This window comes from Bradyrhizobium sp. IC4059 (assembly GCF_020193615.1).
In the GTDB taxonomy this organism is placed as follows: Bacteria; Pseudomonadota; Alphaproteobacteria; order Rhizobiales; family Xanthobacteraceae; genus Bradyrhizobium; species Bradyrhizobium yuanmingense.
In genome coordinates, this window is sequence record NZ_JADYVH010000021.1 from 1 (window position 1) to 57,510 (window position 57,510).

A 57,510-nucleotide genomic window follows, 5' to 3' on the forward strand; every position below is an offset into this window, starting at 1 on the left:
GTGCGGGAGGGGCGGGCGGCGGGTTGTTGGCGACGACGGCCGGCGCAGCGGGAGGCGCGGGCGGCGGCGTTGCCGGACGCGATCCGCCGGCGCCCGGAATGAACGAGAAATCTTCGGCCAATGACGAGGAAATCCACGGCACCTGCTCGCCGCGCGAGGCGCGGGTGACGCCCATCTTGGTGCGGTTCAGCGTCTCCTCGGCCATCAGGTCGGGAACGCGGATTTCCTTCAGCAGCTCCTGGACGAACAGGCTGCGGTCGCCGCCGGCGTCCGAGACCACCGAGGCCAGCGCCGCCGAGTACATCACCAGCGTGCCGTTCGGGGCGATCACCGGGGTCAGGCCCGCTGAGAAGCTGCGGAACCGGCGCTCGAACGGGTTGCGCCTGGACGCATCGACCAGCGCGATCTTGACGCCGGCGCCGCGCGTGTTGAGCTCGCCGAGGACCGTCTCGAGGCTGAAACCATCGCGGCGCACGTCGGACTCGGTCCAGATCTGCGCATCCACCGGCAGCAGGTAGCTCTGGCGCGCCGACTGGATGCCGAAACCCGAGAAGAACACCAGCGCGACCGAGCCCGGCTTGATCTTGCCGTAGAGCTTGTCGAAGGCGCGGCGCATGGCGTCGCCGGTCAGATTCTCGCCGAGTTCGACCGAAAAGCCGTCGCGCTTGAGCTCGTCGGCGACGGCGCGCGCATCGTTGATCGGTTCCTTCAGCGGGGCATCCGCATCCGGATATTTGGCGTTGCCGATGACCAGCGCAAAACGGTCGCCGGCCGCAAGCGAGGGGGCCGTCGGGACGAGCGAGATCAGCAAGGGCAGAAGAAAAAAGAAGCGAATTTTCATAATCAGCGCGGTCCAGCCAAAAGGCGCCGTTCCAGCTTGCGCCGCGGCGACCTTAACTTACGCTTACCTCATTATCAAACCGGGGACGGAGGGCGTCAACCGCTTGGAGATTCGACCTTATCCCGATGATGGACCGCAGCGGATGGGCATGCCGCGAGAGGAATGGATGGGGTTATCATGACGGTCCTCGGTACCTCGATGCTGTCCGGCGGACCTTAGCGCGGCCAGGGCGGGTGAAGACGTGATCGATCTCACATTGCAGCCTCGCCTCCGGGTTTGACCTTTCCTGCCGGTGGTGGCTTGGTGTGCGCGATCGTCCAAGATCCAACTCTAAAAAAAGCGAGCCCATGGGAAACGTCTACGAGATCTACGCCCTGCGCTATGCGACGATGTCGCCGCGCACCCCCCACATGAACTTCCTCGTGCCCGACCCGCATGACAGCGCGGCGCAGGACCTCGATTATTTCGTCTGGCTGATTCGAGGGCACGGCCGCGACATTCTGGTCGATACCGGCTTCAACGCCGAGGAGGCGAGCGCGCGGGCGCGCAAGCTCACGCTCAATCCTGTCGATGCGCTGGAGCGTTTCGGCGTTTCGGCGTCAGCCATTCGTGACGTCATCGTGACGCATCTGCACTACGACCATGCCGGCAATCTCGACCGCTTTCCCAACGCGCGCTTCCATCTGCAGGAGCGCGAGATGGCCTACGCGACCGGGCGCTGCATGTGCAACGGCCTGCTGCGCCATCCGTTCTCGGTCGAGCATGTGACGCTGATGGTGCGCCACGTCTATGGCGAGCGCGTCACCTTCTATTCCGGCGATGGCGAGGTTGCTCCCGGCGTGACCGTGCACCGCGTCGGCGGCCATTCCGACGGCTTGCAGGTGGTGAAGGTCGAGACCGCGCGCGGCGCCGTGGTGCTGGCCTCCGATGCCGCGCATTATTACGCCAATCTGCAGCGCAAGAGCCCGTTCCCGATCGTTTATAATGTCGGCGACATGGCGCAAGGCTGGGACACGATCGAGCGCCTCGCCGGCCATCCCGACAGGTTCATCCCCGGCCACGATCCGATCGTGACCGAGATCTATCCGCGCGCCAGCGATGAGGTCGATGCCTGGGCGCTGCATCTGCCGCCGACGCGGTCGTTTGCGGAATGACGATATCGTCACTTTGGAGACAAATGTGGTCACCCGCCCTTCCCGGCCTCACGCCGACCCCGCGCCGTCGCGGCCGTGCCTGACCCGGTCCGTCCCTCGTGGTGACGGCGGCGAAGTCGGTTTCGGCAAGTGAGGGTAGCGACTTTCGTCGCTCGGGACGATGTAAAGCATCGACCCGGGATGCGCGATCGTGCACGCCGATTGACGTATTCATCCGTCATTTCTAGGTTGTGCCTGACATTCACAACGGTGTTCGGCGTGCTTTCAAAACTCAAAAACCTTGCTGCCAACGCCATGAAAGGCGCCAGCGGGCATTTCTCGAAAGCTTCCAGGGCAATTGCCGACCTGGCCGCCAGTCTCGCCGGCCGCGCCGCGGCCGCCGCTGATCTAGGCCGCATTCTCGATATCATCGAAATGGTCCCTGGCGTCAGTTTCGAGAAGCCACAGCCTAATGCCGATTATCTCGGTACGCTGCTGGTCGCGGTGCAGATGGGCGAGCTTACGCTGGCCGTGCACTACCGCCAGCAAACCGAAGCTGGCGTCGTGCGCCTGCATCCCGTCACAACGGCTGAGGCCAATGCACTGACCGGTTCGGACGACAAATTTTCCTCGATGATCCTGGTCGACGGTGAGAACGACAAGCCTGCCATCCAGATGCTGATGAACAGCGAGCATCTGGCAGAAAATTATCGGTACGTCACCGCCGACACTCTGGTCAACGCATTGGCTTTCCCGATCGAGAATGTCAAAGGCGGTTTCATCATTGCCAGGCCGTTTCGTGCAATCGCGCGACCGATCGCAGGTTGGCTGCTCAACATCATTTTCGACCAGGGTGAGAAACTACATCGCCGTTTCCGCGGCAACCGCGCCGAACATCGACCCCCATCACCGTCGCTATCAGCGAAGGAGGAAGCCGGCGCGGCGAGTGTCTCGATCACGCCGGAAGACTGTGACGTCCAGGCTCGGGTCTCCGATCGAGCCATCGACGAAGAGCCGCGGAATGATGGCGTGAAGTGATTGAACAGCGTTGAGGGCCGCGCGCTCTGTGGTCTCGTTTAGACGCCACACGCTTCAGCCCTTGAGCGCAGCCCGTTTGCCAGCCAGCACCCTAATACGCCTGCTTCGCATCCGCCTCTTCGCTGGTCTGGATCAGATCGAGGCTCTGCTCGATCTTGCCGAGCAGGGCCGAGAGCTGCTTGCGCTCCTGCGCCGACAGGCAGGCGAGGATCTCGTCCTCTCGCCGCAGCAATTGCGGGAACAGCTCCTCGTAGAGTTCGTCGGATGGGTTGAGACGGGAGGCGGGCGCGATGTCAACGAGCACCGGCAGGATCCCCGCAAGCAACGATATCGTGGGGAGATTTTCGAGCCGCTAGCTCCGGAGGAGAGAATACCGCCAGGTATCCTCCGCCCCCTGCGAGCTTATATGTGGCGATCTCGCGATAGTCGACGGCGGTCAACTCGCACCGCAAGAGCTCAATTGGCGTGCCATGCTTCGACGTCGGAAGCTCAAGATCGACAATTCCGACCCGCGCACCTTGCTTCAAGGCGGACGCAAGATTGTAGAGAAAGGCATAGGGTTGGGCTATCTCGTGATACATATGCACAAGGATTGCGGCGTCCAGCGAGGAAGCGGGCAGACGCGGGTCGTGTGGTTCGCCGAGCGCGAATTGCACGTTTGTCAACTTCAGAAGTTTTGTTCGCCTGGCGAGTTCGACGAGATAGTCCCGCGTGACGTCCTGGGCAACGACAGAGCCGGCGGATCCGACGACGTGCGAGAGCCTGACCGTGTGATAGCCACTGCCTGCTCCAATGTCGCCGACAGTCATCCCTGGTTTCAGTTCAAGAGCGCGTGCGATTTGACCGGCCTCATTCAGGGCGTCGCGGCGCTCTTCGGCGGAGCGGCGCGGGCTGACGATCCGTGCGACAGGACGCTGCGGTGAGGGAAACTCGTTTGCCGCGACTCCAGGGGGAGCCAGATAACCTATGTCAGCGGCGTATGCGCGAGTTGCGGCAAACGCCACAAGGAGCATCGCTATATACCTCGCTGCCGTCACGGTCCTACCAAGCTTTCTCAACCGGGCTCCCAAAAGCTGACGTCTGCGCCTTATGGGGGGCGCCCTAATACGCCTGCTTCGCATCCGCCTCTTCGCTGGTCTGGATCAGATCGAGGCTCTGCTCGATCTTGCCGAGCAGGGCCGAGAGCTGCTTGCGCTCCTGCGCCGAGAGGCAGGCGAGGATCTCGTCCTCTCGCCGCAGCAATTGCGGGAACAGCTCCTCGTAGAGCGCGCGGCCCTTCCTGGTCAGTTGCAGGCGGAATTCGCGGCGGTCGGCTTCGTTCTCGACCCGCTCGATCAGGCCGTCGCTGAGCAGCGCCGTCACTGCGCGGCTGATGGTGGATTTGTGCGTGCGGGTGCATTGCGAAATGTATTGCGCGCTGCAGGCATCATTGCGGAAGCCGAGCGTGGCGATGACGCGCCAGGCCGGAATGTCGAGGCCGTGGCGTTCCTGATACTCGACCGACAGCGCGGAACTGACCTCCGCGGCGAGCCGATTGAGGCGGAACGGCACGAACTTGAACAAATCGAGCCGCGGCTTTGGCCGCGCCGAAGCCTCGTCGGCCGCGCGCGCTTTGAGCGCGATGTCGCTGGATGTCCTCGCCAAGGAGAGCGCTCCGAATTCTAGTTGACGGCCGGCCGGCTCCGGTCCAAAATAGTTGCACGTGAGACTATCTAGCAGATCGATCCTGTCCTGACCAGAGCCGAGGTTCGTGTATGGCGCCGGCCAATACCCCTCAAGCCAAGACCGCTCAAGCCAAGACCCAGTTCGGCTACCGCCGTCATCCCGATCAGGACCGCCTCGCCTCGAGCCCTGCGGAGCATCCGGTCGTGATCGTCGGTGCGGGCCCGGTCGGCTTGTCGCTGGCGATCGATCTTGCCCAGCGCGGCCAGCGCGTCGTGCTGCTCGATGATGCCGACCGCATCGGCGAGGGTTCGCGCGCGATCTGCTTCTCGAAACGCTCGCTGGAATATTGGGACCGGCTCGGCGTCGGCGACCGCATGGTCGAGAAGGGCGTGGTGTGGAGCGTCGGGCGGATTTTCCACGGCGAGTCGCAGCTCTACCAGTTCAATCTCCTGCCCGAAGACGGTCACAAGCGGCCGGCCTTCATCAATCTCCAGCAATATTACGCCGAGGCCTATCTGGTCGATCGCATCAACGAGCTGCCGGAGATCGACCTGCGCTGGCGCAACAAGGTGACGGCGCTCGAGCAGCGCAACGATTCCGCGCTGCTGACGATCGAGACGCCCGAGGGCGCCTACCGCCTGAATGCGCGCTATGTCGTCGCCTGCGACGGCGCGCGCTCCTCGCTGCGGCAGATGGTCGGGGCGGAATTCGCCGGCCAGGTGTTCGAGGATCAGTTCCTGATCGCCGACGTCAAGATGACCGCGGAATTTCCGACCGAGCGCTGGTTCTGGTTCGATCCCCCGTTTCATGCCGGACGTTCGGCGCTGCTGCACCGGCAGCCCGACGACGTCTGGCGCATCGATCTCCAGCTCAACCGCTATGCCGATCCGGTTCTCGAGAAGAAGCCGGAAAACGTGCGGCCGCGGATCGCGCGCATGCTCGGCCACGACAAGTTCGAATTCGAGTGGATTTCGCTCTACAAATTCCAATGCCGGCGGATGGACCGCTTCATCCATGGCCGCGTCATCTTCGCCGGCGATTCCGCGCATCAGGTCTCGCCCTTCGGCGCGCGTGGCGCGAACTCGGGACTCGAAGACGCAGAGAATCTGTCCTGGAAGCTCGACCGCGTGCTGCGCGGCAAATCGCCTGCGAGCCTGCTCGAGAGCTACCATGTCGAGCGCAGCATGGCGGCCGACGAGAACATCCGCGAATCCACCCGCTCGACCGACTTCATGGCGCCGAACTCGCATCAGGAGGCACGGCTGCGCAAGGCGGTGCTGTCGCTCGCCAAGGAGACCGAATTCGGCAAGCGCATGGTCAATGGCGGTCGGCTGTCGGTGCCGTGCAGCTACGATACGCCGCTGTCCTCGCTTGATGCGGATGCGTGGCGCGGTGGACCCCCGCCCGGCGGTTCGATGCTCGACGCGCCCGCCGCAACGTCCGCCGGCGAGCCGATCTATCTGACGGATGCCTTCCGCAAAGGTGGAACGGATTTCACTCTGCTGTCGTTCAGCAATGGCGCGCCGATCGATGCGCCTGATGGTATCAAGGGCATCCGCATTGGCGCCGACGGTGAATTTGCCGATCCCTCGGGCCTAATCGCAAAGCGCTACGGCGCCGTGCCGGGTGCCGCCTACCTGCTGAGGCCCGACGGTTATGTCGCGGCGCGCTTCCGTCATCCGACGCGTTCGGCGATCGCGGCGGCGCTGGCGCGAGCCGAAGGTTTGTATTGAGGTCTGGCATGCCGCTCTCCACCAGTTCGAACTTCGCGCGCCCTGACGATGCCTTCCGCGCCATCGTCGAGGCGCATCGCGGCCTGACCGAGGAGCAGAGCGCCGATTTCGACGCGGCTCTGGTGCTCATCCTCGCCAACCATATCGGCGACATCGACGTGCTGCGCGAGGCGATCGGACTCGCCAAGCGCCGCATGATCGACGGCCAGCAGCAGCAACAGCAACAACAATAACCCTGACCTGAAGGACGAATTGATGGCGAAGAACTTCGCATCCACCGGCGATCTCTCCGAGAAGAAGATCACCTTCTCCGAGATCGGCACCGATCTCTATGCCTTCACCGCCGAGGGCGATCCCAACACCGGCGTGATCGTCGGCGACGATGGCTGCCTCGTGTTCGACGCGCAGGCGACGCCGGCCATGGCGAACAAGGTGATCGAGCGGGTCCGCACGGTGACCGACAAGCCGATCAAATATGTCGTGCTGTCGCATTATCACGCCGTGCGCGTGCTGGGCGCCTCCGCCTATCACGCCCAAAGTATCGTCGCCTCGCAGGAGACTCATCGGCTGATTGCGGAGCGCGGCCAGCAGGATTGGGATTCCGAGTACGGCCGCTTTCCGCGCCTGTTCCAGGATGCGGAGAGCATTCCCGGCCTGACCTGGCCGACGCTGACCTTCGAAGGCGAGATGACGATCTATCTCGGCAAGCGCGAGGTGCGCCTGATGCAGCTCGGCGCCGGCCACACCTCGGGCGACATCGTCGGCTGGGTGCCGGATGCAGAGGTGATGTTCTCGGGCGACCTCATCGAGTATCACTCGGCCTGCTATTGCGGCGATGCGCATCTGCGAGAATGGCCGATGACGCTGAACGAGATCCGCAACTTCAATCCGAAGGCGATCGCGCCGGGCCGCGGCGATGCGCTGAAGGGCACCGCCACGGTGCGCGAGGCGATCGCGATGACGCGCGACTTCGTCACCTCGCTCTATGGCGCGGCCGAAATCTCGGTCGCCAAGGGCCGCAGCTTAAAGGAATCGATGGCGGCGACGCGCGAGGTGATGGATCCGAAATTCTCGAGCTTTGCCATTTACGAGCACTGTCTGCCGTTCAACGTGTCGCGCGCTTACGACGAAGCGTCCGGTATCGACGACCCCGTGATCTGGACCGACAAGCGCGATCAGGAAATGTGGGCCGCCTTGCAAGGAGGAGGATAGTCATGAACATCAATACCTCGCCTGATCAGATCATCCGCAGCTCGGCCCAGGTGACGCCAGGCTACATGTCCGGCTTCGGCAACTCTTTCGAGACCGAGGCGCTGCCGGGCGCGTTGCCGATCGGGCGCAACTCGCCGCAGCGCTGCGCCTACGGGCTCTATGCCGAGCAGCTCTCGGGCTCGCCCTTCACCGCGCCGCGCGGCAGCAATGAGCGCTCCTGGCTCTACCGCATCCGGCCTTCAGTGAAGCATTCCGGCCGCTTCGAGAAGGTCGATGCCGGCTTGTGGCGTTCGGCGCCGTGCCATGAGTACGACCTGCCGATCGCGCAGCTGCGCTGGGATCCGACACCGCTGCCGAAGGAGGATGTCACCTTCATTCAGGGCGTGCAGACCATGACGACGGCGGGGGATGTGAATACGCAGGCCGGCATGGCCGCGCATGTCTATCTCATCACCAAGTCGATGGTGGATCAGCATTTCTATGATGCCGATGGCGAGCTGATGTTCGTGCTCCAGCAGGGCAATCTGCGCCTCGTCACCGAGTTCGGCCGCATCGATGCCGAGCCCGGCGAGATCGTGGTGATCCCGCGCGGCGTCAAGTTCCGCGTCGAGATTCCGAACGGGCCGGCGCGCGGCTATCTCTGCGAAAATTACGGCGGCGCCTTCACGCTGCCGGAGCGCGGGCCGATCGGCGCCAATTGCCTCGCCAATGCGCGCGACTTCCTGACGCCGGTGGCAAACTACGAGGACAAGGACACGCCGACCGAGCTCTACGTGAAATGGGGCGGCTCGCTGTTTAAGACGGCCTTGCCGCATTCGCCGATCGATGTCGTCGCCTGGCACGGCAATTACGCGCCGTACAAGTATGATCTGCGCACCTTTTCGCCGGTCGGCGCGATCGGCTTCGACCATCCCGATCCCTCGATCTTCACGGTGCTGACCTCACCCTCGGAGACCGCGGGCACCGCGAACATCGACTTCGTCATCTTCCCCGAGCGCTGGATGGTCGCCGAAAACACCTTCCGTCCGCCCTGGTATCACATGAACATCATGAGCGAGTTCATGGGCCTGATCTACGGCGTCTACGACGCCAAGCCGCAGGGCTTCGTCCCCGGCGGCATCTCCTTGCACAATTGCATGCTGCCGCACGGCCCCGACCGCGACGCATTCGAGCACGCCAGCAACGGCGAATTGAAGCCGGTGAAGCTGACCGGCACCATGGCCTTCATGTTCGAGACCCGCTACCCGCAGCGCGTCACCGCGCATGCGGCGAACGCCGCCACGCTCCAGGCCGATTACGCGGATTGTTGGAAGGGGTTGGAGAAGCGGTTCGATCCGGGCAAGCCGTAGTTACTTGGTCATTCCGGGATGCGCCGAAGGCGCAGGCCCGGAATCCATAACCACGATTGTGAATATGGATTCCGGGCTCGCGCTCCGCGCGCCCCGGAATGACGGCGGAGAAACTGTGAATAAACATTCGGCAGGAACCAATGCCCCACCCCAACGACCCCAGCCTCCGCTCCTTCATCGCCGTCGATCCGGCCTCGGACTTCCCGATCCAAAATCTGCCCTATGGCGTGTTCTCGACCAAGGATGGCCGTGCCCCGCGCCTCGGCGTAGCGATCGGCGACTACGTGCTCGATCTCTGGGAGCTCGAGCAAGATGGCCTGATCAGTGCGGGCGATCCGGGCACATTTGCAGGAGGACTGAACGCCCTGATGCATCTGGGTCCAAAGGTTTGGTCGAAAACCCGCGCGCGCATCAGCGAGCTCTTGCGGCACGACAATCCGGAGCTTCGCGATAACGAGCAGTTGCGCTCGCGCGCTTTCGTTCTCATGCGCGACGCGAAGCTCCACCTGCCCTTCGCCGTCTCCGGCTACACCGATTTCTATTCGTCGAAGGAGCACGCCACCAATGTCGGCGTGATGTTCCGCGGCAAGGACAATGCGCTGCAGCCGAACTGGCTGCATATGCCGATCGCGTATAACGGCCGCGCCTCCACCGTCGTGGTCTCCGGCACCAGGGTGAAGCGGCCGCGCGGGCAGCTGAAGCCGCCGAACGTGGAGCTGCCGAGCTTTGCGCCGTGCAAGCGGCTCGATTTCGAGCTGGAGATGGGCGTCGTGATCGGCCAGCCGTCGCCCATGGGCGGCATGCTCACCGAGAGCCAGGCCGAGGAGATGATCTTCGGCTTCGTGCTGCTCAACGACTGGAGCGCGCGCGACATCCAGCAATGGGAATATGTGCCGCTCGGCCCGTTCCTGGCCAAGGCGTTCGCGACCTCGATCAGCCCCTGGGTGGTGACGCGCGAGGCGCTGGAGCCGTTCCGCCTGAACGGGCCGGAGCAGCAGCCGGTGCCGCTCGATTATCTCAAGCAGACCAGGCCGCAAAACTACGATGTCGAGCTCGACGTCTCCTTGCGCGGCGCCGGCGCCAATGCGCCCGCCAGCATCAGCCGCACCAATTTCAAGTACATGTACTGGTCCTCGGTGCAGCAATTGATGCACCACGCCTCCTCGGGCTGCGCCATGAATGTCGGCGATCTCTTAGGGAGCGGCACCATCTCCGGCCCGGAGAAGAACCAGCGCGGCAGCCTGCTCGAGATCAGCTGGAACGGCACCGAGCCCGTCGAGCTGCCCGGCGGCGCCAGGCGCTCGTTCCTGGAGGACGGCGACAGCCTCGTGATGCGCGGCTGGTGTCAGGGCAACGGCTACCGCGTCGGGTTCGGCGAGGTCGAGGGATCGATCGTGGCGGAGTAGCGGGCCAAATCACCGTTTCTCCGGCGGCACGTCGCGCACCCGCGCGCAATGCGCCGCGACATCCTCCAGGCTGTACTTCAGATGCACCCGCTTGTCGGACGGCGCCTGCTTGGCGGTGCACACGCCCGGCCGCCATTCCTGCGCCGGCCTGATCGGCCGCGGAGCGAAGCCGCCGCCGCAATTCGGGCAGACATTGAACAGCTTGGTCTCGACGCAGTCCGCGCAGAACGTGCATTCATAGGAGCAGATCCGCGCATTGGTCGCGTCGGGCGGCAGGTCGCAATCGCAATATTCGCAATTCGGTCGCAGCTGGAGCGCCATGTTGAATCTCCGCAACTGGAGCTGCGATCATCGCAGATCGCGTTGCCAGCGCGAATGCCATAGTTCCCTCGATTTCAGCCGGGCTTGATCTCCTTCAGCGGCAGCTTCGAGCTCTCCTTCAGCCTATCAAGCACGATCGAGGAGCGCACATGCGCCACGCTCTGGTGCGGCATCAGCACGTCATTGACGAGGTTCGACAGCCCCTTGAGATCGCGCAGCACGGCCTTGAGGACATAATCGGCATCGCCCGTCAGCGAATACGCCTCCTGGATCTCGTCGATCCGGTTGACCAGCGCGCGAAAACGCTTGGAATTGTCGGGCGAATGTGTCGCCAGTCCCACCTGGATGAAGGCGATCACGCCGAAGCCGAGCGCCTCGCTGGAGAGGTCGGCGTGGTAGCCCGCGATCACCTTCTCCTCCTCCAGCCGCATCCGCCGCCGCGAGCATTGCGAAGCCGACAGGCCCGCGAGCTCGGCGAGCTCCTGGTTGGTGAGGCGACCGTCGTCCTGGAGCGCGCCGAGAATCCTGAGGTCGAAGGCGTCAACGGAAATCATGCGTCTTTCATCCATTTCGTGCACGGATCGTGCATAGAATAGCCAAAGCCCGCCTCGTTTGCACGCTCATTGCATGGCCCATGAAGGATAGTTCCGTCAGCAGCCATTCGGGAGAACACCATGGGACCATTTCCGCACGATGCACCGCCGGCCACGATCACTGCCGACAATCCGATGGGCACCGACGGGTTCGAGTTCGTCGAATACGCGCATCCCAATCCGCAAGAGCTGCACGCATTGTTCAAGCTGATGGGCTATGCGCCCGTTGCGCGCCACAGAACCAAGAAGATCACGGTCTATCGCCAGGGCGACATCAACTATCTCGTCAACGAGGAGCCCGGCACGCACGGTTATGAGTTCGTCGCCGCCCACGGCCCCTGTGCGCCATCGATGGCGTTCCGCGTCGTCGATGCCAAGGCGGCCTATGACCGCGCGATTGCGCTCGGCGCCGAGCCGGCCGATGTGTCGTCGGCGCAGAAGACGCTCGATGTGCCCGCGATCAAGGGCATCGGCGGCAGCCTGCTTTATCTGGTCGATCGTTACGGTGCCAAGGGCTCGGCCTATGACGCCGAGTTCGAATGGCTGGGCGCGCGCGATCCCAAGCCGCATGGCGCCGGCCTGTTCTATCTCGACCATCTCACCCACAACGTCCATCGCGGCCGCATGAATGTCTGGGCCGGGTTCTACGAGAAGCTGTTCAACTTCCGCCAGATCCGCTTCTTCGACATCGAGGGCCGCGCCTCCGGCCTGTTCTCGCGCGCGCTGACCAGCCCCGACGGCAAGATCCGCATTCCGATCAACGAGGACGCCGGCGAGTCCGGCCAGATCGAGGAATATCTGCAGACCTATCGCGGCGAGGGCATCCAGCACATCGCCTGCGGCTGCCGCGATATCTATCGCACCATCGAAGGTTTGCGCGAGGCCGGCCTGCCGTTCATGCCGTCGCCGCCCGACACTTATTTCGAGAAGATCGATACGCGCCTGCCCAAGCACGGAGAGGATGTCGCCCGGCTCAAGAAGAACGGCATCCTGATCGACGGCGAGGGCGTGGTCGATGGCGGCCAGACCAAGGTGCTGCTGCAGATCTTCTCGGCCAACGCAATCGGCCCGATCTTCTTCGAGTTCATTCAGCGCAAGGGCGACGACGGTTTTGGCGAGGGCAATTTCAAGGCCCTGTTCGAATCGATCGAGGAGGACCAGATCCGGCGCGGCGTGTTGAAGGTGGGGGACGCGGCGTAGGACGTCAGCCGCGCTGCCGTAGGGCGGGCAAAGGCGCGTAGCGCCGTGCTCACCATCTCTCTGTGATCTCGCCCAAAGTGGTGGGCACGCTTCGCTTTGCCCACCTACGAGAGCGTGCCCGCTGGCTCTACCGCTGCCAGGCCTTCATCACCGCGCCGATCCCCGCCGCCTCCGGCTCGCGTGCCGCTGACGGCGTGCGCGAGAACCGTGGCGCGGGCGCCGGCTGCTTCACGCCGTGCCGCTCGATGAAGACGTTGCGGGCGACCATGTGCGGATGCTGTGTCGCCTCAGACATGGTCAGCACCGGCGCGAAGCAAATGTCAGTGCCTTCCATGATCTTGCACCAGTCCTCGCGCGTCTTGCTCTTGAACACGGCCTTCAGCTTCTCCTTCAGCGCTGGCCAGGCCTTGCGGTCCATCTGCGCGTCGAAATCGGCGTCGGTGAGGCCGGCGTGCTCGCGCAGCAGCGCGTAGAATTGCGGCTCGATCGAGCCGATCGAGACGAAGTGCCCGCAGGCGCATTCGTAGACGCCGTAGAAATGCGCGCCGCCGTCGAGGAAGTTCTGGTTGCGCTCCTCGGTCCAGCGTCCCATCGTGGTCATGTCGAAGAAGAACGACATCAGCGAGGCCGCGCCGTCGCACATCGCCGCGTCCACCACTTGGCCTTTGCCCGACTTCTGTGCTTCCAGCAGTGCGGCGAGCACGCCGACGACGAGATAGAGCGCACCGCCGCCGAAATCGCCGACCAAATTGAGCGGCGGCACCGGCGCTTCCTTCGTACCGATCGCGGCGAGCGCGCCGGTGATGGAGATGTAATTGATGTCGTGGCCGGCGGCGTTGGCGAGCGGGCCTTCCTGGCCCCAGCCGGTCATGCGGCCATAGACCAGCTTCGGGTTGCGTGCGAGCACGACGTCCGGCCCGAGGCCGAGCCGCTCCATCACACCGGGGCGAAAACCCTCGACCAGCGCGTCCGCGCTCGCGAGCAGATCCAATACTTGCGCGATCGCCGCCTTGTCCTTGAGGTCGAGCTCGATCACCTTGCGGCCGCGCCCGGCCACCGACTTCATGCTCTTCTTCGCGCCGACGCGGTCGAGCGTGACGACGTCGGCGCCCATGTCGGCCAGCATCATGCAGGCGAACGGACCGGGCCCGATGCCGGCGAATTCGACGATGCGGAAGCCCGAGAGCGGGCCGGAAGCGCGGACGGAGGAGGTGGGGGCGGGTTTGTCGAGCACGTTGTTGTTTCCTCGGGTCGCGGACGGATGCCGGCGATCGGCAATCGCCTCTGACGTTTCTTCTGTTGAGCGAGTTAATCGGCCGATTAACTTTTCTCGCCTTCACGCCAGCGAGGCAAGCGGTTTTCATGCCGCACGGCCAAAATAAAACGGCGCGCACCGAAGTGCGCGCCGCGGAAAATTTGCGTGGAGACGCTAAGTCGAACTGTCAGCGCGCAGCAGCGACCGCGCGTTGTGCCATCACCTTGATCAGATTGGCGCGATATTCCGCCGTGCCGTGGATGTCGGCCAGCAATCCGTTCGCCGAGATGCTGACGCTGTCGATCGCCGATGGCGACCAGTTCGCCTTCAGCGCCGCCTCGATCGCGCCCACCCGCATCACGCCGGTTTGCGAGGCGCCGGTGGCGGCGACCCGAACCTCGCCCGACTTGGCCTGCGCCACGAACACGCCGGTCAGCGCGAAGCGCGAGGCCGGATGCCGCATCTTCTCGTAGCCCGCCTTTGCCGGCACCGGGAATGACACGGCGGTGATGATCTCGCCGTCTTCGAGCGCCGTCGTGAACAGGCCCTGGAAGAAATCATCCGCCGCAATCGATCGCTTGTTGGTCTTCACGGTGGCGCCGAGCGCGAGCAGCGCCGCCGGGAAATCCGCGGCCGGATCGTTGTTGGCGATCGAGCCGCCGATCGTGCCGCGGTAGCGCACGGCGGGGTCGCCGAGCACGGAGGTGAGGTAGGCGATTGCAGGAATCGCCTGCTTCACGTCGGCATTCGTCATGATGTCGTAATAGGTCGTCGCAGCCTTGATGGTCAGCGTGTCGCCTGACAGCTCGACGCCCTGCAGCTCCTTGATCCTGCCGAGGTCGATGACGTCGGAGGGACCTGCGAGGCGCTGCTTCATGACCGGCAGCAGCGTCTGACCGCCGGCGAGGAACTTCGACTCGCTACCCTTGGCGAACAGGCTGGCGGCCTCGTCGACCGAGGAGGCGCGATGATAGGTGGTCTGGTACATCTTCGGTCCTCCCTTAAGCCGCGTGGATCGTGCGCCACACCCTGTCAGGGGTTGCGGGCATTTCCAGGTTGTTCTTGCCGATCGCATCCGTGATCGCGTTGATCACGGCCGCCGATGCGCCGATCGCGCCGGCCTCACCGCAGCCCTTGATGCCCAAGGGATTGCCCGGGCACAGCGTCGTGGTGTGGGAGAGGTTGAACGACGGCACGTCGTCGGCGCGCGGCATGGCGTAATCCATGAACGAGGCCGTGACCGGCTGGCCGTTGGCATCATAGATCGCATGCTCGAGCAATGCCTGCCCGATGCCCTGCACGAGGCCACCATGGACCTGGCCCTCGACGATCATCGGGTTGATCAGCCGGCCGAAATCGTCCGCCGCGACGAAGTTGACGAAGGAGGTCTTGCCGGTGCCGGGATCGACCTCGAGCTCGCAGATATAGGCGCCGGCCGGGAAGGTGAAGTTGGTCGGGTCGTAGAAGGCGCTCTCCTTCAGGCCCGGCTCCATCCCGTCAGGCAGGTTGTGCGCCGTATAGGCCGCGAGCGCGACCATCGGCAGGGCGATCGCCTTGTCGGTGCCTGTCACCTTGAACTCGCCGTTCTCGATGACGATGTCGGCTTCCGATGCCTCCAGCGCATGCGCGGCGATCTTCTTGGCCTTGGATTCCATCTTCTCCATCGCCTTCAGGATCGCGGTGAGGCCGACGGCCGCCGAGCGCGAGCCGTAGGTGCCCATGCCGAACTGCACCTTGTCGGTGTCGCCATGGACGATCGAGACCTGGCTGATCGGAACGCCCAGGCGCTCCGCGACGAGCTGGCAGAAGGTGGTCTCGTGACCCTGCCCGTGGCTGTGCGAGCCGGTGAGAATCTCGATGGTGCCGACCGGGTTGACGCGCACCTCGGCCGATTCCCAAAGGCCGACGCCGGCGCCCAGGCTGCCGACCGCCTTCGACGGGGCGATGCCGCAGGCCTCGATGTAGCAGGACACGCCGATGCCGCGCAGCTTGCCGTCGGCCTTCGCCTTGGCCTTGCGGGCAGGGAAGCCGGCATAATCGATCGCCTTCATCGCCGCATCGAGCGAAGCGTTGAAGTCACCGGTGTCGTAGGCCATGATGACAGGCGTCTGGTGCGGGAACTGGGTGATGAAGTTGGTCCGCCGCAACTGGGCCGGATCGACGTTCAGCTGCCGCGCCGCCGTCTCCATCAACCGTTCGATCAGATAGCTCGCCTCGGGCCGGCCCGCGCCGCGATAGGCGTCGACCGGCGTGGTGTTGGTGTAGACCCCGATCACCTCGGCATGGATCGCCGGGATGTTGTACTGGCCCGACAGCAGCGTCGCGTAGAGATAGGTCGGCACCGAGGACGAGAACAGCGACATGTAGGCGCCGAAATTGGCGTAGGTCTTCACCTTGAGGCCGATGATCTTGTTGTTGGCGTCGAAGGCCATCTCGGCATGGGTGATGTGATCGCGGCCATGCGCGTCGGTGAGGAAGGCTTCGGTGCGGTCGCCGGTCCACTTGACGGGACGGCCGACTTTCTTCGAGGCCCACAGCGCCACCATCTCCTCGGGATAGATGAAGATCTTGGAGCCGAAGCCGCCGCCGACGTCGGGGGCGATCACGCGCAGCTTGTGCTCGGGGGCGATGTTGTAGAACGCCGAGAGCACGAGACGGGCGACGTGCGGGTTCTGCGACGTCGTATAGAGGGTGAAGTGCTCCTCCGCGGTGTCGTAATCGGCGATCGCCGCGCGCGGCTCCATCGCATTCGGCGCGAGGCGGTTGTTGGTGACGTCGAGCTTCACCACATTGGCGGCTTTCGAGAAGGCGGCATTCACCGCGCCCTCGTCGCCGATCACCCAATCATAGACCTGGTTGCCGGGCGCCTCAGGATGAAGCTGCGGCGCGCCGGGCTTGATGGCGGCGTGCATGTCGGCGACCGCGGGGAGCTCCTCGTAGTCGACCACGACGGCTTCCGCCGCGTCGCGCGCGAGATTCTTGCTGTCGGCGATCACGACGGCAATTGCCTGTCCGACGAAGCGCACCGTCTCCGGCGCCATCGCCGGCCATGCGCCCATCTTCATCGGGCTGCCGTCCTTGGAGGTGATGGCCCATCCGCAGATCAGGTTGCCGACCTTGTCGTCGACCAGCTCCTGTCCGGTGAGCACCGCGACCACGCCCGGCATCTTCAGCGCCGCGGACGAGTCGATCTTCTTGACCTTGGCGTGCGCGTGCGGGCTGCGGATGAAATAGGCATGGGTCATACCCGTCAATTTGATGTCGTCGACGTAACGGCCCTTGCCGGTAATGAAACGCTTGTCTTCCTTGCGCACGACGCGTGCGCCGATGCCTTCAACACCCATGTCTGGTCCTCCCGACCGGAAATTTCCTTGATCGCGCCGTCCATCGACGGCTGCGACGGTTGTTCTTGTTTCGAGGCGCGCCGCTTACTCGGCCGCCTGCGAGACCTTCATGCGGCCGGCGGCGTCCAGCACCGCCTTGACGATGTTGTGATAGCCGGTGCAGCGACAGATATTGCCTTCGAGCTCGGTGCGGACGGTCGCCTCGTCGAGCTGTCCACCATGGCGGTGCACGATGTCGATCGCCGACATGATCATGCCCGGCGTGCAATAGCCGCACTGCAGGCCATGATTGTCGCGGAAGGCGGCCTGCATCGGGTGCAGTTCGTCGCCCTTGGCGATGCCCTCGATCGTGGTGACGCTGGCGCCGTCGGCCTGCCCCGCCAGCATGGTGCAGGATTTCACCGCGCGGCCGTCCATGTGCACGACGCAGGCGCCGCACTGGCTGGTGTCGCAGCCGACATGGGTCCCGGTCAGGTTGAGGTGATCGCGCAGGAGCTGGACCAGCAGCGTGCGGTCCTCGACATCGACAGCAACGGCCTTGCCGTTGACCGTCAGTTTGACTGTAGACACTTGAAGTCCTCCCAAAGTTATTTTGATTGGTTCTAATTAGAGACAGCGCAAACGAAACTTTGCAACTGGGTTTTTGCTGACCGCGGTCATGGAAGGGTCATCGTGATGACAGTCGCCGATCTGCGATTCGGCCACGACGTCTCGTGCCGCCGCCATCACGTGCTGCGACATTGTAGGAGACACACGGAAAGTCTCAGCTAGCATCTGCGATGGCGTGCTCGCTGCCGCCGCAATAGGCGCGTGAGCTGGTCGCGCGTGCCGTGGTCATCTCGCCGCTTGCCCTGGACCTAGGCCCGGTCGTGCGTCGTTCCTCCCTTTAATGCCGTGCTCGTTGCGCGAATAGGAGCATGCGCCCCCGCCTTTGTAATCGCGATCTTGGTAGTAGGACGAGACGACTTAAGCCATTGATTTTGCTTACGGCAATGCAGCAAAGTGCCGCCGTCGAGCCGCGTGGGTTAGGACGCCCCGCGTGTTGCGCTTCCAACAACCCACTGCGTCATTCCGGGGCCCGAGCGGAGCGAGGGAGCCCGGAATCCATCGGGCCGCAGAGTCCGCGGGGAAGTGGATTCCGGGTTCGCGCCAACAGGCGCGCCCCGGAATGACATCGCGTGAATGAGAGGTCCGGAAAGCAGGACTACTACTTCCTGGCGATAGATCGCAGCCGCCCGTCCCCCTAGTCGAGCCGTACAGGCAACGGCAACAAGGGTGGAAGCGATGCAGATGAACGACAGTCAGCGGATCCCGGCGTCGAAGGCAAAGGTCTGGGCCGCGCTCAACGATCCCGAAATTCTCAGGCGCTGCATTCCCGGCTGCCAATCGCTCGAGATGGCATCGCCGACCGAGATGACGGCGACCGTGGTGCTGAAGGTGGGGCCGGTGAAGGCGACGTTCAGCGGCAAGGTGACGCTGACCGATATCGATGCGCCCAACGGCTATCGCATCGTCGGCGAGGGCGCCGGCGGCGTCGCCGGCTTTGCCAAGGGCGGCGCGAAGGTCAGGCTGGAAGAAGAAGCCCCTGACGTCACCATCCTGCACTACGAGGCCGATGCGCAGATCGGCGGCAAGCTCGCACAGCTCGGCTCGCGATTGATCGACTCGACGTCGCGAAAACTCGCCGCGAGCTTCTTCGAAAATCTCGCCGGCGTGGTAGCGCCATCATCGTGATTGATGCGCGATGCCGCCTTCATTCGAACGCGCATTTCAAGCTGCAAAACAAAGGCAAGACGCAAGGCGCGACAACAAGATGAGCGGCGAAAGCCGCCGATGATTTGCACTACTACCTTCCGCCTATACTAAGCGCGAAACGGCGATGCTGTAATTTCGAACGATGGCTCGCAGGCGAACTGCGCATCACGAGCGCAGTGCGCTCAGGCGCCCAACGAGGCGTGCACAACAACATCGCGGAGGGAATACATGACCTTTGGAACGAAGGGCTTCTTGGCCGGCATCTCCATGATTGCGATGCTCGCCGCCGTTACACCGGGCGTTCGCGCCAACGACTCGGTGCTCAACGCGCAATCCGATTCGAATCAATGGGCCGTTGCCGGCCACGATTACGGCAACACGCGCTTCAGCCCGCTCAAGCAGATCAACACCGAGAACGCCGGGAAGCTGACGCTCGCTTACTCCTTCTCGCTGGCGTCGTTGCGTTCGAACGAATCCTCGCCGATCGTCATCGGCAACACGCTGTACGTTTCGAGCTCGTGGGGTCCGAAATACGTCTATGCGCTCGATGCGGCGACGGGGCAGCGCAAATGGACCTGGGAGCCCGATATTCCCGAGGACGTGCTGCAATACGCCTGCTGCGACGTGAACAGCCGCGGCGTCTCCTACGCCGACGGCAAGATCTTCGTCGGCCGCCTCGACGGCAAGCTGACCGCGCTCGATGCCGCGACCGGCAAGTCGCTGTGGACGGCGAAGGTGGTCGACTACAAGCAGGGCTCGGTCATCACCTCGCCGCCGCTCGTCGTGCGCGACAAGGTCATCACCGGTTTCGGCGGCGGCGAATACGGCGTGCGCGGCGCGCTGCTGGCCTTCGACATCAACACCGGCAAGCAGGTGTGGCAGACCTACACCGTTCCTTCGCCGGACGAGCCCGGCGGCGATTCCTGGAAGGGCGACTCCGCCCAGCATGGCGGCGGCGCGGCCTGGCTGGTCGGCTCCTACGATCCGAAGACCGACACGGTCTATTGGGGCACCAGCAATCCCGCCCCGTGGAACACGGCGGTGCGTTCGACCGGCGACGGCAATTTCGGCAAGCTAACCAACCTCTACACGGCCTCGACGCTCGCGCTCGATCCCAACACCGGCAAGATCAAGTGGCACATCCAGACCACGCCGGCCGACGCCTGGGACTATGACGGCGTCAACGAAGCCGTGCTCGCGGATCTCAAGATCGGCGGCAGCACCGTTCCGACGCTGATGAAGGCCGACCGCAACGGCTTCTTCTTCGTCGCCAACCGCGAGACCGGCAAGGTGCTGTCGGCGGAGAAATACGTGTTCTCCAACTGGGCCAAGAAGTGGGACGTCGCCACGATGCGCGCGGTCGAGGATCCCGACAAGCGTCCGGGGCCGGGCCATCCCGCCAAGGACATCTGCCCGAACCTGATCGGCGGCAAGAACTGGCAGCCGATGTCGTTCAACCCGCAGACCGGCCTGGTCTACATCCCGTCCAACAACGTCTGCATGGACTGGTCGGTCAGCGACGTCACTTACAAGCGCGGCGTGTTCTATCTCGGCGCCGAATTCCCGACCAAGGAAGGCCCCGGCGGCTTCCTCGGCGAGCTCGTCGCCTGGGATCCGGTCGCGCAGAAGAAGGTCTGGTCGATCAAGGAAGACCTGCCCTTCAACGGCGGCACGCTGACCACCGGCGGCGGCCTCGTGTTTGCCGGCAACATCCATGGCGACTTCCGTGCCATCGATGCGAAGTCCGGCAAGGTGCTGTGGAGCAAGAATCTCGGCTCCGGCATCGGCGCAGGTCCGGTGACCTATCAGGTCGACGGCAAGCAATATGTCGCCATCGTCGTCGGCCGCACCGCTGCGCTGCCTGCGTTCCTGGGCGAGGTAGGAAAGAAGATGACGGCCGCAGCCCCCGAGGGCGGCTCGCTCTTCGTGTTCTCCGTCCAGTGACAACTCGCGCGCGTATCCTCGAGGTGACGGGATACGCGCGCGCTTTCTCCGGATTTTAGCTGCGGCATCGGCCGATGCCTGGTGCCGCTGCGCCCGGCTCAACGAGCTCCGGCGCAACAAAGCCAACGCCAAGGGAGACGAGGATGCGTCCGAATCATTCCGCCACCGGTGCGAGCCGACATCGCGCCATCGCAGGCCTGCTCGCATGTGCCGCCGCGGCGCTGATCGTTCCGGCCTCGCCGCTGCAGGCCAACGAGGCGCAACCGTTCCGTCTCTGCGCCGATCCGACCAACCTTCCATTCTCCAGCGACAGTTCGTCGAAGCCGGGCTTCTATGTCGAGATCGGGCAGGCCCTGGCGCAGGCGCTCGGCCGGCCGATCGCCTATGACTGGTACAAATCCTATTTCGGCAAGCGCACCGTGCGGGTCACGCTGCTCGGCAAGCAATGCGACGCCATGATCGGGCTGCCGCGGTCCGCAGATTTCATGGGCCCGGCCGTGATCTTCTCCGACGTCTTCGCCAAAGAGGGCTATGCCCTCGTCGCCACCAAGGGCGCGGCGGTCGGCGGCATCGACGGCCTCAAGGGCAAGCGTGTCGCCGTGCAGTTCGCCAGCACGCCGCAAAACCTGCTCGCCAGCCGCGACGACATCCAGAAAGTGACGGTGCTGTCGCCTGAGGAGGGCATGCAGGCGCTCGACCAGGGCCGGGCCGACGTCGCCTTCATCTGGGGCCCGGTCGCCGGCTGGCTGAACAAGACCAGCTACGGCGGCCGCTACCAGATCGAGCTCACCGAGGGCGAGGGCCTGTCATGGGACGCCGCCATCGGCTTTGCCAAGGCCTCGACCGAGCTGCGCGACCGCGTCAATGCCGTGCTGCCGCAGCTTCAGGGCAAGATCGGCGAGCTCGCCGTGAAATACGGTTTGCCGGGAGGCGCGCCGGTTCGCTTCGGCGCAGCGCCGACGCCAGCGCCGGTGACGACGGGTACGGGAAGTGGAGCCGGCGTCGCTCAGGTCGCCAATGTCGTGGCGACCGAGACCAAGGGCGATGCGGTCGCGCCGGGCCTTGAGGCCGTCGGCGCGGGCAAGGAGATCTTCAACGGAACCTGCGCGCACTGCCACGGTCCCGATGCGATCCAGAGCGAGCGCAAGATCGATCTGCGGCTGCTGCGTCACCGCTACGGCGACGAGATGCGCGAGAAATATTTGACCACCGTGCAGGAGGGACGGCCGAACAAGGGCATGCCGGCCTGGAAGGAGGTCTATAGCGAGGACCAGTTCAACAGCATCTATTCCTTCCTGCTGACGGTCCAGGTCGAATCGAACGATTGAACGGTCTTGACCGAACCCGATCGGGAGGATGTGGTAGCGTTCATCCGGCGCCATCCCGGTGCCGGATTGATGCCGGATGGTTCCGCCTCTTCCGCTACGGCGGCGGATGCCCGTACGGTGCACCATTCGGCGGTGCAGTCCTGTGAAGGCGCTATGACCAGCTTCCTGATCATCGACGATCATCCGCTGTTTCGCGAGGCCCTCGGTAATGCGGTGCGGCTGGCTCTGCCGGAGGCGCGGATCTTCGAGGCGATGTCGATCGAGGACGCCCTTCACATCCTGACGGCCGAGCAGGGCGAGGGCATCGACCTCGCACTGCTCGACCTCCTGCTGCCCGATGCGACCGGCTTCTCCGGCTTTCTGCGCTTGCGCGAGGCCCATCCACGCCTGCCCGTCGCCATCGTGTCGAGCGAGGAGGACCAGCGCGTCGTTCGCGAGGCGCTGGAGCTTGGGGCCGCGGGTTTTCTGCCGAAGTCGCTGTCGAAGCGCGAGCTGGCGCAGTCGATCGAGGGCGTGCTGAACGGATCGGTGTCGGTGCCGAAGGATTTCGTGGTAACGTCGCAGCGGCGTCGGGCCGAGGCCAGCAAGGCGCTCGAGGTCAAGCTGCGCGAGCTCACGCCGCAGCAGCTTCGCGTGCTCGATCTGCTGCGGCGCGGCTATCCGAACCGGCAGATCGGCCAGGAGCTTCAGCTCGCCGAATCCACGGTGAAGGCGCATATCACCGAAATTCTGCGCAAACTCGGCCTGTTCAGCCGCAACAAGGCGATCATCGAGATCGGCAAGGTGGACCTGCCGGATCCCAAGGCCCGGCCTTATGCGCGGGCCGACCGCGGGCGGCCGCAATGACGCGCGATGTCCCGCTTGACCTGGATCAAGCCGGTCTGGTCCGGCTGCGACATTCTCGTTTCGGCGTCGAACCCGTCGATCATCTGGCCAATCAACCGGGAATGGCTCACGCGTGATGCGATTTCTGATCGTCGAAGACCATCCGTTGTTTCGAGAAGCCTTGGAGGGCGCGCTCCAGATGGCGGCGCCGGCGGCCGAGATCCTTCAGGCGACGTCGATCGACGGTGCGCTCGAGCAGGCCGCGGCGGCTGCCGAGCTCGACCTCATCCTGCTCGATCTGTCAATGCCGGGCACCACGGGCCTTTCCGGCATCATCCGCATCCGCAAGGCCTTTCCCAGGATTCCCGTCGTCATCGTATCAGGGCATCAGGATCCGCAGATCATAGCCGGCGCCTTGTCGCTCGGCGTCTCCGGCTACATCCTCAAATCGTCCTCCAAGCAGGAGCTGGCGCAGTCGATCGGCGAGGTGCTGCGCGGTGCGGTCTGTGTCCCAGCCGCCTATCGCGGGCTCGTCCGCCCAAAACGCGCCGCCGGCCCGGCGCAGGATCTGCTGAAACGCCTGCACGAGCTGACGCCGCAGCAATTGCGCGTGCTCGAAATGCTCAAACGCGGCCTGCAGAACAAGCAGATCGCCTTCGAGCTGAACATCTCCGAGACCACGGTGAAGGTCCACGTCTCCGACATCCTGCGCAAGCTCAACGTGCTCAGCCGCACCAAGGCCATCGTCGAAATGTCCCGGATCGATTTCGCGACCCTGGCCGGCGAAGGCGCCGGCCTGAAGGGGGAGCGTTCGCAGGCCGATCCGCCCTCAGGATAATCCGGTGTCATTCGTCGGAACGAGGCGAGCCGCGGTTCAAGCCGGTAGCGGCTGGCCGGCTTGCTCGCGAGCGATGTAGTCGGCGTACCAGTCCGGCCAGTTCGCATCGTACTGACCGCCGTTCCGCTTCTCGTGCTCACCGTGTGCCTTAGCCGCACGTCGGAGCGCGCTCGCGAGCTCGGACGAGGAGGTGAATGTTGTTCCTGCTGCCTCTACGCGTCCCGGCAATCGCGTGGTGATCTCCTGGAACAGCCAGCCGTTGCCATCGGGATCGTTGAACGAGACGTACGAGCGATAGCTGGCGCGTGCGGGATCCAGACCAGCAATCCGACGGCGCCCGAACAGATAAGGCTCGTCGGGTCCGGTGTGCACGTCGCCTTCAGCGTGGAAGACTTCGCTGACCTCGACGCCGCGACCGCGCAGATCGTCTCGCGCGGCTTCAATGTCGGAGACGATCAGGTACAGACCCTGGGCGGAGCCGGGCGCCGCCGCGGTCACGTTCTTGCCGAAAATGACCGAGGAGGGGGAGCCGGGAGGTGTGAACTGGATGACGCGGTAGTCGTCAGGCCCGGCGAAATCGGCATCGAGCCGCCATCCGAGGTTCGCATAGAACTTCTTGGCGCGATCGATGTCCGAAACAGGGATGACGACGACTTCGAGCTTCATGTCGATCGTTGGCGCTTGGGTGGTCTCATTTGCATCGGGGGGAGCCATTGCTTCTCTCCTGATTATAGCGGTTACGATATAATCGTGTACGCGATATAAAGTACCTTGGAGCCTCAATGTCAACCTTCCGATTTAATCGGACACGATATATATGCACGCGGAGTTTCACATGTCCGTGTTGGAAAGGGCACCCCCATGAGCCTGAAGAACGGTCCCAGAGCCGAATTCAGAGACGATTCCAGAGATGATTCAACGACCAATCAGCCGAAACCGGCCGAGGGCGACCGGCGCCTCGACGATTTCCTGTGCTTCGCGATCTATTCGGCCAACCTCGCCTACGGACGAGCCTACAAGCCGGGCCTCGATGAGCTCGGCCTAACCTACCCCCAGTGGATCGCGATCGTGGCGCTGTGGGAGCAGGACGACCAAACCGTCAGCGAACTCGGCGACAAGATGTTCCTGGAATCCAACACCCTGACGCCGATCCTCAAAAAGCTCGAGGCGGCGGGCTATTTGCGCCGCCAGCGCGATCCCGCCGACGAGCGGCAGGTGCGCGTCAGTCTCACCGACGCCGGCCGACGCCTCCGCGAGAAAGGCATGCACATGAATCTCGTGAAGTCGAGCGGACTAAAGCCCGATGAGTTCGCGCGGCTGCAGAAAAGCGTCGTCAAGCTCCGCGACAATCTAATCAAGGCGATGGAGGAGGAGTGACAGGCCCCTGTCTACTTTGCATGGGGTTGTTTTCGACATTTTTGTCTTGGCTACGTCCGATAGCCCCGCCACAAGGAAGACGAGGCGAAGATCATCCGCGCTTCAGCTCAGCAGGAACGACAGCAGCGCCCGCATCTCGGCCGGCCTGATCGGCTTCTTCAGCACTTCGAGGCCCTGCAGGCTCGCCTGCTTCGCCGCCTGCTCGGAATAGTCGGCGGTGATGATCATGGCGGGCGTGTCGAGCTTCAAATGCTCCCGCACGTCGGTGATGGCCGACAGGCCGCTTTCGCCGTGGTCGAGATGGAGGTCGGCGATCACGACATCGGGCGCGCCACCGAGCTCGCTGAGGCGCACGAGCGCGTCCGCACCCGATCGCGTGGTCGCGACGTCGCAGCCCCATCCCTCCAGCAGCGCGGCCATCGCCTCCGAGCCGTTCGGATCGTTCTCGATCAGCAGGATCTTGGCGCCTTCGAGCCCGCTGTAATCGTAGTGCCGCGCGGCGGGCGCGATCTCCGCCTCGTCGGCGACTTCAGTGAGGTCGGCCGGCTCCAGCTCCAGGGTGAAGGTCGATCCCTTGCCGAGCTGTGACGACAGCCGCACCTCGTGCCCGAGCTCGCTGGCGAAGCGGCGGACGATGGAGAGGCCGAGTCCGAAGCCGGCCTGGTCGGCCGCATTGGCATCGCCGCGCTGGAATTCGCGGAAGATCGCCTCCTGCTGCGCCTGCGCGATCCCGGGTCCGGTGTCGGAGACCTGGACGCAGATCTGCCCGCTGCGCGGCCGGCATCCGATCACGACGCCGCCGCTGCGGGTATAGCGAATGGCATTGGCGAGCAGGTTCTGCAGGATCCGCCGCAGCATCACCGCATCCGACATCACCGCGAGCTGAGAGGGGCGGATGCGCAAGGACAGGCCTTGCCGCGCGGCGATCGGCTCGAACTCGTTGCGGAGCTGCTCGAACAGGGGGGCCAGCGCGATCGCGCGCACGTCGGGCTTGAGCGCGCCGGAATCGAGCTTGGCGATCTCCAGCAGCGAGCGCAGCAGGTCCTCCAGCATCACCAGCGAGCGGCTCGCCTGGTCGATCAGCACGCCCGCTTCCTGCGACTCCATCATCTCCGTCAGTGCGGACAGGGTCAGGCGCGCCGCGTTGAGCGGCTGCAACAGATCGTGGGTGACCGAGATCAGCACGGAGGATTTCAGCGAGCTTGCCGCCTCTGCCTGCTGCTTGGCGCGGTAGAGTCCCTCATTGGCACGCTCGACCGAATGCAGCGCCTCGCGCAATTGGTGCGTCCGGTCGCGAACCTTGTGGTCGAGCGCGATGGCGGTTTCGAACAATGAAAAGGCGTTGAGCTGCTGGTCCATCGAGCGCTCGACGCGCGACATCAGCGCGGCATTGATCTTCCTCAGCTTGGCGGCCTCGCGCCTGAGCTGGTCGACCGCATCGGGGCCCTGCCACATGTCCGTCACGACGGGCGCCTTCCGATCGCAACTCCCGTGAAGGTCTGGTTCACATGCATGGAGCCGAACTGCTCGCCGTAAGTGTGAAAGCCGACCACACGGTTCTGCCGGTACAGTTCTGACATGTCGCGGGCGAGCTGATGCTGCTCGGCATCGAGCCGGCGGAGCAGGCATTCGAAGCCGATATAGAGCGAGACGTCTCCGATCTGGTCGCGGATGTCGGCGAACGTCTCGCGGGCCGCGCCGACCAGGCTTCGCGAGGTCGCGGCGGTCAGCACCATGCCCTCGTCGATGGCGCAGAAGAAATGCAATGAGCCGTCCGGCTCGACCCGCTGGATCGAGCGTGCGTAATAGGCGCCGCCGACGCGCACGAGGACCGGATGCGAGGCGAAGGAGAACGGATCGAGCTTGGCATCCATGATGCCGACCACGCGCGAATATTCTTGCGCGGCAGGCTCTGCGTTCAGCTCCCGGACCATGCGGTTTTCGATGTCGGCCTCGGTCACCACCATCTTCTGCGCCTGCGGCTCGAAATTGTCGCACTTGAAGACGCGGAACGGCAACGAGGTGTTCAGCAGGATCAAGAGGGCGGCATTGCTGTGTGCCTTGCCGTCGAAGAACACGAATGTCTTCTCGAAGCGCAGCCCGTCGCCTGCCGACCCGCCGACGACCGGAATATCGTCCAGCGATGCATAGATCGCGGACATCACCGCTTCTTCGCGGCGGCACAGGCCGTCGATCAGGACTAGGCCGAAGGGACTGCCGCGCTCGACCTGCGGCGCGGCCCGCAACAGCTCGTGCCGGAGCTCGCCGCCGATCCTGCGGCCGTCCTCGACGCGGAAGCTGTCGAGATTGAAGATCGGCCGCACCACCGCGGAAAAGTCCGCGCGGCTGAACGCCAGCGCCACGACGCTGTTCTCGTCCCAGCCGTCAGGAGCAAGCTCGCCCGCGGTGGTACAGCCGCAGACTTGGGTGTCGTCGAATTGGCGGCTGATCTCCGCGATGAAGCGATCGGGGTCGTAGCTGGGGGAGACGAACACCAGGATCAGCGCCAGCCCGTCGGACGGGAGCTGGGCCGCCAGCTCGGCCACGGCGTCATCGACGCTCGCGGCCTTCGACTTGGCCACGGCAACGCCAGACGCACCGCCAAACCGAAAATCGGTTTGCCCCACTCCGTTTCTCCCTTAAGGCTCGGTCTGATGCCAAGTGCCTGATAATTATCGAGAGTAGGGCGTTTTCCGGTGAGCCGCAACACGGCAGCCGCTCCCCGCAAGCCCGGACGGATTTACCACCCCTTGAGGATTCTGCCCTAATTTTCCGCAACGTTCGGAAAGGGCTGCTTCCGGGCCGCAGAATCACATGAGCTGGGGGTTGGGAATGTCCGGGCGTACCGCGTCGCCGTCGAAGCGTGCACTATTTCCGACCCTCAAGTTCCGCGCAAAGATCATCCTCGGCTTCGCCGCCGTGCTGGTGATCTCCGCCGGCAGCATGGCGTTTTCCTATTTCGGCTTCGAGCGGGTCGCCGCCGGGGTCGGATCGTACCGCAGCAGCGTGTCGGAGGCCGATCTCGCGCGTAACATCGACCGTGAGCTGCTCGCCTATCGTTCGGCCGCCAAATATTTCGTCGTCACCGGTAAGGAAGACGACGCCAAGGCGGCGCTCGATGCCGAGGCCAGCCTGAAGAACGCCATCGACCAGGCCGTCAAGAGCGCCAAGCAGCCGCCGCGGCAGGAAAGCCTCGGCAAGCTCGCCAAGGAGTTCTCCAACTTCTCCGCCACCTTCGCCAAGGTGCTCCAGGCCAAGCGAGACAGCGCGCTGCTGGTGCAGAACCAGCTCCAGCGCCAAGCCAATCTCCTGAAGTACAAGCTCGACGACATCGGCAACAACGCCTCCGACGCCGAAGCGCAGGCGATCGAGTTTGGCACCAAGCAGGTCAACGCCCAATTCCAGACCGCAAGCGCTGCAGCCACCCAGTTCGTGCTGACGTCCGATCAGGCGATCGCGAACAGCGCCTTGGCGCGGCTGAAATTCGTCGAGAACTCGCTGGGCGCGGTCTATTCCATGGACGACAAGATTGTCGCTGGCCTCAAGGAGGCCAAGTCCATCCTCGGCGCCTATCGCGAGGCGCTGGAGAAGTTGATCGCCAACGCCAAGCTGGTCGATGGCCTCGTCACGGAGATGAGCGGCTCGGCCGGCGCGATCCAGCAAGGCGCCACCGCCATGAAGGCGGACCTCGTCGCCGAGCAGCAGCGGCTGGATTCGGAGTCGGCGGCGACCATCGGGCAGACCGAGCAGCTGGTGCTGATGCTGGCCGTCGGCGGCACGCTGTTAGGCGCGGTCCTCGCCTTCCTGCTCGGCACCGGCATCTCGCGGCCGATGATTGCGATGTGCAAGGCGATGCGCGAGCTCGCCTCGGGCAATTTCGATGTCGTGTTGCCGGGCCTTGGGCGCAAGGACGAGATCGGCGAGATGGCCGGCGCGGTCGAGGAGTTCAAGATCCAGGCCGTCGCTAAGGCCGAGCGCGATGCCGCCGCCAGCGAAGTGCAGAACCGCGAGCAGGCCGCAAGCCGCCGCGCCGAGCTGATCCGCTTTGCCGACGATTTCGAGAGCGCGGTGGGTGCCATCGTCTCCAACGTCTCGGCCTCCGCCGTGCAGCTGGAATCGGCCGCCTCGACGCTGACCCGCACCGCCGAGACCACGCAGAGCCTGTCGAGCCAGGTCGCCGGCGTCTCCGAGCAAGCCTCCTCCAATATGCAGTCGGTCGCGACCGCGACCGAAGAGCTCTCGGCTTCGGTCGAGGAGATCGGCCGCCAGGTGCGCGATTCCAGCCGCATCGCAGAGGCTGCCGTCATGCAGGCCAAGGAGACCGACGGCCGCATCGGCAAGCTGTCGCACGCGGCACAGCAGATCGGCGAGGTGGTCAAGCTGATCACCGCGATCGCCGAGCAGACCAATCTGCTCGCGCTCAACGCCACCATCGAGGCCGCCCGCGCCGGTGAAGCCGGCCGCGGCTTCGCCGTGGTTGCGAGCGAGGTGAAATCGCTGGCAAGCCAGACCGCGAAGGCGACCGACGAGATCTCCTCGCACATCACGGGCATGCAGGGCGCCACCGCCGAATCGGTCGCCGCGATCAAGGAGATCGGCGCGACGATCGGCCAGATCTCGTCGATCTCGACCTCGATCGCGAGCGCGGTGGAGCAGCAGGGCGCCGCCACCCAGGAGATCGCCCGCAGCGTCCAGACCGTCGCGCAGGGCACCCAGACCGCGGCCACCGATATCGGCGAGGTCAACCGCGGCGCCGCCGAGACCGGCTCGGCCTCGGAAGAGGTGCTGAACTCGGCCAAGACACTATCGAGCGAAAGCACCCGCCTTCGCGCCGAGCTCGACCGCTTCATGGCGAACATCAGGGCGGCGTAGTGAAGCGCACCTTAACAAATCCCTACGTCACCTAACCGCCAGTTGCGGCGCCACAAGTTTACCGCAGCTTATCCTTTGCCGGTTACCGTGCACACGAGTCGGAAGCGGGCTGCTTCCCGGCTGCGCCTGGTTTTCCGCGAATGGAATGGGGTGGGGGAATGTCGGTCACGTCCAAATCGAGCCAATCGAAGTCGCGCCAATCGAAGCTGCCAACGCTGCGTTTTCGCGCAAAAATCATCCTCGGCTTCGTGGCGGTGCTCGCCATCCTCGCCGTCAGCATGGCGTTCGCCTATTTCGGCTTCGAGCGGATCGCAGGCGCTGTGGCCTCCTACCGCACCAGCGTAGCGGAAGCCGATCTGGCGCGGACGGTCGATCGCGAGCTGATCGCCTATCAGGGGCTGGCACGGGCCTATACCCTGACCGGCGCGGCCGATGACGAGACCGCAGCCAAGGCCGCTGAAGGAAATCTGAAGAGCGCGATCGCCAAGTCGATGGCCGCCACCACGGGCGCGGCTCGCCGCGAGCAGGTCGGCAAGCTCGAGGCCGAGTTCCAGAGCTTTACGAAAGTCTTCAGCGAGATCATCACGCTCACGCGCGAGAACAACAAGATCGCGGCCGACGAGCTCAACAGTGTCGGCAACAAGATCCGCTTCAAATTCGACGATCTCGCCGACACCGCGGCGCTGGCGGGTCTCTCCTCGGTGCAGACCACGGCCAAGGATATCACCTCGCAATATCTGGCGGTCTCGACCTCGGTCAGCGCTTTCGTCGCCAAGCCGGAGCCGAAGACCGCCGACGGCGTGATCGCCCGCATCAAGTTCCTCGAGACGCTGCTGGTCTCCGTCTACGCGAACGACCAGAAGATCACCGATCGCGTCAAGGAGATCGGCGATCTCTTGAAGCAGTACCGCACCTCGTTCGCAAAGCTGACCGAGAACGTGAAGGTCATCGTCAAGCTGAACGGCGAGATGACCAAGACGGCGGCGACCATCCTCAAGCTCTCGGCCGAGCTGCGTTCGGATCTTACCGCGGACCAGCAACGCATCGAGGCGAGCGCCAATGCGACGATCGTAGAGACCCAGCAGCTGATGCTGATGATGGCGCTCGGCGGGTTGGCCATCGGCGTCGTGCTGGCCTTGTGGCTCGGCAACGGCATTTCGCGGCCGATGATCGCGATGTGCAAGGCGATGCGCGAGCTGGCCTCGGGCAATTTCGACGTCGTGCTGCCGGGCCTGGGGCGCAAGGACGAGATCGGCGAGATGGCCGGCGCGGTCGAGGAGTTCAAGATCCAGGCCGTCGCGAAGGCCGAGCGCGATGCCGCCGCCAGCGAAGTGCAGAACCGCGAGCAGGCCGCAAGCCGCCGCGCCGAACTGATCCGCTTTGCCGACGATTTCGAGAGCGCGGTCGGCGCCATCGTCTCCAACGTCTCGGCCTCGGCCGTGCAGCTGGAATCGGCCGCCTCCACGCTGACCCGCACCGCCGAGACCACGCAGAGCCTGTCGAGCCAGGTCGCCGGCGTCTCCGAGCAAGCCTCCTCCAATATGCAGTCGGTCGCGACCGCGACCGAAGAGCTCTCGGCTTCGGTCGAGGAGATCGGCCGCCAGGTGCGCGATTCCAGCCGCATCGCAGAGGCTGCCGTGATGCAGGCCAAGGAGACCGACGGCCGCATCGGCAAGCTGTCGCACGCGGCCCAGCAGATCGGCGAGGTGGTCAAGCTGATCACCGCGATCGCCGAGCAGACCAATCTGCTGGCGCTGAACGCCACCATCGAGGCCGCCCGCGCCGGTGAAGCCGGCCGCGGCTTCGCGGTGGTTGCGAGCGAGGTGAAGTCGCTGGCGAGCCAGACCGCGAAGGCGACCGACGAGATCTCCTCGCACATCACGGGCATGCAGGGCGCCACCGCCGAATCGGTTGCGGCGATCAAGGAGATCGGCGCGACGATCGGCCAGATCTCGTCGATCTCGACCTCGATCGCGAGCGCGGTGGAGCAGCAGGGCGCCGCCACCCAGGAGATCGCCCGCAGCGTCCAGACCGTGGCGCAGGGCACCCAGACCGCGGCCACCGATATCGGCGAGGTCAACCGCGGCGCCGCCGAGACCGGCTCGGCCTCGGAAGAGGTGCTGAACTCGGCCAAGACACTATCGAGCGAAAGCACCCGCCTTCGCGCCGAGCTCGACCGCTTCATGGAGAATATCCGCGCGGCGTAGGTTCGCTGCTCCTGTAGCTCGCGCCCCCGAAGGGCCGCGCTATCGCCTTACACTCCGCTGTCCGGAACGACAGCGGAGTGAGTTCATTCCCTTCCGAACGCCCGCTTCAGCTCGACCTTCGCGCGCTCCAGTCGCGTGCGCTGCGTCTTGGGCAGCGTCTTGCCGGCGCGGTTGATGTAGAAGGTCAGCATCGACAGCGCCGAGCGATAGGCGCCAGTCTTGCGTCGCGAGCTGTGCTCGGCCGAGCGCTTCAGCGAGGCCGCAATCCTCTTCGCGCTGGTCAGCTTGAACACCCCTTGCCTGAGGTCGAGCGCATCGCTCTCCTCCGTCACGCGCTGCGACCAGCGCCTTGTGGCGCGTTTGGTGCTCTTGTGCGCGGTCCCGCTCCGCCGGGTGTTTGCCTTGCGTGCCGTCTTGCGCGGGCTGCTGTTTCGAGAATGTGTCGTCTTTCTGACCTGAGCCATGCGCCAACTCCTTGCGGGTCCAGCGGAAACGAGCGGTGCTCGCTGGCGTTCCCGCGGGAACCCGGCCCCCTCGCAAACGTTGTCGCAGGTGGCAGGCAGAATGCCGCACCCCGATGATCGGATCGACCCCGTCCACGTCATGTGAGCCGGGGCCGCTTCCATTGATCAGACGCAACAATCCGATGGAACTGCAGCAGAGCCCAGCGCTGAACTATGCACCCGTAGTCCCGGCGGCGGCCGTGACCGACCGCATCGTCGAGACCAGCATTCCCTCGCGGCTCGATGCGCTGCCGTGGAGCGGTTTTCACACCCGCGTCGTGCTCGCGCTGGGCATCACCTGGATTCTCGACGGCCTCGAGGTGACGCTTGCGGGTGCGCTCTCCGGTGCGCTGAAGCAAAGCCCATCGATGCAGTTCTCCAATCTCGATCTCGGCATCGCCAACTCCGCCTATCTCGCGGGCGCCGTGCTCGGTGCGCTCGGCTTCGGCTGGCTGACCGACCGTATCGGCCGCAAGAAGCTGTTCTTCATCACGCTCGCGCTCTATCTCTCGGCAACGGCCGCAACCGCGCTGTCATGGGACGTCGCGAGCTACGCGCTGTTCCGCTTTCTCACCGGCGCCGGCATCGGCGGCGAGTACACAGCGATCAACTCGACGATCCAGGAGTTGGTGCCCGCACGCTATCGCGGCTGGACCGATCTTGTGATCAACGGCAGCTTCTGGATCGGGGCTGCGATGGGCGCAGTGGCGGCCATCGTGCTGCTCGATCCCGCAGTATTCGCTCCCGATCTCGGCTGGCGCCTGGCCTATCTGATCGGCGCCGCCCTCGGCCTCGTCGTGCTCTTGATGCGGATGTGGATCCCGGAAAGTCCACGCTGGCTGATGATTCATGGTCGTCCCGACGAGGCCCATGCCATCGTCGACGGGATCGAGCGGTCGGTGATCGGGCAGGACCAGGATACGAGCGACGGACGCTTCACCAAGATCCGCCTGAAGATGCGCGATCACACGCCGATCCCCGAGGTGGTCCACACCTTGTTTTCGGTCTATCGCCGGCGCGCATTGGTCGGCCTCGTTCTGATGAGCGCGCAGGCATTCTTCTACAACGCCATCTTCTTCACCTTCGCGCTGGTGCTGACCGATTTCTACGGCATCAAGGCCGACCACGTCGGCTGGTACTTGCTGCCGTTCGCGGCCGGCAATTTCCTCGGGCCGCTCCTGCTCGGCCGCTTGTTCGATACGCTGGGACGCCGCACCATGATCACGTTCACCTATGGCGCATCGGGCCTGTTGCTGGCGCTATCAGGCTATCTGTTCTCGATCGGTGTCCTGAGCGCGCAGGGGCAGACCATCGCCTGGATGGTGATCTTCTTCTTCGCCTCGCCCGCCGCGAGCGCGGCCTATCTCACCGTCAGCGAGACCTTTCCCCTCGAGGTTCGCGCGCTGGCGATCGCGGTGTTCTATGCGGTCGGCACCGGCATCGGCGGCGTGATCGGGCCGGCGCTGTTCGGCGCGCTGATCGACACGGGATCGCGCACCAGCGTATTCGCCGGCTATCTGCTGGGGGCCGTCCTGATGATCGCGGCTGCGATCGTGGCGTGGCGCTATGCCGTCGCCGCCGAGCGCAAATCGCTCGAACACATCGCGCGGCCGCTCGCCTTTATGGAGTAGACTGATGAAATCGGAACTTGCGGAAATGGCGTTGGACCAGAAGCTCACCATACCTGATGACGACGAGACGCCGGAAACGGTGCCGGTGCCGCATGCGTTGGTGCCGCATCTCGATGAAATCGCCATTCTGCTCGACATCGATGGCACGCTGCTTGAGCTGATGCCGACGCCGCGCGAGGTGTGGGTGCCGCCGGGCCTGTCGGAAACGCTGAAAGCTTTGACCGAGCGCACCTCGGGGGCGCTGGCGCTGGTCAGCGGCCGCTCGCTCAACGACATCGACCTGATCTTCGCGCCCGACGTGTTCCGCGCCGTCGCCGGTCATGGCGCGGAGATGCGGCTGGCGGTGGACAGTGAAGCGGATGCCCTGCACGCGCCGCCGCTCGACAAGGAGCTGAAGCGGCGCCTCGCCGCCATCGCCAAGCTCAGCCCTGGAATCCTGCTCGAGGACAAGGGCTATTCGCTCGCGCTGCATTACCGCCTGGCGCCGCATGCGGAGAAGGCGATCTACGAATCCGTCTCACTGATCCGCGCCGATCTGCCCAATGCGCCGATCGAGGTGCTGCCGGGCAAGTTCGTCTGCGAGATCAAGCATTCCGGATTCACCAAGGCGAGCGGCGTGCGCGAGTTGATGAAGCGCGCGCCGTTCAAAGGACGTCGTCCGCTGTTCATCGGTGACGACGTCACCGATGAGACCGTGTTCGCGATCATGCCCGACATGGACGGGCTGGCGTTCTCGGTCGGCCGCCGCGCCATGGGCGTGAATGGCCACTTCGATGCGCCGGCGGATGTGCGTGCGTTCCTTGCGCACCTGCTCGATCCCAGGTGAAACCAAGGCAGTCATCTCGCAGACACAAAGGCTTCCATCGCAGCGCCATTGCGCGCTGCAATGCATGCTGCGCAACAGGACCGGAAACGCTGTCTTTTGCAGCGAAATGACTGGGTTCCACAAGCGAAACCAGTTCCAACGCGCACGCCCGATTTTGGTTTCAATTGGTTGAAACGATGATCAGGAACCATATTGATGAACGGCAGTTAAATGGGGCGGAATGAACAGGAGGGGACGACCTGTGAACTTGATCGTCGTTTCAAATCGCGTCGCCCGCGGCAAACCCAACGAGCCCATGACGGGCGGCCTTGCGGCGGCATTGCTTCCCGTTGTGGAACATTCTGGTGCGATCTGGGTCGGTTCCTCCGGCCGGGTGCGTGATGGCCACCAGAAGGAGCCGTTCGCCGAGATCGAGGCGCTCGGGACAGGCGCGATTGCGACGTTGGATCTGCCGGCGGCCCATTACGGCGGATACTACGAAGGCTTTGCCAATTCGGCGCTGTGGCCGGCGCTGCATTCGCGCAGCGACCTGATCCGCGTCTCGCGCGAGGACTATGTCAGCTATCGCGAGGTCAACGCCTTCATGGCGCGCGCCTTGATGCGTTTCCGCAAAGCCCGGACTGCGTTCTGGGTTCAGGACTATCATTTCCTCGCGCTTGGTGCCGAGCTGCGCGAGCTCGGCGTCGATGATCCCATCGGCTTCTTCCTGCATACGCCGTGGCCCGTCACTGCTGTGATGCAGGGCGTACCCAACCATCGCGAGCTGATCACCGCGATGCTGGCCTATGATCTGCTCGGCTTCCAGACCGAGGAAGATCGGCAGAACTTCCTCGGCTATGTCGGCGCCGAGCTCGGCCTCACCATCGAGGACGGGGTCGTGGTCTCGCAGCATGGGCGCACGCGCTGTGAAGTTTTCCCGATCGGCATCGATGCGGAGAAGTTCGCCGCCTATGCCGCGAAGTCGGCCGCGCATCCGGATGTGTCGCGCCTGCGCCGCAGCCTCAACGGCGAGCGCCTCGCGATCGGCGTCGACCGGCTCGACTATTCCAAGGGTCTCGTCAACCGAATCAGCGCATTCGACCGGCTCTGGACCGAGCAGCCGCAGTTTGCGCGCAGCATCTCGCTGCTCCAGATCGCCAATCCCTCGCGCGGCGGCATCGAGGCCTATGGCAATCTCCAGAACGAGGTCGCGCGCCTCGTCACCGACGTCAACGGCCGCCACGGCGAGGTCGACTGGACGCCGATCCGCTATTTGAACAAAGGCTTCAGCCAGGCCGTGCTCGCCGGTCTCTACCGCACCGCGCAGGTCGGCGTGGTGACGCCGCTGCACGACGGCATGAACCTCGTCGCCAAGGAATACGTCGCCGCGCAAAATCCCGCCGATCCCGGCGTGCTGGTGCTGTCGAAGTTCGCCGGCGCCGCCAACGAGCTCGACGCTGCGCTGCTGGTCAATCCGCACGATATCGACGGCATGGCCCGCGCGGTCGCGGTCGCGGCATCCATGCCGCTCACCGAGCGCAAGATGCGCTGGGATGCGATGATGAAGAAGCTGCGCGGCCACACCATCCAGCAATGGTCCGCCGATTTCGTCGCCGAGCTCGAGAAGTGCCGCACCGAGAAGGCCGCCGTGGCGCCGCTCGCGGCCCAGCCGCCGCAGGCGCTGCGCTGGTTGAAGTCGGCGATCTCAGGCGTGCGGTTGATCTAGTTCTTCTCCCTCTCCCCATTCTTACGGGGAGAGGGTTGGGGTGAGGGGCTCTCTCCATACCTGATATCTATCGAGAGACCTGTATCCCCTCACCCGGATTGCATCTACGATGCAATCCGACCTCTCGCCGCAAGCGGGGAGAGGTGAAAAACGGCCCCTCAATAGCAATACGACACGCCGTCCAGGATCGCGCATTGCCGCTTGTTCGGCGCGTTCGGATCGTCCAGCGGCACCACGCCCTTGCCCTGACCGACAAACACGCCGGTCCCGACACGCACCGAGCTCTTGTTGCCGATGATCACGCTCTGATGCGGCGTCGAGCTGGAGCGGGTTCCGTCCGGCCAGAGGATGGTATCGCCTGAAAGCACCCCGCGCCGGCCGTCGTCGCAGCTGACGTCGACCCCCTGCCGGGTGCAGACCTGTGCCAGGGCCGGCGCGGCAAGGGCGGAGCCGAGGGTCGAAATCAGGCTCAGGGCGGCGATGGTCTTGCGGATGGTCATGGCGTCCCGGTCGTGTGTGGCGGCTTGCCGTGAATCGTCGCGCCAGGGCCGCCCGCGGTTCAGCCCCGCGGCCGCTTCGGGTGCCCGCGGAGCCGGATATTGTGCTGCAAATACAGTAAGTTGCGGAAAAATCGCCCGATATCTCCGCGATCCCTTGCAAAATCGTCGGCGCCCCTTCAAGAGAGGGCGCTCCGGAGAGATGGCCGAGTGGCTTAAGGCGCACGCTTGGAAAGCGTGTGTGCGGGAAACCGTACCGTGGGTTCGAATCCCACTCTCTCCGCCATCCGCTCAAATCAATCGCGCCGGCTTATTTGCCTTCGGGGCCAGCAATCGTCGCCAAGCGTCCGAGCAGGGCCGCCTCGGCCCTGGAAGTCAGACGGTAGCCTTCCGCCATCTCGGCCATGTCGCCGCGGGCGACGCACGCGTCCCACCAGTCCCTCACAAAGCCCTCGGCGTACCCGCGCGTGTTGAAGCCGTAAGGTTCGGTGACTAGGTCGAAAGCGATCATCAGCTCGTAACAAGGCGAGTCGTAGGAGGTGCCGGTCTCGGACCGGCCCAAGAAAGCTTCGAAGGATCTGGCCGTACGAAGGCTCGAATAAAGCCAGAACATCAGTCCATACATCAGATGTGAGCGCTCCTCGTCGTGCAGGGCAAAGAAGCCTTTCTCGTCCACGATCTGCCGGGCCAAGGTGCGCAACATTCGCTCGCCGTGCGGCAGACGGTCGCCGACGGCGGCCAAGGCTCGCACCACGATTGGCGATAACGTTCCCCGCTCGACGGTCGCGATCGCAGCGGCCCGATCCTCCTCAGCAGTGTCGTACTCGGACTCCTCGACCAAGCCACGAATGAAGGTCTCGAAGTCCGGCGCGACGACGACGATACGGCAGTCATCCTCCTGGTCGACGTACACGACCTGCGGCTCGCCCCGCTTTCCGCAGCTCCGGTAGTCCAGCATGATCAGTTCGTGGCCGCCGGCCGGCGTGTCAGCGATTCCGACGCCAATCGGCGGGTAGCCCCATTCCTCGATCATGAACTTGGCGCCAAACTTCCCGGCGAGTGAATAGGTGGACGTACGGCCAAGAGCGAAGAGCCCCTCGATAGCCACGTGGTCCTCCGCCCAGCCTGTACGCTCCTTCATTGGATGGCAGTTGCGCTTGACCATTCCGCCATTGTGGCGCCGTGCGAGGTCGACATAGGCCGCCGGCAGTCGATACCCTCCGATTTCATGCTCAATGGAGGCGATCAGCTCGTCGGTCGGCGGAGGCTCGACATAGTTCTCCAGGGAATACGGACAGTCATTCCAGAAGCCTTCGAAGTCAAAGTCGTCAAAGAGCCGTTTCGTCGCCATCTTCATTACCTCGTCATGTTACGAGGCGTGTCTAAGCGCCCAGTAGCCAGGACCGTTGATTGCCGCCCTTCGGAATGAAAACAGCTTATACGTCAATCTGGATTGACTGACACTCTCTCCGCCATTTGCTGCCGCTCATAACGGTTTGGTTGCAGGCTCGAGTCCCGCCGGTGCGGTTGAGGCGCTTAGTTGCTTTCATTGCTGGGCAGCGGCTTCATATTCGTGGGGTCATGCCCTCAGGAGCTTATTCCGTGCCGCAAGCGATCCTATCCGCGCAGAGCCGACCCCTCCGTTCCCGTGCCGAGTTCGCCTCCATCATCATAAGCGCCTATGAGCGCATCGAGCGGGACCGGCACCGCAATTGCTGGATCTATGTGCGGCCCATGGAAGAAGCGCTGGCTGAGGTTGATGCCCTTGTGCAACGAGCGGAAGAGGGTGAAGTCCTGCCGCTCCTTGGCGTGCCATTCGGCGTCAAGGACAATATTGACGTTGAGGCCATGCCAACGACAGCAGCCTGCCCGTCATTCGAATATAGGGCTGCGCAATCGGCTAGATGCGTCGAGAAATTGGCGGCCGCGGGTGCGATCTGTCTTGGCAAAACCAACCTGGATCAGTTCGCAACCGGACTGTCCGGCGCCCGCTCGCCCTACGGCGCCTGTTCCAGTGCGGCGGACGATCTGTATGTCTCCGGCGGTTCGAGCTCCGGCTCGGCTGCTGCCGTAGCATCCGGCCATGTTGCCTTCGCTCTCGGCACAGATACCGGCGGCTCAGGCCGGATTCCCGCAGGTTTCAACGGAATCATCGGGATCAAGCCAACCGTCGGCCTCGTCTCGTCCCGGGGACTTGTGCCGAACTGTCCGACGCTCGATTGTCCCTCGATCTTCTGCAATTCCATTGCCGAAGGTCGAATTCTGCTCGGGTTGATCGAAGGATTCGACGACAGTGATCCCTTTAGCCGCCAACGGATTGCCACGTCCTTCCCACCTCCTCGCAAATTCCGGTTCGGCCAGGTCCCTGTCGGTCATCTCAATTCATTCGGCATGCCGGAATGCGATGACCTCTACAGGCAGGCCTGCACGAGGCTTTCGGGATTGGGAGGTCAAGCCAGGAACATTGACTTCGCGCCTTTCGCCGAAGCCGGTGAAATGCTCTTTTCAGGGCCTTGGATTGCCGAACGTCATGCGGCGATCAGCAAGCTCATGAACATCGATCATGGAGACCTGCTTGACGTCATCCGCAACGTGCTGAGCGGAGCTGCCCGGTTTTCCGCAACAGATGCATTCGCCGCGCAACATCGACTTTGGAAGCTGCGACGCCAGATCCAAACGCTTTTCGAGGAGATCGATGTTCTGGTGGTACCGACCGCGCCACGCCCCTTCACGATTGCGGAGATGATGGAAGATCCCATCACGCTCAACAACCGCCTCGGTTACTACTCCTATTTTGCCAATCTCGTGGACTTGTGCGCGGTGTCGGTTCCCAATGCAACGCTCGGCAACGGCATGCCGATGGGTATCACTTTGCTGGCACCTGCGTGGCGCGACCATGTTGTTCTCGACCTTGCCGAACGATGGCTGCCCGATGCGAAGGCCAGACTGTTCGATCTAAAGGAATATCCGAAGGCCGCCTCCTAGACCACTTCGAGATCGAGGGCGCGCAGATTGAGGATCACAATCAGGCCCCGGTGATAACGGATGACGCCTCTTGCCTGCATGCGGGAAAGCTGCACCGTCACCCATTGGCGGGTTGAGCCGATCAGATTGGCGAGATCACCATGCGTGAACGGGATCCCGATCACGATCTCGCGGCCCTGCTGCGAACCGTAGATCTTCGAGAGGAAGACCAACAGACGATGCAGCCGCTCGGTCACCGAGCGGGTCCCCAGCATTTGCGCCATGGCCGAGTAGCACCGTGCCTTGAAGGCGAGCGCATCCAGCAGCGCGACTGCGATACTTGCCGATTGAAGCGCCAGCGCACGCAGGGCTGGGCCGGGCAAGAACGTCACTCGGCTTCGTTCCACTGCAACCGAAGACCATACGTGGGCACCAGCACCGAACAGATCGGGGCCGCCGACGAAGTTGCCGGCAAACCAGTAGGCCAGCGTCACCTCGCGTCCGGAAGGCGCCGCGTAGTAGCTGCGAATACGCCCCTCTTCGATCAGATATATGCCGTTCTGCAGATCGCCCTGACGCCAGACATGGATGCCTGCCTGCAGAACCTCCTCGCGTCCGATGGCGAGGACACGGCGCCGGTCAGCCTCACACAACGGATCCAACAAGCTCGGCAGGGACCCGACCAGAGCATCCGATCCCGCCAGCATGATGCCGGTCGCATTCCTGAGACTTGCCGCTGACATCTGCTCGCTCCCCTGCCGCCGCAGGGGAAAGCTATTCAAGAGCCGTGCCAGAACATATCGTCAGGCGCCTACGTCTTGATTTCCATCTGCTCGAAGGCCCTGCGGCCTTCCGAGCGGATCAGGTCAAGGCAATCCCGCTTGAGGGCGAGATAGGCGGCCTCCGCGACGATGGCGCTGGAGCGCGGCCGCGGCAGGCTCACCTGAAGATCCCTGAGGATGCGGCCAGGCCCGGCGCTCATGATCAGCACACGGTCAGAGAGAAGGATCGCTTCATCGATGTCGTGTGTGACGAAGACGATTGTTGCATTGATCCGCTCGCGGAGCTCGAGCAGATTGTCCTGCATGACCGCCCGGGTCTGCGCATCCAGCGCTCCGAACGGCTCGTCCATCAACAGGACACGCGGTTGATTGGCGAGGGCACGGGCAATCGCAACCCGCTGCTGCATGCCCCCGGATAGCGTGTGCGGATATGCCGACGCAAATCTGGTCAGGCCGATCATCTCGATGAGGCCGTCGGCAATCCGCAGCGCCTCCGCTTTCGGCTTGCCGAGAGCGCGGGGCCCGTGCGCGATATTCCGGCGCACCGATTTCCACGGAAACAGATGTGGCTGCTGGAAGACCATTCCGATCTCGGGTCGTGGCTTGCGCATTGCTTCGCCGGCCATGAGCACCTGGCCTCCGAACGGCCGCTCGAGGCCGGCCATTGCATTCAGCAGCGTGGACTTGCCGCAGCCGGATGGACCGACGATCGAGACGAATTCCCCCTGGGCTACTGCCAGGGATACGCGGTCGACTGCGATGACCTGCCCGCTCGGCGCATCGAAGACGATGCTCAAATCCTCGACCCGGATGATCGCCTGACACGCCGCGGCGGACGGCGGGTACGTATCCACGAGCCTGAGCGGCTGGTCTGGACGAAGCAGGCTAGGGGTCATCGCCACCACACGGCACGTTCGGCAAGAATCGCGAAGGAACGGTCGGCGACGAAGGAAAGCAGTCCGAGAGCCGCCAGCCCGCCCATGACCTGACCCGTTTGCATGTTCTGTTGCGCAATTTCGATACGATAAACGATACCGGCGAACGCTCCTGCCAACTCGGCGGCGACCAGCGTGTAGAAGGAGATGCTCACCGCGGTTCGAAGACCGACCGTGATATAGGGCAGCGCGCCAAGAAGGACGATCTCCCACAGCATCTGCGGTTGCGGCGTGCCGAGCATCTGGGCGGCTCGGATAAGTCCGTGGTCGACTTTCTGCACCCCGATGTGGGTCGCGAGCCATACCGTGAAGAACACGCCCCAAACGACCAGGAAAAGCTTGCCTGTTTCCGAGAGGCCAAACCAAAGGATGACGATCGGCACGAAGGCGATGGGAGGAATTGGACGAAGGATGTGAAACAAGGGCGAAAGCAGGCTGGACACCAGTCGAAATCGGCCGGTCAGGATGCCGAGCACGATTCCGCCCGCGGCCCCGATGGCAAATCCCGCGGCCACGCGCGCGAGGCTCGCCATCAGGTCGGCGAAGAATTGTCCGCTGCGAATCCATTCGAGAACGGCAACGGCGACGGTCGATGGCGGCGGAAACAGCACGGTGTTCACGATGCCGGAGCGCGCAACCAGTTCCCACATGCCTGTGAAGGCGGGCACGGAGAGGACGGCGACCAGTACGCTCAGCCGTTCGGTCGCGCTGCTGCGTCTGCCGACGCTCACGGGCGTGCCCCCAGCGTGACGCGAGCTGAATCGAGCGCCTTCAGCGGCGCCGTCACCAGGACTTTCGTGAAATCGGGCATGCTCGCTCCAGGGGGATGATTGCCGGTCTCGAGCCGCCAGGCGGCATGGGTTTTCAGAGTCGTGAGAATCCTGTCGTCGAGGCGCACATGGTAGACGTAGTCCGTCCAGATCGACGCCAATTCATCGCGTTTCATCCCCGTCGCCGCTGCGATGACGTCGATTGCTTCACCCGGATTCGCCTTGAGCCAGCCCTCGGCTTCGATGAGGGACGCCAGGAACTTGCTGACGATCGCCGGGTTGGCGGCGAGGTAAGACTGCGTCACGACGATATTGAAGGTCTCCGAGTAGAGACCTTTGGTATCAAGCGGAATCGCGCCTTCGCCGAGAGCCTTCTTCGCATTCGCGACGTGCGGCTCCCAGGTGTCGAATGCGTCGATGCTGCCGGCCGCCATGGCAGGGAGCATCTCCTGCGGTCGCAGGTTGACGAGCGTCACGTCCTTCGAGGTCAGGCCCGCCGCTTTCAACAGAACCGAGGTGTAGACTTCGCTGCCAGTTCCTGCCGTGAAGGCGATTCGCTTTCCACGCAGATCGGCCTTCGTCTTGATCCCGGCAGAAGCTGCGGTCATTGTCTTCAGATCCGAATATTCCATCCCCGCCACGAAGGCGATCGGCTGTTGCGCCATCGCGGCCGCCGTGACCGGCGCCTCGGCTGTTGTCGCGAAATCCGCCCCTCCCCCAAGCACCGTATCGAGGCACTGCTTCCCGCTGGTGAAGTTGGAGACCGAGATGTCGAGCCCGTGCTTGGCGAAAAGGCCCTTCGCATTGGCAACGATCGCCAGTCCCGAGATCGGCCCAAGATTCTGGGCGAGCCGCGCCTTCAGCAATTCCTCGGCCGTCGCGCGCTCGGACGGCGCAAACAGGAAGGACGCAGATAGCAGGAACACGGCGAAGCGAAGAGCAGTTGTTGATCGCATGCCAAACCCCTGTGATGCCGGCGATCGGAGGTGATCGACCTTGACGACAGGATCGTCTGAAGATCGAAGATCATGAAGCAATTAATCGACAAGGCCCTGCTGTCCACTTTTTGCGCAAGCAAAACAGCTTCCGACCGTGATCGGGGCAATAAATTCATCAAGCTGCTCACACCTTGGGCGCAGCATGGCCTGCGGCAGCGGCGCTCTGCTGGCTTTCGCCAAGCCCGACGCCGATTCAATCAGAACCGATCGGGATTTCGGTACCGTTGCGTGCGCGGCGAAACCAGGCCCACGTCTGCCGCGTCACTGCGATGTAGCCCGGGCCCCGATAGACGATCCGATCGGCGACGATCCGGTTCAGTTTCGGCAGCGCATGGAAAGGAATCGAAGGATAGGCATGGTGTTCGACATGATAGGGCATGTTCCATGCGAACCAGCGCACGAACCTGGCGGTATAGGTGGTGCGGGTGTTCTGGAAGGCGCTGCGCGTGCGATCGCAGCCGGTGTGTTCGGCAAGCAGATACGGACGCAGAAACAATTGACCGACGATCACGGGGACGACCCAGACCCACAACAGGATCAAGGTGTGCAACGCGATCGATGCCAGCAACAGCGCGACGTAGCCTGCCAGATGGAGACGCGCCTCTGTCACGACGATGTGGCGTTTATTTTCAGGAATCCATGGTGACGTGGCGTTGCCGGTCAACGCATGGCGAAGCATCAGCCCCACCCGGAAGGCAACCTGCCGCAAGCCGCTGTAGACGATCACCAATTGCGCGTCCGAGGTCGGGATCGGAACCGACAGCAGTTCCGGATCCCTCTTTGGATCCTGCGTATACCGATGATGATCCCAGTGGAATAAACAGTAATATTCGTAGGGCAAGCCGACCGCGAACGAGGAGAGATGACCGAAGACGAGATTAAGCGCCCGGCTGCGAAATGCCGTCTTGTGGGCGGTCTCGTGGACCACCATGAACAGGAATGCGACAAAGTAGCCTTGGACGACCACCAGCGGCAACGCCCAGACGATTCCGTATTGCGATGAGACCAGCCAGATCAGCGCGCCGACAACGACGATCACGCCGTAGTGGCTGGCCGCGCGGATCAGACCCTGCCAATCGGACCGCACCGACAATTCGCGCAGCATGGCTGGAGTCAGCGGCTTCTCTCCGGTGGCAGTGATGGCATTGCTCATGATCGTGGTCGCCTCTTTTTCGGAATCGCACACTTGACCGTGCTCGTGAGGACGCTGGAATTGGCCAAGCACAGGCCGACCCTAGGAAGCGCGGCCGCAATGCAGAAGCAATTTATTTCGCCGGCGTTGGCTCGCCCGGCATCCCTGGACTGACACTCTCCTCGCCAGCCTTCGCAAACGACGTTTGCGCAAGGCTGGCGCGCCGGAGCCCGCAGGGCGAAGGTGGACTCGGCAAGCCTGCCGGGGGGCAAGCTTCTCCTGCGCTCGCCGCCGCTTCACCCCACCAGCTTCCACTTCCCATCCCCGGTCCGCTTCAACGCGGGGTCGCTCACCCGCACGTGCTCGGCGAGGAAATCGATGAACGCGCGCACGCGTGCCGGGAGTGGGGCGGTGTGGCCGACATAGACGGCGTGGATGTCTTCGCGGTCGCCGGGATTGTATCCTTGCAGCACCGGGACGAGGCGGCCGGATTCGATGTCGGGGCCGATGTGGAAGAGCGCGAGGCGCGCGAGACCGACACTGCCGAGGCAGAGGCGGCGGGCGGCTTCGCCGTCGCTGGCGCGCGCGACCGGCGGGGGCAGGGCCTCCTCGGCGTGGTCGCCACGCCTGAACGGCCAGCCGCGGATGCTGCGTGGAAAGGTCCAGCCGATGCCGCGGTGGTCGGCGAGATCGGCCGGAATCTTCGGCATGCCGCAACGGGCGAGATAATCCGGCGCGCCGACCACGACCATGCGGCTGGTGCCGAGCTTTCGCGCGACCAGCCGCGAGGCGCGCAGCGGACCGACGCGGATGGCGACGTCCGCGCGCTCCTGCATCAGGTCGATCACCGTATCGGTCAGCACGAGATCGAGCGTGACGTCGGGATGCTGCGCCAGAAACCGCGGGATCAAAGGCATCACATGCAGCATGCCGAAAGGGATGTTGCAGTTGACCGTGAGGCGGCCGCGCGGCGCCGCGCCCGAGGCCGCCTCGCGCTCGGCCTCCTCCATCTCGGCGAGGATGCGCAACGATCGCTCGTAGAAGGCCTGGCCTTCCGCTGTCAGCGTCAGCTTGCGCGTGGTGCGGTTGACGAGCCGCGCGCCGAGGCGCGCCTCCAGACGCGAGATCAGCTTACTGACGCCCGATGGCGTCAGACGCAGCTTTCGCGCGGCCTGGGTGAAGCCGCCGAGGTCCACGACGCGGACGAAGACCTCCATCTCGGCCGAGCGGTTGGTATCGAAACGGGCCATGTTGAATTCACGTCACAAATGATTGGATTGCGGACATTCTAATGGTTTGGCGGCAGCGCCGCTATCTGCGTGGCTCGTCTCATCCCTTGGAGCAACGCATGCCTCCTGCCGTCCTCGCGCTCACCGCCGGTGCCTTCGGCATCGGCACCACCGAATTCATCATCATGGGCTTGCTGCTGCAGGTCGCCGCCGACATGCACGTCTCGGTGCCGGTCGCGGGCCTGCTGATATCAGGCTATGCGCTCGGCGTGTTCGTCGGCGCGCCGGTGCTGACGCTGGCGACGCGGCGGATGCCGCGGAAAACCGTGCTGCTGGCGCTGATGGCGATCTTCACGCTCGGCAATGCGGCTTGCGCGCTCGCACCCACTTACGAATTGCTGATGGCCGCGCGGGTGCTGACCTCCCTCGCCCACGGCACGTTCTTCGGCGTCGGCTCGGTGGTGGCCACCAGCCTCGTCGCCGAGGACAAGCGTGCGTCTGCGATCGCCACCATGTTCATCGGCCTGACGGTCGCGACGCTCCTGGGCGTGCCCTTCGGTGCCTGGCTCGGCCTGATGCTCGGCTGGCGCGCGGCGTTCTGGGCGGTGACTGTCATCGGCGTGATCGCGTTTGCGGTCGTCGCCGCGCTCGTCCCCGGCCATGTCGGCGATGGCGACAAGCCGATCTCGCTTGCCGAGGAAGTGGCCGTGCTCGGCCGTCCGCAGGTGCTGCTCGGTCTTGCCATGACCGTGTTCGGCTTCGCCGGACTGTTCGTCGTCTTCACCTATATCCAGCCGATCCTGACGCGCTTCACCGGCTTTTCGGAGGCTGCCGTCTCGCCGATCCTGCTGGTGTTCGGCGTCGGCCTTGGGATCGGCAATATCGCCGGCGGCAAGCTTGCGGACCGCGGCCTCGCACGGGCCTTGACCGGCACGCTTGCCGCGCTTGCGATCGTGCTGCTCGGCCTGGCGGCCGTGCTGTCGATCAAGATCCTGTCCGTCGCGCTGATCCTGCTACTCGGCACCGCCGCCTTCGCGACCGTCGCGCCGCTTCAGCTTCGCGTGCTGGAAGCCGCAGGTCCCAGCGGCCGGACGCTCGCCTCCAGCCTCAACATCGCCGCGTTCAATCTCGGCAACGCGCTCGGCGCCTGGGTAGGCGGCGTCACCATCGACCGCGGGCTCGGCCTTTCGGCGCTGCCGCTGGTCGCGGCCGGCATCACCGTCATTGGCCTCGTTCTGGCGCTGTGGAGTCTCCGGCTCGATCCCGCGCCGGCAACCGTCGCGGCGTGCCCGGCGGAATAGGAGAGCGATCATGGAATACCGCAATCTCGGCGCTGCTGGGCTCAAAGTCCCCGTCCTCAGCTTCGGCACCGGCACGTTCGGCGGCCAGGGTCCGTTGTTTTCCGCCTGGGGCCGCAGCGGCACTGATGAAGCCCGCAGGCTGGTCGATATCTGCCTCGATGCCGGCGTCAATCTGTTCGACAGCGCCGATGTCTATTCGAACGGCGCCTCCGAGGAGATCCTCGGTGCCGCGATCAAGGGGCGCCGCGACAAGGTGCTGATCTCGACCAAGATGAGCCTGCCGATGGGCGACGGTCCGCTCGATGCCGGCTCGTCGCGGCAGCGGCTGCTTGCCTCGGTCGATGCGGCGCTAGGACGGCTCGGCACTGACCATATCGATCTGCTTCAGCTCCACGCCTTCGACGCGTTCACGTCGATCGAGGAGGTGCTGTCCACGCTCGATATGCTCGTGCGCGCCGGTAAGCTGCGCTATGTCGGCGTCTCGAATTTCGCCGGCTGGCAGCTGATGAAGTCGCTCGCGATCGCGGACCGGCATGGCTGGCCGCGCTATGTCGCGCACCAGGTCTATTACTCCCTGCTGGGGCGCGACTATGAATGGGAACTGATGCCGCTCGCGCGCGATCAGGGCGTCGGCGCTCTGGTCTGGAGCCCACTGGGCTGGGGCAGGCTCACCGGAAAGATCCGGCGCGGCCAGCCGCTGCCGCAAGGAAGCCGCCTGCATGCCACCGCACAGTTCGGTCCGCCCGTGGACGATGCGCGCCTCTACGCCGTCGTTGACGTGCTCGATGCGATTGCTGTGGAGGCCGCTCGGACCGTGCCGCAGGTCGCGATTGCCTGGCTGCTGTCGCGTCCCACGGTCTCCTCCGTGATCATCGGGGCGCGCGACGAAGCGCAGCTGCGCGACAATCTCGGTGCCGTCGGCTGGTCGCTGAGCGCGGACCAGATCAAGCGGCTCGATGAGGTCAGCGCGGTGATGCCGCCTTATCCGTACTATCCCTATCGCATCCAGGAGGGCTTTGCGCGGCTCAATCCACCCTTGGTGTAGGAGCTCGCTCATAGAAGGCTGCGATTGCGACAGAGCGTCGCGACAATGCGCCATGCAGAATCGCACCTGTACAGGGTCCCGCGTCGTCCCTAACCTCCGCCGCGCAATTTTAGGAGATGCGGCGTGGCGAAGAAGACGGCGACCAAGAAGAAAAGTGTGTTGAAGAAGACGGCGAAGGCTTCGAAGAAGGGCTCCGGCCGCAAGAGCGCCGTGGCCAAGCCGGCCGGAAAGGCCGCTGCCGGCAAATCGGCGAAGCCGCGGCGCCCGAAGGGCCCGGCCTGGCAATGGTCGGCGGTTGAGACCGCGGCTGCGATCCGCTCCGGCGCCATCTCCGCGGTGGAGGCGGTGGAAGCGCATCTCGAACAAATGCGCACCGTCAATCCGAAGCTGAATGCGGTCGTCGTCGATCTCTCGGAGGAAGCACTCAAAGCGGCGCACGCGGCCGACAAGCAGCGCGCCAAAGGCGGCGAGCTCGGTCTCCTGCACGGCGTGCCGATTACGATCAAGGAAAATGTCGACTACGAGGGCCGGCCGAATTTCAACGGCGTGCCCGCCAACAAGGACCTCATTGCACCCTCCGACTCGCCCGTGGTGCGCAACCTGAAGAAATCAGGCGCGATCGTCATCGGTCTCACCAACACGCCCGAATTCTCCTTTCGCGGCTTCACCGACAATCCCCTGCACGGGCTGACGCTCAACCCCTGGGATCCCGACATCACCTGCGGCGGCTCCTCCGGGGGCGCGGGCTCGGCGGTCGCTGCGGGCATCGGCACTATCGCCCACGGCAACGACATCGGCGGCTCGCTGCGCTGGCCGGCGCATTGCAACGGCGTTGCCACCATCAAGCCGACGCAGGGCCGCATCCCCGCCTTCAACGGAAGCGCAACGTCGGAGCGGCCTATGCTGGCGCATCTGATGTCGGCGCAGGGACCGCTCGCGCGCCATGTCGCCGACGTGCGCCTCGCTTTGGAGGTGATGAGCCAGGGCGATCCGCGCGATCCCTGGTGGGTGCCCGCGCCGCTGGTCGGCGAGCGGCCGAAGCGGCCGATCAAGGTTGCACTGGCAAAGATCCCCGAGGACATGGACGTCGATCCCTCTGTCGCCGCGGCGCTGCGCCAGGCTGCCGATCATCTCGAGCGGTCCGGCTATCGCGTCAGCGAGGTCGAGGTACCCGACATCAACGGGGTCTGGCAGACCTGGTGCGACATCATCACCAACGAGACCGTGATGATGCAGGAGGCCGCCATGCTGAAGGTCACATCCGAGGATTTTCACAAGTCCTGGGGCGGCATGAAGGCCAAGGCCAACGTGCTCGATCTCAAGGGCTGGATGCAGGCGACCGCCGCGCGCAACGGCCACATCCGCGCCTGGCAATTGTTCTTCGAGGAGTATCCGGTGGTGCTGGCGCCGACCACGGTGAAGCCGACGCCGGGCCCGCGCGAGGACACCATCAGCTCCGAGCGCGTGCGCGAGATCTTCTGGGGCGAGATCCGCTTCATCTCCGCCATCAACGTGCTGGGCCTGCCCGGCGCGGTGGTGCCGGTGGCGCTGCATGACGGCAAGCCGATCGGCGTGCAATTGATTGCCGGCCGCTATCGCGAGGATCTCGCCCTCGATGCCGCAGCCGCCATCGAGAAACGCGTCGGCGTGCTCGCGCACCGGCTGTGGGAAAGAATGGCGTAGCGGCGGGTAATTTCACCCTCTCCCCTTGTGGGAGAGGGTGGCTCGCCGCAGAGCGGCGAGACGGGTGAGGGGTATCCCTCCACGAGTTCGCGTGTGGATAGACACCCCACATCCGGCGCTTCGCGCCACCTTCTCCCACAAGGGGAGTAGGAGCGCCACGGCGAGAGCGCGTTCGTTAATCCGCTTTAACCCGGATTTCAGCCAATCCGCGAGCAAGCATTAGGGTTACTTCCTCGATCTCTAAGCGAATTATTGTCCGCTTTACCACCCGCCTCTAACAGAGGAGCGGCGGACAACGCACATGCCTCATTCTAGGCCAATAAGTGCGGCCCGCTCCACGCGGAGGTGGCACGATGCGCAACGAGACGATCGCTATTCACGCCGGCTACGAGCCTGAAGCCACCACGCACGCAGTGGCCGTGCCGATCTACCAGACCGCGGCCTACGCCTTCGACAGCGCCGATCATGGCGCCGCCCTGTTCAATCTGGAGACCGAAGGCTTTCGTTACAGCCGCATCGCCAATCCGACCAGCGCAGTGCTGGAGAAACGCATCGCCCAGCTCGAAGGCGGCGTCGGCGCGCTCGCGGTCGCGACCGGGCAGGCAGCGCTGCATTTCGCCTTCGTCAACGTCGCCGATCACGGCGGCAACATCGTCTCCGTGCCGCAACTCTACGGCACCACGCATACGCTGCTCTCCCACATCCTGCCGCGCCAAGGCATTACCGGCCGTTTCGCCGAGAGCGACAAGCCCGAGGCGGTCGAGAAGCTAATCGACGAGAACACCCGTGCGGTGTTCGCCGAGACCATCGGCAATCCCGCCGGCAATGTCTGCGACATCGAGGCGCTGGCGAAGATCGCCCATGCGCATGGCGTGCCGCTGATCGTCGACAACACCGTCGCCACCCCGATCCTCTTCAAGCCGTTCGACTACGGCGCCGACATCGCGGTGCATTCGCTGACCAAGTTCTTGGGCGGTCACGGCACCACGCTCGGCGGCGCCATCGTCGATTCCGGAAACTTTCCCTGGGCCGAGCACGCCGATCGCTTCCCGGCCTACAACAAGCCCGACGCCTCCTATCACGGACTGGTCTATGCCGAGCGCTTCGGCAAGACCGCCTATATCGAGCGCGCGCGCAGCGTCTATCAGCGCACCATGGGCTCGGTGCTGTCGCCGTTCAACGCCTTCCTGCTGCTTCAGGGCATCGAGACCGTGGCGCTGCGCATGGAGCGCCATGTCGAGAACGCCCGCAAGGTCGCCGAAATCCTTCGCGGCGATCCGCGCGTGGCCTGGGTCAATTACACCGGCTTCCCGGACAGCCCCTATTATCCCCTGGTGCAGAAGTACCTGAACGGCAACGCCTCCTCGCTGTTCACCTTCGGCATCAAGGGCGGCATGGAGGCCGGCAAGACGTTTTACGATGCGCTGAAGCTGATCACGCGGCTCGTCAATATCGGCGATGCCAAGTCGCTCGCCTGCCATCCGGCATCGACCACCCATCGCCAGATGTCGGCGGAGCAGCAGCGCGCCGCCGGCGTGCTGCCGGAGACGATCCGTCTGTCGGTCGGCATCGAGCATGTCTCTGATATCATCGAGGACATCGACCAGGCGCTGGAAAAGGCCTGCCCGTCGGCGCGCCGCGAGGCCGCGGAGTAGGCGGCGCCGGCCATGACGATCTTGATCGACAAGGATCAGGTCATCGCGGGCCCGACGCTGGTGCCGGCCGCGCACGATCTCGCGCGCGATGCCGGCGCCGAACTCACCATCGGCCTCGTCAACAACATGCCGGATGCCGCGTTGAAGGCGACCGAGCGGCAGTTCATGAAGCTGCTTCTGGCCGCGGCGGGCTCGCGCCGTATCCGCTTCCACTGCTTCTCGCTTCCCAGCGTGAAGCGGTCGCCGGAAGCCAAGTGGCACGTTGAGAGCGAGTATTCCAACCTTTCCGATCTCGAGCACGGCAAATTCGATGGGTTGATCGTGACGGGCGCAGAGCCGATCGCGCCCGAGCTCGACGGGGAGCCGTACTGGCGCGACCTCACCAACCTGATCGACTGGGCCAAGGCCAACACGCGTTCGACGATCTGGTCGTGCCTTGCCGCGCATGCCGCGGTGCTGCATCTCGACAATATTGAACGGCGGCGGCTGCCGGCCAAATGTCACGGCATTTTCGATTGCGGCGTCGTGACGGACGATTTGCTGACCCGCTCTGCGCCCGCACCGCTCAAGGTCTCGCATTCACGTCTGAACGAGATCGCCGAGAGCGACCTCGTGCACGCCGGTTATCAGGTGCTGACACGCTCACAGGAGGCTGGCGTCGACGTCTTCGTTCGCCAATATGCCAGCCGCTTCGTGTTCTTCCAGGGTCACCCCGAATATGACGCGCTGTCGCTGCAGCGCGAATATCTGCGTGACATCGGCCGCTACCTCGCGCGAGAGCGGGAGACCTATCCGCGCCTGCCGGTGAGCTATTTTGACGCAGCGACGGAAGAGAAGCTGGCGCGCTTCGAGAGGAAGGCGGCGCACCAGCGCCATCCGGCGCTCAGCAATGAGCTGCCCGCGCTGAACCTGCGCGCCGATATCGGCGCTGGCGACGCGGCGGCGGTGCTCTTCCGCAATTGGCTGCGCTATCTCGGCGCGGACGCCGACGCGTCGATGTCGGTGCGCTAGCCGAAGCGGTCTTGGTTCGGCGTTAGGATTACCCGGGCGTTAGGCTTGCCTCGACCTGCGCACGAATGTTTCAGTAGAGCAAGAAGGCATCACAGGAAACGCAGTCGTGTGGTCGGCACTCCAGGGACGCGTGAGCAATCGGTTGGCCCGGCATTTCCGCGCCGCGCCGCACCGGCTGGCCGTGCATGCGGCGATGGTGAGCTTCACGTTCGACGATGCCCCCGATAGCGCCGCGGGCGAGGGCGCCGAGCTACTGGAGCGGCATGGCGGCCGCGGCACCTATTACCTCGCCGGCAGCCTGATCGGTCGGCCGTCGGAGCATTGGCATGGCCTCTCGGATGACGCCATCGTCCGGCTTCACCGCGCCGGGCACGAGATCGCCTGCCACACCTTCTCGCATCAGAGCTCGGCGACGCTCGACGAAGCCGCCATGGCGCGCGAGATCGAACGAAACCGCAGCCATCTCCGCGGCATCGATGCCTCGATCACGCTGGAGAATTTCGCCTATCCCTATGGCATCGCCTCGGTGTGGCGCAAGCCGCAGCTGACAAAAGCCTTCCGTTCCGCGCGCGGCATTCTTCCCGGCGTCAACAGCGGCGTCATCGACCTCCAATTTCTGCGCGCCTCGCCCTTGGTCGATTGCGAGATCGACGAGGCGGGCGTCGATCGCTATTTCGACGAGGCGGTCGCGAGCGGCGGCTGGCTGATCTTCTACGGCCACGACGTCACCGACAGGCCGAGCCCCTATGGCTGCACGCCGCATCTGATGCGTCATGCGCTTGAGGCGGCCGGCAGACGCAACATGCCGATCGTGACCGTCGCAGAAGCGCTGCGACGGATCGGGGCGTAGCCTCTTCTTCCCTTCTCCCCTTGTGGGAGAAGGTGGCGCGAAGCGCCGGATGAGGGGTATGTCTCCACAAGCTCATATCTGCGTTCGCGGATAGAACCCCTCACCCACCTCGCTTCGCGAGGCACCCTCTCCCACAGGGGGAGAGGGAAGAGTCGTGCCTCGCCTCCAAACAGTCTTGCCACAGCCACACCAGCATGCGACTGGCCTTGTGACGAATCCCACGGCCTAATCTGCTCCGCCCATGTCCGCTCCCTCCAACGCCCCACTGCCTGCGCCGGCCAACGGCCGCGACGCGCTGTCGGTGCTGCATTCGGTGTTCGGCCTGCCGGGCTTTCGCGGCGCGCAGGGCGAGATCGTCCGCCATGTCACCGACGGCGGCAATTGCCTGGTCTTGATGCCGACCGGCGGCGGCAAGTCGCTGTGCTATCAGCTTCCATCCTTGCTGCGCGAAGGCTGCGGCATCGTGGTCTCGCCGTTGATCGCCCTGATGCGCGACCAGGTCGCCGGCCTGATCGAGGCCGGCGTCAATGCCGCCGCGCTGAACTCGTCGCTGACGCCGCAGGAGGCCTCCGACATCGAACGCCGCCTGCTCGCCGGCGATCTCGACCTGCTCTATGTCGCGCCGGAACGGCTGGTCACGCCGCGCTGCCTGTCGCTGCTGGCGCAGGCGAAGGTGGCGCTGTTCGCGATCGACGAGGCGCATTGCGTCTCGCAATGGGGTCACGATTTCCGGCCCGAATATGTCGGACTTTCCGTCATCGCCGAGCGCTTTCCCGACGTGCCGCGCATCGCGCTGACCGCGACCGCCGACGAGCTGACGCGCAAGGAGATCGTCGAGCGGCTGCAGCTGACGGGCGCGCCGCAGTTCGTCTCCAGCTTCGACCGGCCCAACATCCGCTATGAGATCGTCGACAAGCGCAATGCGGTGTCGCAGCTGAAGGAATTCATCCGCGAGCGCCACATGGGCGATGCCGGCGTGGTCTATTGCCTGTCGCGCAACCGCGTCGAGGAGGTCGCCGCAGCGCTTGCCGAGGCCGGCATTGCGGCGCTGCCCTACCACGCCGGGCTCGACGGGGCGGTGCGCTCGCGCAACCAGGATCGCTTCCTCAACGAGGACGGCATCGTCATCGTCGCGACCATCGCCTTCGGCATGGGCATCGACAAGCCCGACGTGCGCTTCGTCGCCCATCTCGACCTGCCCAAGAGCATCGAGGCCTATTACCAGGAGACCGGACGCGCCGGTCGTGACGGCAAGCCGTCGGCGGCGTGGATGACCTACGGCCTCTCCGACATCGTGCAGCAGCGCCGCATGATCGACGAATCAGCCGGATCGGAGGATTTCAAGCGGGTCTCGATCGGCAAGCTCGACGCGCTGGTCGGCCTCGCCGAGACGCCGCATTGCCGACGCCGGCGCCTGCTCGCCTATTTCGGCGAGATCGTGATGGGCGAGAGCTGCGGCAATTGCGACAATTGCCTGACGCCGCCGAAGATGCGCGACGGCAAGGTGCTGGCGCAGAAGCTGCTGTCCTGCGTCTATCGCACCGGGCAGCGTTTCGGCGCCATGCATTTGATCGACGTGCTGGTCGGACGCCTGACCGAGAAGGTCACACAGTTCGGTCACGACAAGCTGTCGGTGTTCGGCATCGGCCGCGAGCTCAACGAGAAGCAGTGGCGCACGGTGCTGCGGCAATTGGTGGCGACGGGCCATTTGCGCAGCGACAGCGAAGCCTACGGCGCGCTCAAGCTGACGGAGTCTTCGCGCGGCGTGCTGCGCGGCGAGACCGAGGTCTGGCTGCGCGAGGAGGCGCCCGGCACGCGGGTTCGCGCCAGCCGGGCCACGTCACGCCGCGGTGACCTCGCGCCCGCGGCGAGCGCGCCGCAAGGCGACGTCGATCCCGAATTGCGCGCGCGCCTGCGCGCCTGGCGGTCAGAGGTCGCGCGCGAACGCGGCGTGCCGGCCTATGTGGTGCTGCACGATGCCACCATCGACGGCATCGTCCGGGCCTGGCCGACCACGCTGGACGAGCTGCGCAACGTGCCGGGGATCGGCGACAAGAAGCTCGAGCACTACGGCGACGAGTTGCTGCAGATCGTGAGGACGAGGTAGGGCGCAGTCGTCATCCCGGACAAGCGCGCCTCAGGCGCGCCGATCCGGTATCCATAACCACAGGCCAATGTGGTTGCGGCAAGCTCTCAACCGCAAGTCTGCGCCAAACGCCTCCCTGTGGTTATGGGTCCCGGGCTCGCGACTTCGTCGCGCCCCGGGACGACAGCAGTGTATGACGTGCGAGTGCGCTACGCTCTCACTCACCCATTCCTGAACGCATACGCATAGCCGTTCAGCGCCGGCGCGCCGCCGAGATGGGCGTAGAGGATCTTCGCGCCCTTCTCGAAATAGCCCTTTTTCGCAAGATCGATCAGGCCCTGCATCGACTTGCCCTCATAGACGGGGTCGGTGATCATGCCTTCGAGGCGCGCGGTGAGGCGGATCGCCTCCTTGGTCTCCTCCGATGGCACGCCATAGGCGGGATAGGCGTAGTCCTCGATCAGCACGACGTCGTCAGTGACGAGGTCCTTGCCGAGCTCGACGAGCTTTGCCGTGTTCTGCGCGATCTCGAGCACCTGGGCCTTGGTCTGGGCGGGCGTGAAGGAGGCATCGATGCCGATCACCTTTCGCGCACGGCCGTCCGCCGCAAACCCGACCAGCATGCCGGCATGGGTGGAGCCGGTGACGGTGCAGACGACGATGTAGTCGAACTTGAAGCCGAGCTCGGCTTCCTGCTTGCGCACCTCCTCGGCAAAGCCGACATAGCCAAGGCCGCCGAACTTATGCACGGAGGCACCGGCGGGAATAGCGTAGGGCTTGCCGCCCGCGGCCTTCACTTCCTCGATCGCCTGCTCCCAGCTCTTGCGGATGCCGATATCGAAGCCGTCGTCGACCAGGCGCACGTCGGCGCCCATGATGCGCGAGAGCATGATGTTGCCGACGCGATCATAGACTGCGTCTTCGTGCGGCACCCAGGCTTCCTGCACCAGGCGGCATTTCATGCCGAGCTTGGCCGCGACGGCCGCGATCATGCGGGTGTGGTTGGATTGCACGCCGCCGATCGAGACCAGCGTATCGGCATTGGAGGCGATCGCATCGGGGATAATGTATTCGAGCTTGCGCAGCTTGTTGCCGCCATAGGCGAGGCCGGAATTGCAGTCCTCGCGCTTGGCATAGACCTCGACTTGGCCGCCGAGATGTTTCGACAAGCGCTCCAGCTTCTCGATGGGCGTCGGGCCGAAGGTCAAAGGATAGCGCGGAAATTTGTCCAGCTTCATGGGTCAATCCCGATTGGCGTTGGTGTTGGCGGCTCCCTAGCATCGCGTCGGGAAAATGTGCTCTCGAATATTGCGGCCATGTTGCGCAATTTCTTGCGAAAGTTGCGGCGATAGCTAATATTCCTTCCAGAACAGCATTTTCTTACGGAAGTTTCTTTCATGGCTGCCCGGCTCGACCGCACCGACCTCAAGATATTGAGATTGCTTCAGAATAACGGTCGGCTCAGCAACGCCGAGCTGGCCGAAACGGTCGCGATCAGCCCCGCCACCTGCCATCGTCGCACCCAGCGCCTGTTCGAGGACGGCTTCATCGCCAATGTCCGCGCCATGGTCGCGCCGAAGAAGGTGGCAAAGGGCACGCTGGTGATGGTCGGGGTCGTGCTCGACCGCTCGACGCCGGAAAGCTTTGCCACCTTCGAGCAGGCCGTTGCAA

General features: G+C 64.4%; 50 protein-coding genes, 1 tRNA gene and 1 pseudogene (1 of these 52 only partly in view). 29 read left to right on the forward strand and 23 right to left on the reverse strand.

The features are described from left to right. Positions 1-841: caspase family protein (locus tag I6F12_RS35705; RefSeq protein ID WP_225158423.1), on the reverse strand; the 841-nt coding region annotated here is incomplete at its 3' end. Positions 842-1,188: 347 nt separating this feature from the next. On the opposite strand from I6F12_RS35705, the gene I6F12_RS35710 reads away from it, so the two are divergent. Together I6F12_RS35710 and I6F12_RS35715 are read left to right on the forward strand one after the other, a co-directional pair. Further along, complete coding sequence (locus I6F12_RS35710) at positions 1,189-1,995, forward strand: N-acyl homoserine lactonase family protein (RefSeq protein WP_225137240.1); 807 nt, start codon at positions 1,189-1,191, stop codon at positions 1,993-1,995. Between the two features lie 249 nt (positions 1,996-2,244). Next, positions 2,245-3,012, forward strand: a complete 768-nt coding sequence (locus I6F12_RS35715; protein ID WP_225158424.1) for a hypothetical protein — start codon at positions 2,245-2,247, stop codon at positions 3,010-3,012. 91 nt (positions 3,013-3,103) lie between these two features. On the opposite strand, the pseudogene I6F12_RS35720 reads toward I6F12_RS35715, so the two are convergent. The 3 genes and pseudogenes from I6F12_RS35720 to I6F12_RS35730 all read right to left on the reverse strand — a co-directional run. Continuing rightward, positions 3,104-3,268, reverse strand: a pseudogene (locus tag I6F12_RS35720) (MarR family transcriptional regulator); the annotation flags it as partial. 37 nt (positions 3,269-3,305) lie between these two features. Continuing rightward, a complete protein-coding gene (locus I6F12_RS35725) occupies positions 3,306-4,025 on the reverse strand; it encodes a methyltransferase domain-containing protein (protein ID WP_225158425.1) in 720 nt (239 codons plus the stop codon). 88 nt (positions 4,026-4,113) lie between these two features. Continuing rightward, positions 4,114-4,656 carry a MarR family transcriptional regulator gene (locus I6F12_RS35730; protein WP_225143618.1) on the reverse strand — a complete coding sequence of 181 codons (543 nt, stop codon included), beginning with the start codon at positions 4,654-4,656 and terminating at the stop codon, positions 4,114-4,116. A gap of 110 nt (positions 4,657-4,766) precedes the next feature. Between I6F12_RS35730 and I6F12_RS35735 the strand changes: the two genes are divergently transcribed. The 5 genes from I6F12_RS35735 to fahA all read left to right on the forward strand — a co-directional run bounded on the left by I6F12_RS35735 (position 4,767) and on the right by fahA (position 10,377). Continuing rightward, positions 4,767-6,410: an FAD-dependent oxidoreductase gene (locus I6F12_RS35735; protein ID WP_225158426.1), complete on the forward strand. Its 1,644-nt coding sequence runs from the start codon at positions 4,767-4,769 to the stop codon at positions 6,408-6,410. A gap of 8 nt (positions 6,411-6,418) precedes the next feature. Further along, on the forward strand, positions 6,419-6,643 hold the full coding sequence (locus I6F12_RS35740; RefSeq protein WP_025032749.1) for a DUF2783 domain-containing protein: 225 nt from the start codon (positions 6,419-6,421) through the stop codon (positions 6,641-6,643). A gap of 22 nt (positions 6,644-6,665) precedes the next feature. Continuing rightward, the gene (locus I6F12_RS35745; protein ID WP_225158427.1) at positions 6,666-7,622 is read left to right on the forward strand and encodes an MBL fold metallo-hydrolase; all 957 of its coding nucleotides are present in this window, start codon (positions 6,666-6,668) and stop codon (positions 7,620-7,622) included. Between the two features lie 2 nt (positions 7,623-7,624). Continuing rightward, positions 7,625-8,971, forward strand: a complete 1,347-nt coding sequence (hmgA, locus tag I6F12_RS35750) for a homogentisate 1,2-dioxygenase (protein WP_225158428.1) — start codon at positions 7,625-7,627, stop codon at positions 8,969-8,971. A gap of 140 nt (positions 8,972-9,111) precedes the next feature. After that, the gene (fahA, locus tag I6F12_RS35755) at positions 9,112-10,377 is read left to right on the forward strand and encodes a fumarylacetoacetase (RefSeq protein ID WP_225158429.1); all 1,266 of its coding nucleotides are present in this window, start codon (positions 9,112-9,114) and stop codon (positions 10,375-10,377) included. A gap of 9 nt (positions 10,378-10,386) precedes the next feature. Here the strand turns inward: fahA and I6F12_RS35760 are convergent, their stop codons facing one another. Then, positions 10,387-10,698: a DUF1272 domain-containing protein gene (locus tag I6F12_RS35760; RefSeq protein ID WP_225137233.1), complete on the reverse strand. Its 312-nt coding sequence runs from the start codon at positions 10,696-10,698 to the stop codon at positions 10,387-10,389. A gap of 74 nt (positions 10,699-10,772) precedes the next feature. Beyond that, positions 10,773-11,252: an Lrp/AsnC family transcriptional regulator gene (locus I6F12_RS35765; RefSeq protein ID WP_036016121.1), complete on the reverse strand. Its 480-nt coding sequence runs from the start codon at positions 11,250-11,252 to the stop codon at positions 10,773-10,775. 120 nt (positions 11,253-11,372) lie between these two features. On the opposite strand from I6F12_RS35765, the gene hppD reads away from it, so the two are divergent. Beyond that, positions 11,373-12,491 carry a 4-hydroxyphenylpyruvate dioxygenase gene (hppD, locus tag I6F12_RS35770; RefSeq protein WP_225158430.1) on the forward strand — a complete coding sequence of 373 codons (1,119 nt, stop codon included), beginning with the start codon at positions 11,373-11,375 and terminating at the stop codon, positions 12,489-12,491. Positions 12,492-12,618: 127 nt separating this feature from the next. Here the strand turns inward: hppD and I6F12_RS35775 are convergent, their stop codons facing one another. From I6F12_RS35775 to I6F12_RS35790, 4 genes are all read right to left on the reverse strand, one after another. Further along, a complete protein-coding gene (locus tag I6F12_RS35775) occupies positions 12,619-13,725 on the reverse strand; it encodes a CaiB/BaiF CoA-transferase family protein (protein ID WP_225145448.1) in 1,107 nt (368 codons plus the stop codon). 208 nt (positions 13,726-13,933) lie between these two features. Further along, positions 13,934-14,734: a xanthine dehydrogenase family protein subunit M gene (locus I6F12_RS35780; RefSeq protein WP_036031377.1), complete on the reverse strand. Its 801-nt coding sequence runs from the start codon at positions 14,732-14,734 to the stop codon at positions 13,934-13,936. A gap of 13 nt (positions 14,735-14,747) precedes the next feature. Beyond that, positions 14,748-17,090 (reverse strand): xanthine dehydrogenase family protein molybdopterin-binding subunit, encoded by a 2,343-nt coding sequence (locus tag I6F12_RS35785; RefSeq protein ID WP_036016129.1) that lies wholly within the window; start codon positions 17,088-17,090, stop codon positions 14,748-14,750. An 84-nt stretch (positions 17,091-17,174) separates the two neighbouring features. Further along, a complete protein-coding gene (locus I6F12_RS35790) occupies positions 17,175-17,660 on the reverse strand; it encodes a (2Fe-2S)-binding protein (RefSeq protein ID WP_036016131.1) in 486 nt (161 codons plus the stop codon). Positions 17,661-18,380: 720 nt separating this feature from the next. Here I6F12_RS35790 and I6F12_RS35795 point away from each other — a divergent pair. The 5 genes from I6F12_RS35795 (at position 18,381) to I6F12_RS35815 (ending at position 23,780) form a co-directional block, all read left to right on the forward strand. Then, a complete protein-coding gene (locus I6F12_RS35795; protein ID WP_225145446.1) occupies positions 18,381-18,824 on the forward strand; it encodes a carbon monoxide dehydrogenase subunit G in 444 nt (147 codons plus the stop codon). Between the two features lie 249 nt (positions 18,825-19,073). Beyond that, the gene (locus I6F12_RS35800; RefSeq protein ID WP_063824126.1) at positions 19,074-20,789 is read left to right on the forward strand and encodes a PQQ-dependent methanol/ethanol family dehydrogenase; all 1,716 of its coding nucleotides are present in this window, start codon (positions 19,074-19,076) and stop codon (positions 20,787-20,789) included. Positions 20,790-20,932: 143 nt separating this feature from the next. Beyond that, on the forward strand, positions 20,933-22,117 hold the full coding sequence (locus tag I6F12_RS35805; RefSeq protein ID WP_225158431.1) for a transporter substrate-binding domain-containing protein: 1,185 nt from the start codon (positions 20,933-20,935) through the stop codon (positions 22,115-22,117). A gap of 153 nt (positions 22,118-22,270) precedes the next feature. Beyond that, positions 22,271-22,963, forward strand: a complete 693-nt coding sequence (locus I6F12_RS35810) for a response regulator transcription factor (RefSeq protein WP_225158450.1) — start codon at positions 22,271-22,273, stop codon at positions 22,961-22,963. Between the two features lie 115 nt (positions 22,964-23,078). After that, on the forward strand, positions 23,079-23,780 hold the full coding sequence (locus I6F12_RS35815; RefSeq protein WP_225158451.1) for a response regulator transcription factor: 702 nt from the start codon (positions 23,079-23,081) through the stop codon (positions 23,778-23,780). Between the two features lie 36 nt (positions 23,781-23,816). Here the strand turns inward: I6F12_RS35815 and I6F12_RS35820 are convergent, their stop codons facing one another. Next, positions 23,817-24,494: a VOC family protein gene (locus I6F12_RS35820; RefSeq protein WP_225158432.1), complete on the reverse strand. Its 678-nt coding sequence runs from the start codon at positions 24,492-24,494 to the stop codon at positions 23,817-23,819. Between the two features lie 147 nt (positions 24,495-24,641). On the opposite strand from I6F12_RS35820, the gene I6F12_RS35825 reads away from it, so the two are divergent. Then, positions 24,642-25,157, forward strand: coding sequence for a MarR family transcriptional regulator (locus I6F12_RS35825; RefSeq protein WP_036016140.1), 516 nt, complete (start codon positions 24,642-24,644; stop codon positions 25,155-25,157). Positions 25,158-25,259: 102 nt separating this feature from the next. On the opposite strand, the gene I6F12_RS35830 is transcribed toward I6F12_RS35825, so the two are convergent. Both I6F12_RS35830 and I6F12_RS35835 read right to left on the reverse strand, forming a co-directional pair. Continuing rightward, on the reverse strand, positions 25,260-26,612 hold the full coding sequence (locus tag I6F12_RS35830; RefSeq protein WP_225158452.1) for a hybrid sensor histidine kinase/response regulator: 1,353 nt from the start codon (positions 26,610-26,612) through the stop codon (positions 25,260-25,262). Between the two features lie 5 nt (positions 26,613-26,617). Continuing rightward, positions 26,618-27,784 (reverse strand): FIST N-terminal domain-containing protein, encoded by a 1,167-nt coding sequence (locus tag I6F12_RS35835; protein ID WP_225137214.1) that lies wholly within the window; start codon positions 27,782-27,784, stop codon positions 26,618-26,620. Between the two features lie 205 nt (positions 27,785-27,989). Between I6F12_RS35835 and I6F12_RS35840 the strand changes: the two genes are divergently transcribed. Both I6F12_RS35840 and I6F12_RS35845 read left to right on the forward strand, forming a co-directional pair. After that, positions 27,990-30,029, forward strand: a complete 2,040-nt coding sequence (locus tag I6F12_RS35840) for a HAMP domain-containing methyl-accepting chemotaxis protein (RefSeq protein WP_225158433.1) — start codon at positions 27,990-27,992, stop codon at positions 30,027-30,029. A 158-nt stretch (positions 30,030-30,187) separates the two neighbouring features. Next, entirely contained in the window at positions 30,188-32,236 is a 2,049-nt protein-coding gene (locus I6F12_RS35845) for a HAMP domain-containing methyl-accepting chemotaxis protein (protein WP_225158434.1), read from the forward strand. Between the two features lie 83 nt (positions 32,237-32,319). Here the strand turns inward: I6F12_RS35845 and I6F12_RS35850 are convergent, their stop codons facing one another. Beyond that, on the reverse strand, positions 32,320-32,700 hold the full coding sequence (locus I6F12_RS35850; protein WP_225152590.1) for a DUF3175 domain-containing protein: 381 nt from the start codon (positions 32,698-32,700) through the stop codon (positions 32,320-32,322). A 182-nt stretch (positions 32,701-32,882) separates the two neighbouring features. Here I6F12_RS35850 and I6F12_RS35855 point away from each other — a divergent pair, with 182 nt between their 5' ends. The 3 genes from I6F12_RS35855 (at position 32,883) to I6F12_RS35865 (ending at position 36,901) form a co-directional block, all read left to right on the forward strand. Then, positions 32,883-34,370 carry an MFS transporter gene (locus tag I6F12_RS35855; protein WP_225158435.1) on the forward strand — a complete coding sequence of 496 codons (1,488 nt, stop codon included), beginning with the start codon at positions 32,883-32,885 and terminating at the stop codon, positions 34,368-34,370. Positions 34,371-34,374: 4 nt separating this feature from the next. Then, the gene (otsB, locus tag I6F12_RS35860) at positions 34,375-35,196 is read left to right on the forward strand and encodes a trehalose-phosphatase (protein WP_036016048.1); all 822 of its coding nucleotides are present in this window, start codon (positions 34,375-34,377) and stop codon (positions 35,194-35,196) included. Positions 35,197-35,437: 241 nt separating this feature from the next. Continuing rightward, positions 35,438-36,901 (forward strand): trehalose-6-phosphate synthase, encoded by a 1,464-nt coding sequence (locus I6F12_RS35865; RefSeq protein ID WP_036016051.1) that lies wholly within the window; start codon positions 35,438-35,440, stop codon positions 36,899-36,901. Positions 36,902-37,059: 158 nt separating this feature from the next. On the opposite strand, the gene I6F12_RS35870 is transcribed toward I6F12_RS35865, so the two are convergent. Further along, positions 37,060-37,401, reverse strand: a complete 342-nt coding sequence (locus I6F12_RS35870) for a hypothetical protein (RefSeq protein WP_057030181.1) — start codon at positions 37,399-37,401, stop codon at positions 37,060-37,062. A 193-nt stretch (positions 37,402-37,594) separates the two neighbouring features. Between I6F12_RS35870 and I6F12_RS35875 the strand changes: the two genes are divergently transcribed. Continuing rightward, positions 37,595-37,684, forward strand: a tRNA-Ser gene (locus I6F12_RS35875). Positions 37,685-37,708: 24 nt separating this feature from the next. On the opposite strand, the gene I6F12_RS35880 is transcribed toward I6F12_RS35875, so the two are convergent. Next, positions 37,709-38,755, reverse strand: a complete 1,047-nt coding sequence (locus I6F12_RS35880; RefSeq protein ID WP_225153361.1) for an SMI1/KNR4 family protein — start codon at positions 38,753-38,755, stop codon at positions 37,709-37,711. A 245-nt stretch (positions 38,756-39,000) separates the two neighbouring features. On the opposite strand from I6F12_RS35880, the gene atzF reads away from it, so the two are divergent. Then, the gene (atzF, locus tag I6F12_RS35885) at positions 39,001-40,383 is read left to right on the forward strand and encodes an allophanate hydrolase (RefSeq protein WP_225158436.1); all 1,383 of its coding nucleotides are present in this window, start codon (positions 39,001-39,003) and stop codon (positions 40,381-40,383) included. Here the strand turns inward: atzF and I6F12_RS35890 are convergent. The 6 genes from I6F12_RS35890 to I6F12_RS35915 all read right to left on the reverse strand — a co-directional run bounded on the left by I6F12_RS35890 (position 40,380) and on the right by I6F12_RS35915 (position 46,229). Continuing rightward, on the reverse strand, positions 40,380-41,105 hold the full coding sequence (locus I6F12_RS35890; RefSeq protein ID WP_225158437.1) for a Crp/Fnr family transcriptional regulator: 726 nt from the start codon (positions 41,103-41,105) through the stop codon (positions 40,380-40,382). The two genes, atzF and I6F12_RS35890, sit on opposite strands and share 4 nt — an antisense overlap. Before the next feature lie 68 nt (positions 41,106-41,173). After that, on the reverse strand, positions 41,174-42,049 hold the full coding sequence (locus I6F12_RS35895; RefSeq protein ID WP_225153367.1) for an ABC transporter ATP-binding protein: 876 nt from the start codon (positions 42,047-42,049) through the stop codon (positions 41,174-41,176). After that, positions 42,037-42,699 (reverse strand): ABC transporter permease, encoded by a 663-nt coding sequence (locus I6F12_RS35900; RefSeq protein ID WP_225131560.1) that lies wholly within the window; start codon positions 42,697-42,699, stop codon positions 42,037-42,039. Before I6F12_RS35900 ends, I6F12_RS35895 begins: the two co-directional genes overlap by 13 nt. 107 nt (positions 42,700-42,806) lie before the next feature. Continuing rightward, positions 42,807-43,805: an NrtA/SsuA/CpmA family ABC transporter substrate-binding protein gene (locus tag I6F12_RS35905; protein ID WP_225158438.1), complete on the reverse strand. Its 999-nt coding sequence runs from the start codon at positions 43,803-43,805 to the stop codon at positions 42,807-42,809. A gap of 235 nt (positions 43,806-44,040) precedes the next feature. Further along, a complete protein-coding gene (locus I6F12_RS35910) occupies positions 44,041-45,000 on the reverse strand; it encodes a fatty acid desaturase (protein WP_225153369.1) in 960 nt (319 codons plus the stop codon). Positions 45,001-45,275: 275 nt separating this feature from the next. After that, positions 45,276-46,229 carry a LysR family transcriptional regulator gene (locus I6F12_RS35915; RefSeq protein WP_109141763.1) on the reverse strand — a complete coding sequence of 318 codons (954 nt, stop codon included), beginning with the start codon at positions 46,227-46,229 and terminating at the stop codon, positions 45,276-45,278. 98 nt (positions 46,230-46,327) lie between these two features. Between I6F12_RS35915 and I6F12_RS35920 the strand changes: the two genes are divergently transcribed. From I6F12_RS35920 to recQ, 7 genes are all read left to right on the forward strand, one after another. Then, complete coding sequence (locus I6F12_RS35920) at positions 46,328-47,509, forward strand: MFS transporter (protein ID WP_225153371.1); 1,182 nt, start codon at positions 46,328-46,330, stop codon at positions 47,507-47,509. 10 nt (positions 47,510-47,519) lie between these two features. Then, a complete protein-coding gene (locus tag I6F12_RS35925) occupies positions 47,520-48,554 on the forward strand; it encodes an aldo/keto reductase (protein ID WP_225158439.1) in 1,035 nt (344 codons plus the stop codon). Between the two features lie 123 nt (positions 48,555-48,677). After that, positions 48,678-50,237, forward strand: coding sequence for an amidase family protein (locus I6F12_RS35930; protein WP_225158440.1), 1,560 nt, complete (start codon positions 48,678-48,680; stop codon positions 50,235-50,237). Between the two features lie 353 nt (positions 50,238-50,590). Then, positions 50,591-51,892 (forward strand): O-acetylhomoserine aminocarboxypropyltransferase/cysteine synthase family protein, encoded by a 1,302-nt coding sequence (locus tag I6F12_RS35935; RefSeq protein WP_225158441.1) that lies wholly within the window; start codon positions 50,591-50,593, stop codon positions 51,890-51,892. Between the two features lie 12 nt (positions 51,893-51,904). Then, positions 51,905-52,903 carry a homoserine O-succinyltransferase gene (locus I6F12_RS35940; RefSeq protein WP_225158442.1) on the forward strand — a complete coding sequence of 333 codons (999 nt, stop codon included), beginning with the start codon at positions 51,905-51,907 and terminating at the stop codon, positions 52,901-52,903. A gap of 106 nt (positions 52,904-53,009) precedes the next feature. Beyond that, on the forward strand, positions 53,010-53,753 hold the full coding sequence (locus I6F12_RS35945) for a polysaccharide deacetylase family protein (RefSeq protein WP_345944195.1): 744 nt from the start codon (positions 53,010-53,012) through the stop codon (positions 53,751-53,753). 241 nt (positions 53,754-53,994) lie between these two features. Then, on the forward strand, positions 53,995-55,860 hold the full coding sequence (gene recQ / locus I6F12_RS35950; RefSeq protein ID WP_036016105.1) for a DNA helicase RecQ: 1,866 nt from the start codon (positions 53,995-53,997) through the stop codon (positions 55,858-55,860). Between the two features lie 200 nt (positions 55,861-56,060). Here recQ and I6F12_RS35955 read toward each other — a convergent pair whose 3' ends face one another. Beyond that, positions 56,061-57,077 carry a 1-aminocyclopropane-1-carboxylate deaminase gene (locus tag I6F12_RS35955; RefSeq protein WP_036014767.1) on the reverse strand — a complete coding sequence of 339 codons (1,017 nt, stop codon included), beginning with the start codon at positions 57,075-57,077 and terminating at the stop codon, positions 56,061-56,063. 159 nt (positions 57,078-57,236) lie between these two features. On the opposite strand from I6F12_RS35955, the gene I6F12_RS35960 reads away from it, so the two are divergent. Continuing rightward, positions 57,237-57,510, forward strand: partial view of an Lrp/AsnC family transcriptional regulator gene (locus I6F12_RS35960; protein WP_057030169.1) — the 5' portion only. 191 nt of this gene lie beyond the right edge of the window; 274 of the gene's 465 nt are visible here — the first part of the coding sequence; the start codon lies at positions 57,237-57,239; its stop codon lies beyond the right edge, outside the window.

Coding starts and splice junctions, on each gene's coding strand:
- I6F12_RS35710 (WP_225137240.1), top strand. CDS start 1,189: ATGGGAAACGTCTACGAGATCTACGCCCTGCGCTATGCGACGATGTCG.
- I6F12_RS35725 (WP_225158425.1), bottom strand. CDS start 4,025: ATGCTCCTTGTGGCGTTTGCCGCAACTCGCGCATACGCCGCTGACATA.
- I6F12_RS35735 (WP_225158426.1), top strand. CDS start 4,767: ATGGCGCCGGCCAATACCCCTCAAGCCAAGACCGCTCAAGCCAAGACC.
- I6F12_RS35740 (WP_025032749.1), top strand. CDS start 6,419: ATGCCGCTCTCCACCAGTTCGAACTTCGCGCGCCCTGACGATGCCTTC.
- I6F12_RS35745 (WP_225158427.1), top strand. CDS start 6,666: ATGGCGAAGAACTTCGCATCCACCGGCGATCTCTCCGAGAAGAAGATC.
- hmgA (WP_225158428.1), top strand. CDS start 7,625: ATGAACATCAATACCTCGCCTGATCAGATCATCCGCAGCTCGGCCCAG.
- fahA (WP_225158429.1), top strand. CDS start 9,112: ATGCCCCACCCCAACGACCCCAGCCTCCGCTCCTTCATCGCCGTCGAT.
- I6F12_RS35760 (WP_225137233.1), bottom strand. CDS start 10,698: ATGGCGCTCCAGCTGCGACCGAATTGCGAATATTGCGATTGCGACCTG.
- I6F12_RS35765 (WP_036016121.1), bottom strand. CDS start 11,252: ATGATTTCCGTTGACGCCTTCGACCTCAGGATTCTCGGCGCGCTCCAG.
- hppD (WP_225158430.1), top strand. CDS start 11,373: ATGGGACCATTTCCGCACGATGCACCGCCGGCCACGATCACTGCCGAC.
- I6F12_RS35780 (WP_036031377.1), bottom strand. CDS start 14,734: ATGTACCAGACCACCTATCATCGCGCCTCCTCGGTCGACGAGGCCGCC.
- I6F12_RS35785 (WP_036016129.1), bottom strand. CDS start 17,090: ATGGGTGTTGAAGGCATCGGCGCACGCGTCGTGCGCAAGGAAGACAAG.
- I6F12_RS35795 (WP_225145446.1), top strand. CDS start 18,381: ATGAACGACAGTCAGCGGATCCCGGCGTCGAAGGCAAAGGTCTGGGCC.
- I6F12_RS35800 (WP_063824126.1), top strand. CDS start 19,074: ATGACCTTTGGAACGAAGGGCTTCTTGGCCGGCATCTCCATGATTGCG.
- I6F12_RS35805 (WP_225158431.1), top strand. CDS start 20,933: ATGCGTCCGAATCATTCCGCCACCGGTGCGAGCCGACATCGCGCCATC.
- I6F12_RS35810 (WP_225158450.1), top strand. CDS start 22,271: ATGACCAGCTTCCTGATCATCGACGATCATCCGCTGTTTCGCGAGGCC.
- I6F12_RS35815 (WP_225158451.1), top strand. CDS start 23,079: ATGCGATTTCTGATCGTCGAAGACCATCCGTTGTTTCGAGAAGCCTTG.
- I6F12_RS35820 (WP_225158432.1), bottom strand. CDS start 24,494: ATGGCTCCCCCCGATGCAAATGAGACCACCCAAGCGCCAACGATCGAC.
- I6F12_RS35825 (WP_036016140.1), top strand. CDS start 24,642: ATGAGCCTGAAGAACGGTCCCAGAGCCGAATTCAGAGACGATTCCAGA.
- I6F12_RS35830 (WP_225158452.1), bottom strand. CDS start 26,612: ATGTGGCAGGGCCCCGATGCGGTCGACCAGCTCAGGCGCGAGGCCGCC.
- I6F12_RS35840 (WP_225158433.1), top strand. CDS start 27,990: ATGTCCGGGCGTACCGCGTCGCCGTCGAAGCGTGCACTATTTCCGACC.
- I6F12_RS35845 (WP_225158434.1), top strand. CDS start 30,188: ATGTCGGTCACGTCCAAATCGAGCCAATCGAAGTCGCGCCAATCGAAG.
- I6F12_RS35850 (WP_225152590.1), bottom strand. CDS start 32,700: ATGGCTCAGGTCAGAAAGACGACACATTCTCGAAACAGCAGCCCGCGC.
- I6F12_RS35855 (WP_225158435.1), top strand. CDS start 32,883: ATGGAACTGCAGCAGAGCCCAGCGCTGAACTATGCACCCGTAGTCCCG.
- otsB (WP_036016048.1), top strand. CDS start 34,375: ATGAAATCGGAACTTGCGGAAATGGCGTTGGACCAGAAGCTCACCATA.
- I6F12_RS35870 (WP_057030181.1), bottom strand. CDS start 37,401: ATGACCATCCGCAAGACCATCGCCGCCCTGAGCCTGATTTCGACCCTC.
- I6F12_RS35880 (WP_225153361.1), bottom strand. CDS start 38,755: ATGAAGATGGCGACGAAACGGCTCTTTGACGACTTTGACTTCGAAGGC.
- I6F12_RS35890 (WP_225158437.1), bottom strand. CDS start 41,105: ATGTCAGCGGCAAGTCTCAGGAATGCGACCGGCATCATGCTGGCGGGA.
- I6F12_RS35905 (WP_225158438.1), bottom strand. CDS start 43,805: ATGCGATCAACAACTGCTCTTCGCTTCGCCGTGTTCCTGCTATCTGCG.
- I6F12_RS35910 (WP_225153369.1), bottom strand. CDS start 45,000: ATGAGCAATGCCATCACTGCCACCGGAGAGAAGCCGCTGACTCCAGCC.
- I6F12_RS35915 (WP_109141763.1), bottom strand. CDS start 46,229: ATGGCCCGTTTCGATACCAACCGCTCGGCCGAGATGGAGGTCTTCGTC.
- I6F12_RS35920 (WP_225153371.1), top strand. CDS start 46,328: ATGCCTCCTGCCGTCCTCGCGCTCACCGCCGGTGCCTTCGGCATCGGC.
- I6F12_RS35925 (WP_225158439.1), top strand. CDS start 47,520: ATGGAATACCGCAATCTCGGCGCTGCTGGGCTCAAAGTCCCCGTCCTC.
- I6F12_RS35935 (WP_225158441.1), top strand. CDS start 50,591: ATGCGCAACGAGACGATCGCTATTCACGCCGGCTACGAGCCTGAAGCC.
- I6F12_RS35940 (WP_225158442.1), top strand. CDS start 51,905: ATGACGATCTTGATCGACAAGGATCAGGTCATCGCGGGCCCGACGCTG.
- recQ (WP_036016105.1), top strand. CDS start 53,995: ATGTCCGCTCCCTCCAACGCCCCACTGCCTGCGCCGGCCAACGGCCGC.
- I6F12_RS35955 (WP_036014767.1), bottom strand. CDS start 57,077: ATGAAGCTGGACAAATTTCCGCGCTATCCTTTGACCTTCGGCCCGACG.